Origin of the sequence: Microbacterium sp. 2MCAF23 (genome assembly GCF_052115565.1) — a bacterium.
GTDB lineage: Bacteria > Actinomycetota > Actinomycetes > Actinomycetales > Microbacteriaceae > Microbacterium.
The window spans coordinates 112,605-170,275 of sequence record NZ_JBFRGY010000013.1; the positions used below are offsets into that span (position 1 = coordinate 112,605).

Here is a 57,671-nt window from a genome sequence, read left to right on the forward strand (position 1 = left end):
GAGAACCATGGTGTGGGTGTACGGTCCTGACCCTGAGCTGGAGATCACCGCCGAGTAGTTGGACGGGTTGGCTGTCAGCGTGCTGATCGGGGCCGTCGTCGGCGACAGCGGATACGCCGATTGCCAGGTCACGGTGACGCCGGTCAGGATGTTGAGCGCCTTCGTCGGCGTGCAGGTCAGGTTCGTCGGATCCGAGAGGGTCGCGGCCGTCACGGTGCCGCTCGCGACGTACTCCCCATCCGTGTACGAGGCGTCGGTCAAGGTCGGCCGAGGCCAGAGCAGCGCCGCCGCGCATGCTCCGACGACGAGCGCGGCGAGGACGCGACGTCGCCACGACGAGCGCTCCGCGGCGGTCATGAGCCCTCTCCCTTGCGACGTCGCCCGAAGAGCAGGAGCAGTGCCGAGACGCAGAGCAGGACTCCGCCGCCGACGATCGCGGGAAGCGGCACGGTTCCGCCAGTCGCCGGCAGCTGCGCCCCGGGCCCCGTCTGGATCCGATCGCCGAACCCGTCCGCATGGACGCGGATCTGCGTGGCTCCCGCCCCGCGGTCACCGGCGAGCCGCACGTCCAGGCGGACGTGTGCGACGTCGTCGGAGGAGATCGTGTCGAGCTCCACCGTCTGTCCGTCGCGGGGAACTCCCCAGCCGCTGCGGAGGACGTGAGAGCCGCCGGCGCAATCCTCCCCCTGCCACGCGACGGGGCAGAGTCGGACGTCGACCGCGACCGGCGCGTCCCCGAGAGCGCTGATGCCGACACGGACGGTGCCAGGACTCGGCGCAGCTGCGCTCACCTCCAGATCCCAGCGAACGCTGACACCCGGCCCCATCGTCGAAGCCGCCGCCCAATCGGCACTCGACACGATGCGCACGTATCGGCCCTGCACGACCTCGGTCGCCGGATCCGCCCCGGCTCCGGGCATCGGCCCGATCAGAAGCAGTGCAGACGCCAGCGCGACGAGAGCAGGCAGGGCACGACGGTCACGGCGACTCATGGCTCTCCCGTCGAGGCCCGGGTGCTTCCTCCGGACCTCTCCCGGAACCACGACCGCGCGGCCAGAACGCCCAGACCACGAGGACCGCGACGCCGATCGTGATCCCTCCGAGCACGAACGGATTGCCGAACGCCACGATCACCGGCGCGAGTCCGGGGATCGCAAAGCGCACAATCCGCACGGTCGAGACCGGATACGGCGCCACGTCATCCTGCGCGTTCGCATCGCCACGCAGAGTGAGGAGACGCTCGCCATGCTTGGAGCCGTCGGCGACAGCGCGCACCCGGTGCGTGACAGGAAGCTCGCCCGGCCGGTCGACGGTCACGACGTCGCCGACGTGCACCTCGGACGCGGGGATCTGCTGCACGATCGCGACGGATCCGGTCGGGATCGTCGGCGCCATGGATCCGGTGCGGAACATGATGAGCGTGATGTGCGCCGTGAACGCGAGGATCACCAGGACGATGCAGATGAGCCCCGCCAGCGCCACGACCCAGAGCAGGATCTCGCTGAGCACTCCGCGAACCGAGGCACGGGGCTTCCGACCGTTGTCCGCGGTGGCACCCGCCCCCTGCGCCTGCTCCTCCGCCGATGCCGTGCTGCGCGCTTCGACCCGCTCGCCTCGCCCCTCGTCCGCCAGCGCGTTCTCCCGCGCGGCGCGGCGGGTGGTCGGCTGTCCCATCTCGGTCATGCTGTCCTTCTCCCTGTGTGACGTGCGGCGGATGTGCGTTCATGGATCCGGTGGGCGGCGTTCCCGCCGAGGGCTCAGCCCGATGTCGCGACGAGCTGCCAGGTCTGCGCGATCGCCTGGCCCTGCATGCCGTTCGACGCCCCCACCGGAAGTGAGATGGCGAAGCAGTAGTACACCGGTGTGCGGTCTGCCGCGAGCGTCTGCGAGACAGCGGCAGAGGTGCCCAGCGTGGAACCGTCCGGGATCACCGCTCCGCCGCCGGCGTAGCTCGCCGCGTTGCACTGCCCCATGGCGCTCACGGTCCGTACGCCGTAGCGCAGGTCCGAGAGAGCGCCCGTCGGAGTGCCGGCGGAGATCTGGACGTGTCCCGCGATCGAGCCACTCGTCGCGCGGACGGCGAACGCCGCGTACGACGTGTTACCCGGGAACAGCCCGGTCACGGCGGGGCTGAAGCTCAGAGCCGCCGCGTTCGAACTGGTGTGCTTCGAATAGTTCGTGCCGTCGAGCGACCCTTCGACGCCGAACCTCGCCGCCGTGAACGTCCCGTTCGCGTACTCCGCGTCGTTCCAGCTCGCCAGCGTCGAGGTCGCCCCTGTGCCGAGCACGAGCCCGCCGGCGAGCAGGGCGCGGATCCGCAGCAGTCGGATCCGCCGCCCGCCGGCGCGCGGTGCCGCTCGCCTCCCCCTGCGGGTCAGCATCGCGGCGCGCTCAGTTCGAGGTCGCGGTGAACTTCCAGACCGCTGTTCCGGCGCCACCCTGCTGCAGCACCGCCTGGGTTCCGGCTGTCGCGACGAAGCACAGCTTCTGCGCGGCGCCGGCCGTCGTCGGCGGAGTGCCCTTGGCGAGCGGGAACGTGGTCGCGCCGGTGGCGGTGCTGAGGTTCGCTCCGGACAGGATGAGCGTGCCCGTGGTGGCCACGTTCACGTCGCACGCGGTCGCATTGGGGACCGAGTAGACCTTGTACGAGATGGCCGATGCGTTGGTTCCCGTGCCGGACGTGGCATCGAGAGCCGGTGTGACCGTCGCGGGGCTCGTCGTGTTCTTGTCGAGCTGCAGCCAATACGACGCGTACACGCTGTCGCCGGGCGTCATGTTGCCGAAGTTCGCGGAGAAGGTGAGGCCTGCTCCCGGTGCCGTGGCGTGGTCGGCATAGGTGGTGCCGTCGGTCGACCCCTGCAGATTGAAGGAGCCGGCGGTGAAGGTGCCGGTCGCGAACTCGGAGTCGTTCCAGGCCGCGAGCGTGATCGCCGCGCCGACGCCGAGGACGAGGCCACCGGCGAGCACAGCGAGGACCTTCCGGCGGTTGCGGGCGGTGGGTGTCACGGTGTCCATGAGAATCCTTTGCGTCGTATGGGACCTGATGTCTCCCATACTGGATTCCGGAATACCGGTTGACAAGACCACTGAACAGGTCTTCAGGCTTCCTTTGCACAACCTTGAGGAGAGACCTTGAGGAGGCCCGCAACGAGGCCAGGACGCGCTCTGCGTCGGCCGCTACTCCGCCGGCGCGAGGGCGATCACGGGTCCCAGCGCGTCCCTGCTCACCGCGATCGCGGGACCCGCCGCGTCGACCAGCACACCGCTCATCTCGGGCTGCTGCACGAGCACGGCGCCGATCTGCTCGGCCGTGAACGGCAGCGGCTGATCGCCACGGCCGAGCGCGATGACCTCGAGCGGGTGGCTGAACAGCTGCAGGTAACGTGCGCCGTCAGCGGTGTGCGCCTCCGCCACCCCGTACTGCCCGTCGCCGTCCACATCGCTGACCGCCACCCAGAGCCGGGCGGTGGTGAGCGCCTCGGCCACGCGAGCCTCGGAGTCCGCCTCGCGGGGCGCCGCGAGCAGGGCCTTGACCGCGAAAGTCGGATCCGCCTCCTCCAGCGCCTTCTGCAGGATCTCCGAGGGGAACACCACACGGTGCGGCTCGGAGGCGTTGTCGATGATGAGGCCGGCGAACGGTCCGTCGACGACGTTCTGATAGACCGCCTGCACGGGCTGCACGACAGCCGAGGTCTCCGTCGGATCCTCGTCGCCCTGCTGCACGGAGTCGCGTACGGCCGCGGCCGAGCTGAACGCGAGCATGAAGGAGTTCTCGCCGTCGTTGACGACCGCGATGGCCAGCGGCTTGCCCTCCTTGATCTGCTCGCCGGCGTCTCCGCTCACGCGCAGGAACAGGTTGCCCTGCAGCGACTGGCGCAGCACGCCGAGCAGTTCGGCCTGACTCGCATCCTCCCCGAGCATCGCGAGGGCCTCGCGCAGCAGCACGTTGTCGGGCATGCCTGGGATCGACTCTGTCGGCTCGGGAGGGTCAGCCGGGGCGAGCGGAAGCGGTGGACGCCCCGACGGCGCCTGCGCCTGCGCCTGCGCCTGCGCCTGCGCCTGCACGATCGGCGTCTCGTCGCCCACGGGGTCGATCAGGTCGTGGCCGGCCTCGGGGGTCTCGGCGGGAGGGGCGACCGCCGGGCCGGAGGGCGAGCCCAGTCCGCGGAAGGCCTGCACGGAGACGTTCACGACCGGGGCGGTGGCGTCGGTCGACGGCTCGGCCCCGACCTCTTCCGCGCTCGGCGAGTCGTGCTGAGCGACATCCTCTGCAGCGGCGGGAGCGGACTCCGGCGTGACGTCGTCGTCCTGCTTCTTACGGCGCGAGAAAAGGCCCATTGCCCCAGCCTAAACCGGGACCGGCTCGCCTCTCGCCCCGCGACGAGGCCCGCAGACGATCAGATCTTCTCGATCGGGGCGATCTTGACGAGCAGCTTCTTCTGGCCCGCGGCGTCGAAGCGCACGTGCGCGATCCGCTTCGCCCCCTCACCGGTGATCGCCTCGACCTTGCCCTCGCCGAAGTCGTCGTGGCGGATGCGATCTCCAGCGGCGAGCTCGAGGTCGCCGTTGTCGCGCACCTTCGCCGTGACCCGGTTCGGGAACTTGTCCATCGCGGTCGACAGCGGCTTGAGCCCGTCCCGCTTCGGCAGCGCCCGCGGAGCGAACCGGTCGCCGGAGCCGGATCCACCGCCGAATCCGCCCGACCCGGATCCGCCCGGACGTCGGGCGTTCAGCGCGCGGGACTGCATCCCGCCGCGCGAGTTCACATCTCCAGGGGACTGCCGCCAGTCGATGAGCTCCGAGGGGATCTCCTGCAGGAACCGGCTCGGCATCGCCACCGACACCTCGCCGAACTGGGCGCGGGTCATCGCGAGCGACAGGTGCAGGCGCTTGCGGGCGCGGGTGATGCCGACGTAGAAGAGGCGGCGTTCCTCCTGCGGACCGCCCGGCTCGTTCGCGGAGATCCGGTGCGGGATGAGGTCCTCCTCAACGCCCGTCACGAACACCGCATCGAACTCGAGCCCCTTCGCGGTGTGCATCGTCATGAGCGAGACCACGCCCGACTCGTCCTCGAGATCGTCGGCGTCGGAGACGAGGGCGACCTCGGTGAGGAAGTCGGCGATCGTGCCCTCGGGGTTGTTGCGGGCGAAGTCGCGGGTCACCGCGATGAGCTCGTCGAGGTTCTCCAGACGCGCCTCATCCTGCGGGTCGCGGCTCGCGCGCAGCGCATCCATGTAGCCGCTCTGCTGCAGCAGCAGCGTGAGTCCCTCTGCGACGGCGGTGGGCGGCGCCACCTCACCGGAGGCGGGCAGCATGATCTCCGTGGCTTCGCGCAGCACGGCGTCGAGCTGAGCGATGCCCGCCTGGATCTTCGGGCCCACGCCGAGCTGGGTCGGGTGGGCGAGCGCGTCACGGAAGCTCAGACCGTGCTCCTCGGCGAAGCGGGCGATCGAGGTCTCGGTGACGTCACCGATGCCGCGGCGCGGCTTGTTCAGGATCCGCCGCACGGCCATCTCGTCGGCCGGGTTCGCGACAGCGACGAGGTAGGCGAGCGCGTCCTTGATCTCGGCGCGCTCGTAGAACTTCGTGCCGCCCATGATCTTGTACGGCACAGCGGAGCGGATGAAGATCTCCTCCAGCGCGCGGGACTGCGAGTTGGTGCGGTAGAAGACCGCCATCTCGCCGTACGGCATGCCGGCACGGCGCAGGGCCTCGACCTCATCCGCGACGAACTGCGCTTCGTCGTGCTGCGAGTAGCCGGTGAAACCGACGATCGCGTCGCCGGATCCCTTGTCGCTCCAGAGCTTCTTGTCCTTGCGGTCGAAGTTGTTGCTGATCACGGCGTTGGCCGCCGACAGGATGTTCTGCGTGGAGCGGTAGTTCTGCTCCAGCAGCACGACCTTCGCGCCGGGGAAGTCGCGCTCGAACTCGCTGATGTTGCGGATGTCGGCGCCACGGAAGGCGTAGATCGACTGATCGGAGTCTCCGACGACGGTGAGCGACGCACCGGGCTCCCCACCGCCCGCCTGGTGCGGATCCGGCTCGAAGATCATCATGCCGTTGGAGGCATACGGCTCCGGCGCGTTGCGCTGCACGGGCCGGGTGAGTTCGTGGATCAGCGCATACTGGGCGGCGTTGGTGTCCTGGTACTCGTCGACGAGGATGTGCCGGAAGCGGCGCCGGTAGGTGTCGGCGATCTGCGGGAAGGCGCGGAACAGATACACGGTCTGTCCGATCAGGTCGTCGAAGTCGAAGGCGTTGGCCTTCTGCAGCTGGCGCTGATAATCGGCGAACACCTCGACGAAGACGCGCTCCGCCGGATCCGACATGTTCGCCTGCCGGGCGTAGGACTCCGCGTCCTGCAGCTCGTTCTTGAGCTTGGAGATCCGGGACTGCATCGCCGCGGGGGTGAAGCCGAACGCGTCGGCCTCGTGCTCCTTGACGAGCCGCTTGATCAGCGCACGCGAGTCTCCGGAGTCGTAGATCGTGAAGGACTTCGTGAAGCCGAACTGCTCCGCTTCACGGCGCAGGATGCGCACGCACGCCGAGTGGAACGTCGAGATCCACATTCCGCGCGCGGAATCCCCGACGAGCTGCTCCACGCGCTCGCGCATCTCGCCCGCGGCCTTGTTCGTGAAGGTGATCGCGAGGATCTGGCTGGGCCAGGCCTCGCGCTGGCGCAGCAGCAGGGCGATGCGACGGGTGAGCACGCTGGTCTTTCCCGACCCCGCGCCGGCGACGATGAGCAGCGCCTGACCCCGGTAGGTGACGGCGTCGAGCTGCTGCGGGTTGAGCCCCGCGAGCAGGTCGTCGGCCGCGCTGGAGGCCGCTCCGCGTACCCCTCCGAACGAGGATCCGGGCGGAATGATGACGGGGGAAGGGGCTTCGCTCATGACCTCACAAGTCTAGGTCCGACCGGCGACATCGATCCCGGCCGAGCGCGGCGCCCCTTCCCTCGAAGAGGCGCTGCTCAGGCGATCCGGGTTCCGGGCGGCAGCCGCCGCGCCGGGGTGCGCGTGCGCGCCCACGCTCCCGCGAAGAGGCCCGCGGCGATCACGATCTGGATCCCGAGCCCGACGAACCAGCTCGGCGTGGTGGATTCGATGATCTCCTCGGCCGTCGGGCGCCCACCGTCGGGGCTCGCCAGGCACGGGTCGTAGGTGTTCAGCGTCTGCGGAGGAAGCTGCGCAGAGCGCACCGAGAGCTTGATCCCGCCGAACATGTCATTCGGTGAGCCATATGCCGAATAGGTCGTCGGCGTGGCGTCGGCGAGCACGACGAACGGATTCGCCGCGAGGAATCCCCACACATAGTCGAAGCGCGGCTGCTGTACGGTCTGCGTCTCCCAGCGGTCGCAGTCCGGCCCGTCCTGCGAATCCCAGACACGGGTGCGCACCTCGACATCCGTGCGGATCACGGATCCTGCCAGACCGAAGGCGAGCAGGGTGCCGACGCACAGCGCGGCCACCACGAGATACGTGTTCGCGACGGAGAACAGCGGCCGTGCGACCAGCCCGCTCCAGCCGACGCCGATCGCCGCCACGATCACGATCTCCGCGGCGAGCACGAGCAGCGACACCAGCAGCACGTCGGGGCGCACGGCCCCCACGAGCATCGAGACCACGAGGAACGGCACGGCCACGACGAGGAACGCCGCGCCCGTGATGATCGCCGCCAGGAGCTTGCCCAGCATGATGTCGCCGGTGCTGGCGAGAGTGATCTGCAGGCTCGCCAGCGTCGCCGCTTCGCGATCCCCGTTGATCGACGATCCGCTCAGCGTCGGCGAGATCAGCATCACGAGCAGCAGCACCAGCATGACGATCACGGAGTAGGCGCCGGATCCGACGGTCGGAGTGAAGGAGAACGCCATGAGCGCGAGCACCGTGACGATGAGCAGGACGAGCGCGAACACGCCGAGCAGGATGTACCAGCCGGGGCTGCGCAGCCGCTGCGTGAGCTCGAGGCGGGCGATGGTCCAGACGCGCGATGCGTTCATCGGGCGCTCCCCCCATCGTGCGGCGGCTCTCCGAGGGAGAGGAACGCCTGCTCCAGTTCGCTCTGCGCGGGCGCGAACGCGCTCACCGCGAGCCCCTGTCCCACCAGACGGGCGAGCCCCGCCGCTGCGTCCCGGTCGTCCGCGAAGACGGCGAGCACGTCGCCTCGATCGATGCCGAGGGACTCGGGAACCATGCCGAGAGCGGCCGCGACGCTCGCGCGACGATCCGGGCAGGCCGTCGTCGCGCTCCCCCCTTCGGTCGCCGCGCTCCCCCCTTCGGGAGAGTCGGGGATCCGGTCGGAGAGGATGCGGATCCGCCACGCCCGCGCCTGCACCACAGGCGCATCCACGACCGTTCCTGCGACGAGGAACACCGTGTCGTCGACGACCTCCTCGAGCTCAGAAAGCACGTGGCTGGAGATGAGGACGGTGCGACCTTCCGCGGCGAGCCGGCGCAACAGCACCCGCAACTGCACGCGCGCTTCCGGGTCGAGGCCCGAGGCCGGCTCGTCGAGCAGCAGCACCTGCGGATCGTGCACGAGAGCGCGCGCGAGACCGAGCTTCTGCTTCTGCCCGCGGGAGAGCACCTTGGCCGGGGTCGCCGCGAGCGGATCCAGTCCCACGAGGCCCAGCAGCTCCGCCGCCCGGCGCTGCGCGTCCGCACGGGGAAGGCCGTGCAGGCGCGCGGTGGTCACGATGCTCTCGTGCACGGTCAACGAGGGCCAGGCGCCCAGCGCGTCGGGCATCCAGCCCAGCACCTGACGCGCCGCGGTCGGATCCACGATCGGATCGACCCCGCCGACGCGGATGCGGCCGCGATCCGGCGCGAGCAGCGACGCGAGCATCAGCAGCAACGTCGTCTTCCCGGCTCCGTTGGGACCCACGAGCCCCGTGACTCTGCCCGGCTCTGCCCGGAACGTCGCCTCGCGCACCGCGTGCACGCCCCCGAACGACCGGCCGATCCCCTCCGCGACGATTCCGTCCATCCGGTCAGCATAGGAGACTCCCAGGAAAGTGACCGGTTACGCGAATCGCTCTGTTCCTACGCGCCCCGCTCACGGGATCTGCGCCCGGGAATGCCCTTCGCTCACTCCCGAAACGCGGCCAGGCCGATGTCCGGGTGGTCCACGAAAACGCCGTCGACGCCGGTCGCGGCGATCGCCGCCCACTCCGCGCGGTAGTCCCCGAATGCGGCCTTGCCGCCGCCTGCACGGTAGCGCCGGTCGAGGAAGGCGTTCTCGGGGCGGCAAGTCCAGGTGAACGCCACGAGTCCGCGCACATGCGCCTCCGCGACGAGCTCGCACCCCGTGCTGCGCAGCAGGATCAGCTTGTCCACGCTGATGCCGTCGACGACCTCGGCCAGGCCGTCCAACCCGGTCGGGGTGAGGCATTCCGCGTAGGCCGACGCGACCGCGCCGTCCCGCGCGACGAGGTCGGCGGGGGCTCCCTCGGCCTCCAGAAGATAGACGTACGTCCCCTGCACGCCGCGCCCGCGCAGGTCACCGAGCACGGTCTGCTCGAACGACTCGATCCACAGCGGATGCTCGCCCGACCCCCAGCCCGCGGCTCGCAGGTCGCGCTCGACCAGCGCTGCCAGGTCGTGCCCGATCCCGGCGAAGAACGTGGCGTGCTTGATCTCCAGCACGATGCCGAGCTCACGGCCGTGCTCGGCCGTGGCCTCGGCGACGAGCGCCAGCAGATCGGACAGCCGCAGGATCGGCTCGGTGTCGTCGAAGCCCGCGGACGTGGGTCGCAGCGCGGGAATCCGCTCCCGGCAGCGCAGCGTGGCCAGCTCGTCCCAGGTGAAGTCCTCGGTGAACCAGCCCGTGAGCAGCACGCCGTCGATGCGCTTCGTGGTGCGCCGATCCGCGAACTCGGGATGATCCGCGACGTCGGTGGTGCCGGAGATCTCGTTCTCGTGCCGGATCACCAGCACGCCGTCGCCCGTGGCGACGACATCGGGCTCGACCGCATCCGCGCCCATCGCGAACGCCAGGCGGTAGGAGGAGGCGGTGTGCTCGGGCCGATAGCCGGGGGCACCGCGATGGCCGATGAGCAGGGGGACGTCGAGCGGGATCCGTCGGGTCACGCTCTCAGCGTACGGCAGTGCCTCTCGTAGGATCCGCCGCTATCGTAGAGGGAAGATGACCACCACTTCTGAGGAGTGAGGCCGACCATGAGCAACTTCGTGTTCAACAACCCGGCGTTCAAGGAGAAGGATCCGCGCTCTGTCGCGACCTATCCGGGAGGCCCCCAGGCAGGTGCCCAGAACGGGCAGTACGCCCCGCCGCCGCCCGCCGGCCAGTTCGCCGCGGCCCAGCAGGCCGCCGTCAACGCGAACCTGGAGGGGATGTACACGGCTCCGTCCGCGGGCGCGATCGAGACCGATCGGATGACCGTCGAGGACACCGTGTGGAAGACCGCGGGCCTGTTCGGCATCCTGCTCGTCTTCGCAGTGATCGGCTGGTTCTTCACCCTCGGCGGCGCCGCGGTGCCCGACACCACCGACCCGTACGTGCGCGCCGCCGCGATGAGCAAGATCGCCCTGTGGCCGTGGCTCGTCGGCGCGCTCGGCGGCTTCGTGCTCGCGATGGTCGTCAGCTTCACCTCGCGCAAGAAGGTGCGCCCCGCACTGATCTTCGCGTACGCGGCGTTCGAGGGCCTGTTCGTCGGCGGCATCTCCGCGTTCTTCGAGGTGATGTGGCCCGGCATCGTGCTGCAGGCCAGCCTCGCCACCATCGCCGTCGTCGCCGTCACCCTGGCCCTGTTCGCCAGCGGCAAGGTGCGCGCCTCGGCGAAGATGACCAAGATCGTGATGATCGCGATGCTCGGCTACCTGGTCTTCTCGCTGCTCAACGTCGGGCTCATGCTCTTCAACGTGCTGCCGCAGGACATGATGTTCGGCCTCTACAGCGCCAAGATCGCCGGCATTCCGCTCGGCCTCATCATCGGCGTGCTCGTCGTGTTCCTCGCCGCGTACTCGCTGGTGATGGACTTCGACCAGATCCAGCAGGGTGTGCGCAACGGCGCCCCGCGCGTCTACGGCTGGCTCGGCGGCTTCGGCATCATGGTCACCGTCGTCTGGCTGTACGTCGAGATCCTGCGCATGATCGCGATCGCCCGCGGCAACAACTGACGCGGACCGGATCCGCACGAAGGCCGCTCTCCTCGGAGGGCGGCCTTCGTCGTTTCAGCCGCGCGCCTTCTGCTCGAGCAGCGCGCGCTCCCGGTCGTTGCCCGCGAGCGCGGCGGCCACCGCGAACTCCGACCGTGCCTCGTCCGCGCGCCCGAGCCGCAGCAGCAGTTCGCCGCGGGTGGCGGGCAGCAGATGGTAGCCGCGCAGTGCGCCGCCTTCGGCGAGGGCGTCGATGATGCGCAGCGCCGAGGCGGGGCCCGTGGCCATCGCGACGGCGGCGGCCCGGTTGAGCTCCACGACCGGCGACGGCGCGATCCGTCCGAGCGCCTCGTACAGCAGCACGATAGTGGGCCAGTCGGTCGCCTCGACCGATGGAGCCACCGCATGGCATTCCGCGATGGCGGCCTGCAGCGCGTAGGCGCCCCGGCCCCGGCCGAACGCGTCCGCGCGGGCCAGCGCCGCGCGTCCACGCGCGATCCTGCCGCGATCCCACAGGCGACGATCCTGATCCGCGAGAAGGACCGGATCCCCCTGCGCGTCGACCCGGGCCGGGAACCGGGCCGCGGTGAGCTCCATGAGCGCGAGCAGCGCGTGCACGTCGGGCTCGGCCGGCAGCAGGGCGGTGAGCACCCGCGCGAGCCGGATCGCCTCGCGCCCCAGGTCGGGACGCAGCAGGTCCTCCCCCGCCGTCGCCGCGTGCGCCTCGTTGAACACGAGATACAGGACGCCCAGCACGGCGCTGAGCCGCTCCGGCAACTCCTGCCGCGGAGGCACCTCGAACGGAGCCTTCGCGGCGGCGAGGGTCTTCTTGGCGCGCACGATCCGCTGCTGCACTGTGGCGGTCGGCACGAGGAACGCCCGTGCGATCTGCTCGGTGGTGAGGCCGCCGACAACCCGCAGCGTGAGCGCCACGCGTGCTTCGCGCGACAGCACAGGATGGCAGGCGATGAAGACCAGGCGCAGCACGTCGTCGTCGATCGCGTCCGGATCCCACGGTGGTGCGTCGAGCGCGGCATCCTGCTCGCGTTCCAGATCGTGCGCGATGACGGCGAGGCGGTCATCGTAGCGCTCGCGGCGCCGCCAGCCGTCGATCGCGCGGCGCTTGGCGACCGCGGTCAGCCAGGCGGCGGGGTTCGCGGGCACACCGTCACGGGGCCACTGCGCGAGCGCCTCCAGAAGCGCGTCCTGGGCGAGGTCCTCGGCGAGGCCGAAGTCGCCGGTGAACCGGGTCAAGGTCGCGACGATCCGCGCCGACTCGATGCGCCATACCGCGGCGACGGCGCGCTCCGTCGTGGAGCCCGCCGTCGCCGCGGAATCGGATGCTGACATCGGCCTCACTCGGCCGCGCGGGCGGCCGCCTCCTCGCGCCAGCCGGCCTCCTTCTGGATCCACTCGTTGTCGGCCGGGAAGTCCTCCATCTCGGTGACGCGGCGCACCTCGAGGGAGGCGCCCGGGGTGAGCGGAGCGCGCTTGGCCCATTCCGCAGCCTCCTCGCGGGTGGACACCTCGATGATCCAGAAGCCGTTGAACAGCTCCTTCGTCTCGCCGTAGGGGCCGTCCGTCACCAGCGGCGTCTCGCCCGAGAAGTCCACTACGAAGCCCTCGGCGGCGTCGGTGAGGCCCTCGCCGGCGAGCAGCACGCCCGCCTTGATCATCGACTCGTTGTACCGGCCCATCGCCGCGATGACCTCTTCGAACGGCATGTCCTGGTACGCCCGCACACCCTGGTCGTCTGCGCGCATGATCAGCATGAACTTCATGATCTCTGTCTCCTCATCGGGGGTCGTGTCTCGACCCTCTCATTCAGGACGTCGAACGAGAAGACGCCGGATCGACAGTCCGTCGAAGATTCTCCGAAAGATTTCTACACTGCAGATGTGACATCCCCTTCGCCGCTCGCCGACGCCATCCGGGAGGTTCTCCGCGACGCAGCGGATCCTGCCCTCGCCCCCGGTCAGCAGGCCTACATGAAGTCGGCGATGCCATTCCTCGGGGTGCGGGTGCCCGATGTCCGCCGCCTCAGCCGGGAGGCCGCGCGCGGGGTCACGGATGCGGACGAGCTGCGCGAAGCGGCGCTCGACCTGTGGCGCGGAGCCGAGCACCGCGAGGAGCGCTACGCGGCGCAGGCGCTGATCGCGCTGCGGCCGTTGCGCGGGCGGCTGGATCTGCTGGACGTGCACGAGGAGATGATCCGCACCGGCGCCTGGTGGGACCACGTCGACGAGGTCGCGCACCGCCTCGCCGACCTGTTGGACACGCATCCGGCCGAACTGGCCGTGGAACTGCGCGTGTGGGCGGATGACGAGGACTTCTGGATCCGCCGCGCCGCGATCATCGCGCAGCTGCAGCGCAAGGACCGCGTCGATCACGCCCTGCTCTCGGACGTGATCGAGGCCAACCTCGGCGCGGACGAGTTCTTCATCCGCAAGGCGATCGGTTGGGCGCTGCGCGATCACGCTCGGGCGGATTCGGACTGGGTCCGCACGTTCGTTGACGCGCACCCCGACCTCTCCCCGCTGAGCCGGCGCGAGGCGCTGAAGCACCTGGGCTGACCTGCCGAGGCTGCAACTACTTCGCTCGCTGGTCGCAAACGGCGACACTGGCGCGCTCAAACCCGCAATATGCGACCAGTGAACGGAACAAGGGCAGCGATCAGGAGCAGAAAGACCGGCGAGCGGAGGTGCGAAGACGCCGAGACGCGGAGAGGGCACGGACCGAAGACCGCACCCTCTCGACGTTTCAACGGGAGTTCACTCCCACTCGATGGTCGCCGGCGGCTTCGAGGTCACGTCGAGCACGACGCGGTTGATCTCGCGCACCTCGTTCGTGATGCGGTTCGAGATCTTCGCGAGCACGTCGTACGGCAGGCGGGTCCAGTCGGCGGTCATCGCGTCCTCGCTGGAGACCGGGCGCAGCACCACCGGGTGGCCGTAGGTGCGGCCGTCGCCCTGCACGCCCACCGAGCGCACGTCGGCGAGCAGCACGACCGGGCACTGCCAGATGGTCTGGTCCAGGCCGGCGAGCGTGAGCTCCTCGCGGGCGATCGCGTCGGCTTCGCGCAGGATGTCCAGGCGCTCGCGGGTGACCTCGCCGATGATCCGGATCCCGAGGCCGGGGCCGGGGAACGGCTGGCGGCCGACGATCGCCTCGGGGATCCCGAGCTCGCGGCCGATCGCGCGCACCTCGTCCTTGAACAGGGTGCGCAGCGGCTCGATCAGGTCGAAGTCGAGGTCGTCGGGGAGGCCTCCGACGTTGTGGTGCGACTTGATGTTCGCAGTGCCCGCGCCGCCGCCGGACTCGACGACGTCGGGGTACAGCGTGCCCTGCACCAGGAACTTGACCTTCTCGCCCGACGCCTTCGCCTCTTCGACGAGGTCGCGCTGCACCTGCTCGAACGCGCGGATGAACTCGCGGCCGATGATCTTGCGCTTGGTCTCGGGATCCGTCACGCCGGCGAGGTGGCCGAGGAACGTGTCGGCCGCGTCGACGGTGATCAGGCGCACGCCGGTCGAGGCGACGTAGTCGCGCTCCACCTGCTCGCGCTCGCCCTGACGCAGCAGGCCGTGGTCGACGAAGACGGCGGTGAGCTGGTCGCCGATCGCCTTGTGCACGAGCGCGGTCGAGACGGCGGAGTCGACGCCGCCGGACATCGCGGAGATCACCCGGGCGTCGCCGACCTGGGCGCGGATGCGCTCGACCTGCTCAGCGATGACGTTGTCGCTGTTCCAGTCGGCGGGGAGCCCCGCGCCCTTGTGAAGGAAGTTCTCGATGATCTCCTGGCCGTGGTCGGAGTGCTTCACCTCGGGGTGCCACTGCACGCCGTAGAGCTTGCGCTCCTCGTCGGCGAACGCGGCGACCTTGGTGGATCCGGTCGAGGCGAGCACCTCGAAGCCCTCCGGCGCCTTGGCGACCTGGTCGCCGTGGCTCATCCACACGTTCTGCTCCGCGGGCTGGCCGCCCAGCAGGGTGGAGTCGTTGACCGGGATCATCGCGTCAGTCGCACCGTACTCGCGCAGGCCCGTGTTCGCGACCTCGCCGCCGAGCGTGCGCGCCATGTACTGGAAGCCGTAGCAGATGCCGAGGGTCGGGACGCCGAGTTCGAACACGGCGGGGTCGAGCTGGGGCGCGCCCTCCTCGTACACCGAAGACGGACCGCCGGAGAGGATCAGGGCGACCGGATTCTTGGCCGCGATCTCAGCGGCGGTCGCGGTGTGCGGCACGATCTCGCTGTAGACCCCGGCCTCGCGCACGCGGCGGGCGATCAGCTGCGCGTACTGCGCACCGAAGTCGACGACGAGGGCGGGACGCTGCTCGGTGTCGGGAGTGATGTCGGTCAACGGGCACCTTCCGTGGCGGGAGTGGTCGAGGAAGACTGGTCGGCGACGGCGGCTTCGCGGCGGACGAGGTACGCCTTCACCTCACGGGCGACGCGGGTCTCCATGATGAAGGAGAGGAACGGCACGACGCCGCCGAGAGCGAGCATGATGAAGCGCAGGAACGGCCAGCGCATCAGGCTCCACACGCGGAAGCATGCGAACAGGTACACGACGTAGAACCAGCCGTGCGCGACCAGGATCCCCATCGAGAGGTTCAGTCCGTTGCCGGTGGACTCCAGCCCTCCGTGCACGCCCTCGACGACCGGGGCGAACCAGAGGAAGCCGCCGGATCCGCCCGCGAAGAGCTCGAGATGGATGGGGGTGTACTTGAGGATCATCTCCGTGACCAGGAGCAGGAGCATGACGCCGGTGATCACGGAAGCGATCTGGTAGAACTTCAGCGCCCCGCGGATGGCCGGGAAGCTCGCGGCTTTCGGTTCGGGCATGCCTCCAGTCTAATCGCCGGATGTTCCTCCCGATTCCGGTCCAGGAGCGGTCGGGCCGGGATCGAGCGCCCGGAGGTGATGCCCGATCCCGGCGAACGACCGAGCGGTCAGGCCCGCGGAATGACGTTGCGCTGAGCGAGCCCGCCCAGCCAGGCCAGGCTCGGCTTCGGGGTGCGGGCGAACGTGTCGCGATCCACGGCGATCAGCCCGAAGGTCGGATGGAACGAGCCCCACTCGTAGTTGTCGAGAAGCGACCAGTGCAGGTAGCCCCGGACGTCGCACCCGTCGGCCATCGCCTCGGCCATCGCCGACAACGCGCCCGTCGTGTACTGGATGCGTCGGCGATCGTCGGCGGTGGCGATACCGTTCTCCGTGACCATCATCGGGACGCCGCCGGTCACGTCGCGGGTGTGCCTCAGCGCATGACCCAGCGCCTCGGGGTAGTACTCCCACCCGGTCAGCGTCCGCTCCGTGCCTTCGGGCCAGGGCTGCGGGCCGAACCCGTCCGCGTCATCGGTGGGCCCGATGATCGTGCGCAAGTAGGACTGCACGCCGATGAAGTCGTCTCCTCGGGCCTGCTCGAGGAAGAAGTCCTCCCGCCAGTACTGCCACTCGTCGCGCTGCGCCTCCCAGCCCGGTACCGCTTGGAACACCTGGTTCGCCACGGACCACCCCGATCGCACCCCGCCGAACTCACGCAGCACCTCGGTCGACGCGTGGTGCGCGGCCGCGATCGCGCGGGCGACGTACGGAGAGGGGCCAGGGAAGTTGACGCCGTTCTCGGTGTCGATACGAGCCTCGGTCTGATTGACCATCATGTTCGGCTCGTTGATCGTGATCACCCGGTCCACATCGTCGAGGACGCTCGTGCAGATCTCGGTGAACCTGCGGAACCTGTCGGTGCTGCGGTCCGAGTACCAGCCGCCGTCATGCTCCCACCAGCGCGGGAACGTGAAGTGATGCAGCGTCACGACGGGGTCGATGCCGCGATCTCGGCACGTGTCGATCATGCGTCGGTAGTGATCCAGCTGGGCACGCGACACGACCCCCTCCTCGGGTTCGATGCGTGCCCACTCCACCGAGAACCGGTAAGCATTGAGTCCGGCTTCCGCCAGCAGCCCGATGTCTTCGGGGAAGCGGTGGTAGGAATCGCAGGCGTCGCCCGACGGCTCCGGGACAGTGGTCCCCGGTGCATACTCGAGCTCCCAGTGCCCCGTGTTGACGTTGCCTCCCTCGACCTGATGCGCCGCCGTCGCGGCGCCCCACAGGAATCGGTCGGGCGCGGGGGTGAATGCAGTCATCGCGGGGGTGAATGCAGTCATACGGTGTGGATCCCTTCGGATGGATTTTGAGAAGGTGCGGTCATTTGATGCCGGTCATCGCGATGCCCTGGACGAAGTGCTTCTGCATCGCGATGAAGAGCACGAGCACCGGGATCACGATGAGGAACGATCCGGCCATCTGCAGTCCGAACTCCGTCCCATGTCCACCGGCATCCGACGAGAACAGCGCCAGTGATACCGGGAGGGTGTACATCGAATCGTCCTGGGAGATGATCAGCGGCCAGAGGAAGCTGTTCCACGACCCCATGAACGTGAAGATCGCGAGCGTCGCCAGCGGCGCCTTGCACAGCGGCAGGACGATCTGGAAGAACGTCCGGAACTCCCCTGCTCCGTCGATCCGGGCGGCATCCAGCAGGGAGTCGGGGATCTCGAGCATGAACTGCCGCATCAGGAAGACGCCGAACGCTCCGACCATGCCGGGGAGGATCAGCCCCCAGTAGGTGTTCACCATGCCCAGGTTCGCGATCAGAACGAACTGCGGGATCAGGGTGACGATCCCGGGGACGAACATGGTGGACAGGACTACGACGATGATCACGTTCTTCCCGGGGAAGCTCATCTTCGCCAGCGCCCAGCCGACCATCGATGAGAACAGCAGGGTCGTCGCGACGGTGGCGCCGGCCAGGATCACCGAGTTGACGAACGGTCGGACGATGTCGAACTCGAAGAGCCATGCCGTGAAGTTGTCCAGCGTCGGATGCTCGGGCCACCACGTGACCGGTCGTGCCATGATCTCGGCGTTCGTCTTGAACGCTCCGAGCACCATCCACACGAACGGCAGGATCGTGGCGGCGAGGCCGATCGAGAGGACGATCATCACCAGGAGATTGCCCCAGCGGAGCGGGGGCCGATGCGTGCGCGTAACGGTCATGGTCAGGTCCTCTGCCGAAAGAAGCGGAACTGGACGATCGCCAGGATGCCGACGAGCACGAACAGGACGTACGCGCCTGCTGCCCCGACCGAATAGTTCCCGTATTTGAACTGGTTGTAGACCTGCAATGCGATCGAGGTCGTCGAGTCCAGCGGGCCGCCGTTCGTCATCACGAACGGCTCGTCGAAGAACTGCATGTACCCGGTGGTGATGAGGATCGTGTTGAGGAGGATCGTCGGCATCATCATCGGGATGGTCACCCGGAAGAACTTCTGCCTGGCGTCGGCCCCATCGATCGACGCCGCCTCGTTGATCTCCGACGGGATGCTCTGCAGCCCCGCAAGGAAGATGACCATCGATCCGCCGATGTTCCGCCAGATCGCCATCACCGTGATGGCGAGGAGCGCCGTGTGCGGATCGCTCAGCCAGTTCGGTCCGTTGATCCCGATCCAGCCGAGGATCGTGTTGATGACCCCGGTGTCCTGGTACATCAGGCGCCACACGATCGCGACGGCGACGATCGTGGTGATCACCGGCATGTAGTAGCCGACGCGGAAGAACGTCGCCACCCGGCGGCTCAGCGAGTTCAGCAGGACCGCGAGGACCAACGCGATGAACATCGTGGCGGGCACCCCGATCACGACGAACAACAGCGTGTTGCGCAGCGCGTGCAGGAACGACTCGTCGGTGAGGACCGTGACGAAGTTCGCGAACCCGACGAAATCGACGTTGAACGGGTTGCGGATGTCGCGCGCCCTGAGGTCGGTGAACGACATCGCCAACGAGCTCACGAGCGGGATCATGCCGAACACACCGAACGTCAGCACGAACGGCGCGACGAAGATCCACGCGATGAGCGCCGAGCGGCGGCGCTGCGCGGCCAGGGAAGAAGTCTTCCCCGGCCGCTTCGGCGTGCTGTTCACCACCCGAGCCCGATCCCGTCCGCCTTGGCCTGGATCTCCTTCGCGGCCTGCGCACTCGTGATCTGCCCGCTGGCGACCTGCTCCGAGTATTTGCCGAGGAGATCCGCGATCTGCGACCACGCCGGATAGTTCGGCATCGCGACGGTGTCCTTCATCTGCTGCATGAGCACCTTCGTCACGGGATTGTCCTGGATCGACGGGATCTCACCGGCGGCGATGTTCGCAGGGAGCTCCTTCTGCAGGCCGAACCATTCCTCCTGCTGCGTCTTCTTCCCCATCCACGACAGCAGCGACCATGCCGACGCCTTGTTCTTCGCCGAGGCGAAGACGCCGAGGTTGCCCCCGCCGATGTACTGGTTGTTGTTGCCGCCGGGACCGGTCGGGAACACGGTGTAGCCGACCGCGTCCATGGTGAAGTCGGCGGGCGCTGTGCTGGTCTTGATCGCCTGCGAGAAGACATCGAGCATCCACGGTCCCGAGATGAACATCGGCGTGCCGCCGTTCTCGAACGTGGCGTCGGTCGTCTCCAGAGGCGCCTCGTGACGCGCGAAGAAGCCGGCGTAGAAGTCCAGCGCCGAGATCAGCTCAGGCGTGTCGATGGTCCACTTCTTCCCGTCCGTCAGTTTTCCTCCGGCCTGCGAGTCGAACGGCACGATGACCTGCGCGGGCTGCTCGACCGGTCGCGGCAGGCTGATGCCGTAGGTCCCTCCGGGGCGGGCCTTGAAAGCAGCCGCCATCGTCTCGATGTCCGCCCAGGTCTTCGGCGCCGACAGGCCGAGCTGGGCCGCGATGTCCTTCCGATAGAACAGGAAGCGGGTCTCGACGTACCAGGGCATCGCGTAGGAACCGTCCTGGCCGGTCACCGAGTCCACCGCGGCCGGGTAGAAGTCCTTCGTGTCGTAGACGCCGTCCGGCACCCGCTCGAAGGCACCCATGCCGATCGCGGTGGCCGTTTGATCGCTGCCGGTCATGATGATGTCCGGGCCCTTCCCCGCAGCCGTCGCGGTCTGGACCTTCGTGATCACCTGATCCCAGGGCACATCCGTGACCTTCAGGGTGGCGTGCGGATTCGCCTTCAGCCACGGCTTCGCGAGAAGCTTGAGATTGTCGGCGTGGCCGCCGGCCGTCCAGACTTCGACGACGCCATCGGCCTTGCCCTCGGCGGCCGGTCCGGCGGACCCCTGCCCACCGGCCTCGCCGGCAGCCCCGCGCCCGCATCCCGAGAGGATCAGGACGGCGCCGAGCGCCATCGCCGTGATCGTGGTGGCTCGCAACCTTCGCATGCGCACTCCTTCGTGTTTCGACATGTCTTTACGAAATTTCGACTGCTGTTGTCGAAATATTAGGGCGCAAAGCTCGATCCGTCTACTGCCAGAATCGCTTTTCTTCTGCCGGAGCGTGCGATAGTGTTTTCGGAAAGTCCGATGAAGGGAACCATGGCAGTCCACCTCGACCTGATCGCTTCGGAGGCCGGAGTCTCCGTTCCCACCGTCTCGAAGGTCCTGAATTCGCGCCCCGACGTCGCCCTCGCCACGCGGGAGCGCGTCACCGCGGTGCTCGAAAGGCACGGCTATGCGATCCGCCCCCGAGCAACCACGGGTTTCCTGGATGTCCGCGTCGTCAGCCTCGATGGAGCATGGTCCGAGGCCGTCGTGCGCGGCGCGGTCGAGGCCGCACGAACGCACGGCAAGGACGTCGTGCTCGCCGTGGAACCGTCACCCGACGACTGCGATGACTGGGTGCGGCACGCGCTGGCCCGGGGCACCGACGGGTTGTTGAGCGTCGTCGCCGTGCCGAGCGATGACGCACGTCGCGCTCTTGCCGAGGCCGGCGTCCCCCTCGTCGTGGTGGATCCGCTGCACCGTGCCCCCGAGGGCACACTGTCGATCGCCGCCACGAATTTCCAAGGCGCTTTCGACGCCGCACAGCATCTGCTGGCCCTCGGCCACCGGCGCATCGCGACGATCACGGGATCGCTCGACCAGGACAACGCGATCGCGCGCCTTGCGGGCTTCCAGGCGGCGATGCTGCAGGCCGGGCTCCGCGTCGACGACGACCTCGTCGTTCGCGCGCATTACGGCATGGATCAAGGACTCGCCGCGACGAACACCCTGCTGGCGCTCGCCCAGCCGCCCACAGCGATCTTCGCCGCGAGCGACGACACCGCGATCGGGGCGATCCACGCCCTTCACGAGCAGGGGTTGCGCATCCCCGACGACATCTCGGTGATCGGCTTCGATGATCTGCCGCCTGCGGGCTGGACGGATCCGCCGCTGACCACCATCCGCCAGCCTCTAGCGCAGATGGGCGCTGCCGCCGTGGACGCACTCGTCCAGCTTCGACTCGGCCGAACCCCTGCAGCCCGCACGGAGCTGTCGACGACCCTGGTCGTACGATCCTCGACGGCCTCGCCTCGAACAGATCAGGCCTGACCGAGGGGCCGGCTCGCCCTACCGACCCGACAGGGCCGGCCCACGGCACGGACGACGGAGGCCGCCGGGCGAACCCGACGGCCTCCGTTGATCGCACCGTGGCGGATCAGCCGAAGAAGGACTTCAGCAGATCCCACACCCAGCCGAAGACCGTGCCGATCACCTCGAGCACGCCGCCGTGGCCGTTGCCGCGGCTGACCTGCACGGCTGCGGTGGCCTGGTTGCCGTCGGCCTGCACGACCGCGAGGGTGTATTTTCCGGGCTGCGTGCTCTTCGGCACGACGGGTGCCGCCGAGAACGCACCGTCCACACCGACCACCGCCGTACCCAGTGCGACGACCTCGCCCTTCTTGCCGCGCAGCTCCAGCGTCACGGTCTGACCCGGGGTGAACTTCGCCCCATGGATCGCCACCGGACCGCCGGCCTGCACCTTGCCGTTGCCGGCGACCTCGACGGTCCCCTGGAACGGCCCGGTCTGACCTGCCACCGTGATCGGCAGGTCGACAGCGGTGCCCGTGCCGGCGACCGCGACGTGCAGCGTCTGCGCGCCGTTGAGGCCCGCGGGGATCGCGAACGTCAGCGTGGCCTTGCCCGCCTCGTCGTACGCGTCGAGCGTCATGGCCCCATCGACCGCGGACGTCGCGAGCGGCGAACCGCCGAGCGAGACCGTGACACCGCCCGGAGCCTGCTCCCCCGCGGTGAACGCGAGCGAGGTGAGGTTCAGGGTGACGCTCTCTCCCGGCTTGTAGCCGGCCGCATCCGTCGGAGCGGACAGCACCGCACCGACCGCGCGCTGAGCGAGATCCGGGGTCGCGGTCTTGTTCGCGGCGAACCAGTCGACCATCGACTGCAGGTCCACCTTGCCGGTGTCCTTCTTGTCGGCGCCCTGCTGGAACGCCGTGAACGCGTCGCCGCCTGCCGCGAGGAAGGCGTTGGCCCCCACCGTGTAGGTCGCGGCCGCATCGATCGGTGCGCCGTTCACGAAGATGCCCGTGATGTGCGACCCCGCCGCAGCGGCCGGGTCGTACGTGTAGGTCAGCTCCTTGGAGACGCCGAGCTTGAGGAACGGACGCGCGGAACCCGCGGGCTGCCACTGCTGCTCGAGCACCTGCTTCACCTGGGCGCCGGTGAGCTTCACCGTCATCAGGGTGTTGGCGAACGGCTGCACCGTCGCCGCCTCCCGGTAACTGACGCTGCCGTCCGCATCCCCCGCGCCGTTGGACGCGTAGGTGAGGTTGGCGCGCAGACCACCCGGGTTCATCACCGCGAAGTCGGCTCCGGTGGACCACTTCTGCACGTCGGCGACGAAGTTGCCCAGGGTGGACTCGCCACCGCGGTTCTCCGTCTTGCCGTCGCTCTGCCGTGCGCGGTTGAAGTCGGCGGTGATGTCGCCGAGCTTCACAGCACCCAGCTCGTCGGCCTTCTTCTTCGCCGCGTCGACGATCGCCTGCACCGCGGGGTCGGCCGGGTACTGCGGCACCTTGTTGACGGTGAGCGGCTTGATCTCGTTGGTGATCGAGAGCAGCTTCTTCGTGGCGGGGTCGACCTTGAGGTCCATCAGGCCCATGTTCTCGCCGTACTGGCCGGCGGAGACCACCGGGCGTCCGTCGATCACGTGGTTGTACGCGAGGTGCGTGTGCGCCGAGACGATCGCGTTCACGCTCTTGTCGACGCCGTTCACGATCTCGCCCAGACGCGACTCGGGCGTGATGCTGGCCACATCGGTGGTGGTCGCGCCCTCGTGCACGAGCAGGATGATCACATCGGCCTCGCCGTTGGACTCATCGCCGTCCTTCAGCGTGGCAGCCACCTGGTTCACGGAGGTGGCGATGTCGCGCACCTCGAGGCCCTTCATGCCGTCCGGCGAGACGAGGGTCGGCAGATCCTCGGTCACCGCGCCGATGAAGCCCACCTTGATGCCCTGCACGTCCTTCACCCACGCCGGGGTGAGGGCCGGCTTGCCGTCGGCGGTGAGGAACACGTTCGAGCTGAGGTACGTCCAGTCCGCACGCGGGATGACCCGGTCGCGGAGGTCGGCGTAGCCCTGGTCGAACTCGTGGTTGCCGGCCGCGCTCACGTCGAGACCGGCGGCGTTCAGCGCGTCGATCGTGGGGTTGTCCTGCTGGATGAACGACGTGAACGTGGAGGCGCCGATGAGGTCACCGGCAGCCGCGAAGATCGTGTTCGGGTTCTGCTTGCGGAACTGCTCGACCGCGCCCGCCACGACCGCGGCGCCGGCGGCGGCGCCGTCGGCCTCGATGCGTCCGTGGAAGTCGTTGATCGTCGCGATGTTGATGTCGACCGGATCCGCTGCGCCCTTGAGCCCGACGACGATCGGGTCGTGGTCGCTGGAGCGGTACGGCGTGCCCGCCTCGGTGGCGGCGAACGCGTAGCCGCGGTCGCTCCACTCCGGCGAGTTGATGTTCCACACGCCGGCGCCGGTGATGGCCTTCGCTGCGGACGGCGACGCGATCACGTGGTCGAGGGATCCGAGCTCACCGTCGAAGGAGTAGGTGTACTGCCCCGCCGCGTGCGTCGGCTCGACGTCGGTCCACCCGGCCTGGGTGAACACGTCGATCGGATCCTCCTTGCCGTAGGCGTTGAAGTCTCCGACCAGGAACACGTCGCCGCTGCCCGAGTCGTTCTGCACCTTCTGCGCGAAGGCCAGTTCGGCCTTGGCCTGCGCGACGCGGTCGGCGTTGAAGAAGCCCTGGCCGTCGGCCGGCTCCGGTCCCGCATTCTGCGGCGGGGACTTCGACTTCAGGTGCGTCGTGACGACCGAGAGCACGCGACCCTGGGCGGTCTGGAACGTCTGCGCGATCGGCTCGCGCGCGTTGCCGAACACGGTCTCATCGACGATGGTCGAGGCATCGCCCTTGAGCGTGACGGACGCCTTCTTGTAGATGATCGCGGTGGTGATCGCGTCGGTGATGGACGCGTCGTTCAGCGCCTGCGGCGTGCGGACGTAGTCCCACACATTGGATCCGGCCGCGTCGTTGAGCCCCTGCACGAGGTTCTGCAGCGGCGCGTCCAGCGGCAGACCGAACTTCGGCCCGTTCTCGACCTCCATGAGACCGACGACATCGGCGCCCAGGCCGTTGATCGCCGAGACGATCTTCGAACGCTGGATCTGGAACTGCGCCGCCGTCTTCGCACCACGCGCGTCGGCGTTCTCGCTGGAGAGCGTCGTGAAGAAGTTGTAGACGTTGAACGACGCCACCTTCACGTCGCCGCCGGTCGCCGGCGGGGCGTCCGTGCGCGGGTTCTCGTTGCCGAACGTCGGCTTGTGCGAGGCGTCGCTCGTACCCGAGATCGGCACCACCGGCTGCAGCCGCCAGTCGTCGAAGCCGTACTGCAGGACCTCGCCCTCGGCGGGGAAGCTCACGGTGTCGCCGTTGCGGACGACCGTGTCCTTGGTGAAGTACGGCTGACCGCCGGTGTGTCCGCCCTTGCCGATCTGCGACGACCAGCCGTCGTCGAGCAGGATCCGGTTCGCGCGGTTGGCGGCGGTGATCGCGTCGGCCTCGGCGCCGGGGCGGGCGAGCTCGGTCGCCTTGACGTTGAGCTTGTCACCGGCGTTGAGCCACAGCGTGCCGTAGTTGTACAGCTGGTGGCTGGACGCGAGCTTGTACGTACCGGTGGGCGCGACGAGCATGTTCTCGTACGCCTCACGGTCGGCGCCGCGCACGCTGTCGGGCAGCGCGACCGGCTGCGGCAGGCCCGCGCCGGCCGTCACCACGGAGATGTCGCCCACCGTGGCCGGGGTGATCTGCGTCTGGCCGAAGTACTCCGACACCTTGCCCGTCACCGAGACGAGGTCGCCGCGCGCCACGGACGGGGCGAGCGCGTTCAGGTAGACGAAGATGCCGTCCGAGGCGCCTGCCGTCTTGACGTCGCCACCGGTGCCGGCGGTCTGGATCGTGACGCCCTTGTAGCCGCCGGTGCGGTAGTCGCCGGTGACGACGCCCTGCACGGTGACGGTCTGGTCGACGAACGGCGAGGTGTCGCCGGTGCCCTGCACCTCGGCGATGGCCTTCGCCGCACCGGGAGCGGGGGTGTCCGTCGGGGTCGGGGTCGGCGTCGGCTCGGGGTCGGGACCCGGGTCGGTGCCGTTGTTCTTCGTGTTCGTCGGCGTGATGCTCGCCGAGAGGGTGAAGTCGGTGCCGTTGGCATCGCTGTCGGCGCCGTTCGTGCGGTTCAGCGACTTCACGTCGGTGTTGCCGGCCGGAGCCGAGGCCGGGGCGCTCTCGAACGTGTTGGACGTGCCGTAGCCGAGCAGATCGATCACGTCGGGGCTGACGGTGCCGCCGGCGACGGATCCGGTCGGCAGGGTGATCGCGGACGCGCCCTTGACCAGCGCGAGCGTGCCGGAGCTGCCGCTGGGGTTCAGGCCGCCGGTCGCGTCAGCCGCGGGCAGCGCGGCGCCATTGGTGCCGTTACTGCCGCCCTGCACCAGGTAGTACCCGTGCGCCGGGATGGATCCGACGAGTGGCACGACGCCGCTCGAGGCGCCGGTTCCGGTCGCCGAGCGGTACTGGATCGAGGTGCCGTCGAGCGCGATCGCCGCGTCGGTGGGGTTGTAGAGCTCCACGAACTTGTTCGTGAACGCCGCGCCGGCGCTGCCGCCGGAGAGATACGCCTCGTTGATCACCACCCCGGTTCCGGAGGTGTCGGCGAAGGCCGGGAGCGCCACGAGGGCGCCGGCGCCGACGGCGCTGATGGTGGTGGCGGCGAGCGCGCACAGGCGCACCCGCCTTCTGCGATTCACGGCGGGAACCACGCGGTTCTCGTCGGCAGGGACGTTCGTCAAGGTGCTGTCTCCTCGCGGGGTGGGGCGCCGGCCGCCTCGTGGGACCGCCGACGGCGCCGCCTGGGGACGGCGCATACGACCCGACCCTAAGCGAGGCTATGCGTGGGCTTCAAGGACCTTAGGGGCGCGCTGAGAGGAGTTCACTGTCAGGACAACGGATCTTCATCGGATGGCGCGCGAAGGTGCAGGGCAGACGCGCTCCTTGCTCGTACGAGCGGGAGGTTCGCGGTCGTCTCTTTCGGAGATGTACGCCATCCTCGGACCGGATCCGGGAATCCCTCCGAGCGAAGCGCACATCTCCGACGCGAGGGTCAGGCCGCGGCCCACGGTGGCGCGCCGGGACTCAACTCGCAGCAGAGTGCGGGACTCAGCCGCCGGCGGTGCCGTGCCGCTCGTCGAAGTCCTCGACCTCGCGCTCCCAGGCATCCTTCGCCAGGCGGTACCAGAGGTAGAACGCGAAACCGGCGAAGATCGCCCACTCGACGGCGTAGAAGATGTTCAGCCAGTTGACCGAGGAGTGCTCCTCCGGCGCCGGCGAGGAGATCGTGTCGAGTCCGCCGAGCGGGGTGGCGGAAGCGAGGTACGGCCGGTAGACGTTCAGCTCGGCGGTGTCGTGCCAGAAGCCGAGCAGCGCCGCCGGTGACATCCGGTCCATGCGGGTCGGCTGGTCCTTCGGCGGGGCGACGGGTCCCTCATCGGAGATGAGGCGACCGGTCACGGTGACGACGGATCCGTCGGCCGTCTGCTCCAGGCGCTGGACGGCAGCCTTGGCAGCCTTCTCATCGGGAGCCCAGCCGATCGCGACCGCGAGCGAGGTGGGCTCCGTTGCGCCGGTTATGCGCAGCTGCCCGGTCACCCAGTAGCCCTCGGCGCCGTCGTTGAAACGCGAGGCCACGACGAGGAAGTCATCGGGGACCCAGGATCCGCTGGTCTCGACGCGCTGACCCACCAGAGGTGCGTCCAGGTAGGCGCCGGGCTTCACGACCTGGTCGATCGGCAGCACCTTCTCGGTGGCCCCCGGCGGCGGCGGGTTCGTGTCGATGGCGCGGCCGAGCTGCCACTGGCCGAGCCAGGCGAACACGCCGGCCACCACGAGGCACAGCAGCAGCATGCCGATCCAGCGGCCGCGCAGCATGACCTCGCGCAGGGTCGGCGGGAACTCCGGGGTCGGAACGGCGGAGTGCTGCGGAGACGACACGGGACGGTTCAAGAACGGCGGACGTTCAGGACTCGTACGGGGAGAGCACGACCTCGACGCGCTGGAACTCCTTGAGATCGGAGTAGCCCGTGGTCGCCATCGACTTGCGCAGCGCGCCGATGAGATTGGCGGTGCCGTCGGCCACAGGGGCCGGGCCGTACAGGATCTCCTCGAGCGTCGCGACGCCGCCGACCGCCACACGGCGACCGCGCGGCAGCTTCGGGTGGTGCGCCTCGGGACCCCAGTGGAAGCCCTGGCCGGGAGCGTCGGTGGCTCGCGCGAGCGCGACGCCGAGCATGACCGCGTCGGCGCCCGTCGCGAGGGCCTTGACGATGTCACCCGAGGTTCCCACGCCGCCGTCGGCGATCACGTGCACGTAGCGGCCGCCCGACTCGTCGAGGTAGTCGCGGCGCGCGGCGGCGACGTCGGAGACGGCGGTGGCCATCGGCGCGTGGATGCCGAGCGTGGCGCGGGTGGTGGACGCCGCTCCCCCGCCGAAGCCGACCAGCACGCCCGCCGCGCCGGTGCGCATGAGGTGCAGGGCCGCGGTGTAGGTGGCGGCACCGCCCACGATCACGGGCACGTCGAGGTCGTAGATGAACTTCTTCAGGTTCAGCGGCTCGGCGACGCTCGAGACATGCTCGGCCGAGACGGTCGTGCCGCGGATGACGAACAGGTCGACGCCCGCCTCGACCACGGTCTGGTACAGCTCCTGGGTGCGCTGCGGCGTGAGGGATCCGGCGACCGTGACGCCGGCCTCGCGGATCTCGGCCAGACGCGCCTTGATCAACTCGGGCTTGATCGGCTCGGCGTACAGCTCCTGCATGCGCGACGTGGCGGTGGTCTCGTCGAGACCGGCGATCTCGGTGAGCAGCGGCTGCGGATCCTCGTACCGGGTCCACAGCCCCTCCAGGTCGAGCACGCCCAGACCGCCGAGCTGGCCCAGCATGATCGCCGTGCGGGGGCTGATCACCGAGTCCATCGGGGCGCCGAGCACCGGGATCTCGAACGGGAACGCATCGATCGTCCACGCCGTGGAGACGTCCTCCGGGTTACGGGTGCGCCGCGAGGGCACCACCGCGATGTCGTCGAACGTGTATGCGCGACGCGCGCGCTTGCCTCGGCCGAGCTCGATCTCCTGAGTCACGACCCCAGCCTACCCGGGTTGCCTCTGCCGCCCTCAGCGGGTGCGCGCGACCCGGCGCTCGTCCCATACCGGAGCGTCCGACTCGTAGACGCCGCCGTCCTCGCCGAACACGAGGAAGCGGTCGAACGAGCGCGCGAACCAGCGGTCATGGGTGACCGCGACGACCGTGCCCTCGAACCTCGCGATCGCCTTTTCGAGCGCCTCGGCCGACTCGAGATCGAGGTTGTCCGTGGGCTCATCGAGCAGGAGCAGGGTCGCGCCGGACAGCTCGAGCAGCAGCACCTGGAACCGGGCCTGCTGCCCGCCGGAGAGCTGCGAGAACTCCTGCTGCGCCTGGCGCACCAGTCCGTAGCGGTCCAGCGCCGAGCTGGCCGCATCCCGGGGCATCCCCGCCCTGCGGTCGTCTCCGCGGTGCAGGATCTCCAGAAGCGTGCGTCCGGCGAACTCGGGGTGCGCGTGGGTCTGCGCGAACAGGCCTGGCACGACGCGGGCGCCGAGCACTGCGGTGCCGGAGTGGGCGACCTCGTCGAGCCGCTCCCCCGCGCCGGTGAGATGTCCGAGCGTCGCATCGGGATCGCTGCCGCCGCGGGCCAGCAGCCGCAGGAAGTGAGATTTCCCGGATCCGTTCGAGCCCAGCACAGCCACACGGTCGCCGAACCAGAGCTCGGCATCGAAGGGCCGCATGAGACCGGTCAGTTCGAGGTCGGTGCACACGATCGCGCGCTTGCCCGTGCGCGCACCGCGCAGTCGCATGTCGAAGTCCTGCGCAGGCGGGCGCTCCTCGGGCGGACCCGCCTCCTCGAACTTGCGCAGTCTGGTCTGCGCGGCCTGATAGCGCGAGGCGAAGCCGTCGTTCGCGGACGCCTTGACTTTGAGGTTCGCGACGAGAGTCTTCAGCTTCTCGTGCTGCTCGTCCCAGCGCCGGCGCAGCTCATCGAGCCGGTCCAGCCGATCGATCCGCGCCTGATGGTAGGTGCCGAACCCTCCACCGTGCACCCACGCCGTGGCGCCCGCGCCGCCCGGCTCGAGCGTGACGATGCGATCGGCCGCCCTGGCGAGCAGCTCGCGGTCGTGCGATACGAGCAGCACCGTCTTCGGCGTCTCGCGCAGCCGCTCCTCGAGCCAGCGCTTGCCTGGCACGTCGAGGTAGTTGTCCGGCTCGTCGAGCAGCAGCACGTCATCCGGGCCGCGCAGCAGCGCCTCGAGCGCGAGCCGCTTCTGCTCGCCGCCGGAAAGCGTCGCGAGATCACGGAACCGCGCCCGCTCGAAAGGGACGCCGAGAGCGGCGACCGTGCACTGGTCCCAGACCGTCTCGTGCTCGTATCCGCCGGCGTCCGCGTATTCGGCGATCGCGGTCGCATACCGCATCTGTGTGGGCTCGGTGTCGTCCTCGATCAGGGCGTTCTCGGCGGACTCGAGCGCCTCGGCCGCCTCCCTGATCCGCGAGGGGGCGACCGCGATGAGCAGCTCGTGCACGGTCTGCCCCTCCTGGCCGTGGCCCACGAACTGGTCCATCACGCCGAGGGATCCGTCGATCGTCACGACCCCGGCGTCCGGAGCCTGGTCGCCGCGGATGATCCGCAGGATCGTGGACTTGCCGGCGCCGTTCGGCCCGATCAGGGCGCTCGTGGATCCGGCGCCGACGCGGAACGAGGCCTCATCGAGCAGGGGGCGGCCATCGGGCAGGGTGAGCGAGACGCCGGCGACATCGATGTATCCCACGGTGGTGGTCCTTTCGCCCGCGAGCTCTTGCGCGACAGCGAGCCGACCAGGCTATCAGGAACAGCGGCCGGCTACAGCCGGTGCTCGTTGCGCGGCAGCACCTCGAGCACATGCGGCAGCTTGTTGGGGAAGCACGCCCGGAACAGTTCGGTGATCTGCGGATCGGATCCGTAGTCGTCCACGATCCGCAGTCCGATCATGGTGCTGATGAGCATGCCCTCGGCGAGGAAGCTGCGCGCCTCGTCGGCCTCGAGGCCCACCTCGTCGCGGAAGAAGCGCCAGACCCTCGCGAACCCCTGGCGGGCCGCAGCTCCGATGGCCGGATTGCTGCCGAGGAGGTAGGCGTGCGCGAGCGTCTGGTGCAGACCCCGCACCTCGATGAGGTCGACGTAGGCCTCCCCGATGCGCTTGCCGACGGGCTGCTCACCGCCCTCGTCCGACGCGGCGAGCGCCTCGCGGAAGACCGACAGCAGGCGGTCGAGCGAGAACTCGATCGTCGCGAGGAAGAGGTTCTCCTTGGATCCGAACAGGCGCACGACATAGGGCTGACTGACGCCCGCGGCGCGCGCGACCTGGTCGGTCGTGGCCCCCTCGTAGCCGCGCGAGCCGAAGACCGTGAGCGCGGCGAGGATGATCTGCGCGCGCCGCTCCGGGGAGGAGAGACGGCGGCCGGAGTCGTCGCCGTGGGCGGTGTCCGTGGGCGCTGCCGATGTCATGCCGAAAGGTTATCAGCGAATGACTTGACTTTGTAATCATTCGATTACTACATTGACTCCAGCGCTAGTAATCATTCAATTACAACTGGAGCTTCCCATGACTGTTCCCTCGCCCGCCGCAGCCGCTCGCCGGAGCCGCAACAGCCTCGTGCCCCGGCCATCGCGCCCGGTCGCGCTCGTCATCGCCGCCGCCTCCCTGCCGATGCTCATGGCGACCCTCGACAACCTCGTCATGACCAATGCCCTCCCCGTGCTGCACCGCGAGATGGGCGCCACGATCGAGCAGCTGCAGTGGTTCGTGAACGCGTACACGCTGGCCTTCGCCGGCGCGATCCTCGTCGCCTCCGCGCTCGGCGATCGGTTCGGCCGCCGCACGGTGTTCGCGCTCGGCATCGCCCTGTTCGGGGCCGGCTCATTGTTCGCGGCGCTCAGCACAGACCCGGGCCAGCTCATCGCCGCCCGCGCCGTGCAGGGGCTGGGTGCGGCCGCCGTCATGCCGCTGTCGCTCGCCCTCCTCACCGGCGCGGTGCCCGCCGCGCGGCGCCCGCTCGCGATCGGCATCTGGGGCGGTGTCTCCGGGCTCGGCGTAGCCGTCGGACCGCTCATCGGCGGCGCCATCATGGAGGGCTGGAACTGGCAGGCGATCTTCTGGATCAACGTGCCCATCGCCGTGATCGCGATCCCGCTGGCCCTGATGGTGCTCGCCAACGACTTCGGCGCCCGCGTGCGTATCGACGTGCCGGGCGCGGTGCTCGCCGCCGGCGGCGTGCTGGCCCTCGTCCACGCGATCGTGCGCGGCAACGACGACGGCTGGGACACGATCGGCGTGATCGCCGAGCTCGCCCTGGGCGGCGCGCTCCTGATCGCGTTCCTCGTCTGGCAGCTGCGTTCGGCCGCGCCGCTCATGCCGCTGCGGCTGTTCCGCGACCGGTCGTTCTCGATCACGAACGTCGTCGGCTTCGCGTTCAGCTTCGGCACCTTCGGATCCGTGTTCATCCTGATCCAGTTCCTGCAGGTCGTGCAGGGCGCGACCCCGCTCGAGGCCGCCGTGCAGACGACGCCGTGGACGCTCGCGCCGATGATCGTGGCGCCGCTCGCGGGCCTGATCGCGCCGCGCGTGGGCACGAGGGTGCTGCTCGTCACCGGCCTGCTGCTGCAAGGCGTCGCCCTGGGCTGGCTGGCCGCCCAGCTCGCCACAGACGTGCCCTACGCCGCTCTCGTCGCACCCTTCGTCCTCGCCGGCATCGGCATGGGCCTCGTCTTCGCCCCCTCGGCGACGGCACTGCTCGCCACGCTCGGCCTGATCGACCACGCGAAGGCGTCGGGAGTGAACTCCACGCTCCGCGAGCTGGGCGTCGCCCTTGGCACCGCCGTGATGACGGCGATCTTCGTGGGCGCCGGCGGCCAGCTGCTGCCCGACCACTACGTCGACGCCTCTCGCCCCGCCGTGTTCACCGGCGCCGCGGTACTGCTGGTCGCCGCCGTCATCGCGCTCTGGCTGCCGGCTGGGCGCGGCGGGCACGCGGAGGATGGGATCGACGTCGAGGCGGAGGCCGCCATTCCGGAGGCTCTCGCCGCGGGTCGCTGAGCCCCCCTGCTCGCTGGTCGCAGATTGCGGTTCCACGGCAGGAATGACCGCAATACGCGACCAGTGAGCAGGGCCAGGTGGACGACGAAGGCCCGGATCCGATTTCAGGATCCGGGCCTTCGGAGATCTCAGCGCTTGTAGTTCGGCGCCTCGACGACGATCTGCACGTCGTGCGGGTGCGACTCCTTGAGCCCGGCCGCCGTGATGCGCACGAACTTGCCGCGCGTCTTGAGCTCCTCGATCGTGCGCGCGCCGACGTAGAACATCGACTGGCGCAGGCCGCCGACCAGCTGGTACGCGACGGCGGACAGCGGGCCGCGGTAGGGAACCTGTCCCTCGATGCCCTCGGGGATGAGCTTGTCGTCGCTGGGCACGTCGGCCTGGAAGTAGCGGTCCTTCGAGTAGGACGTCTGCTTGCCGCGGGTCTGCATCGCGCCGAGCGAGCCCATTCCGCGGTACAGCTTGAACTGCTTGCCGCCCTGGAACACGATCTCGCCCGGGGACTCCTCGGTACCGGCGAGCAGGGATCCGAGCATCACGGCGTCGGCACCGGCGACGAGCGCCTTGGCGATGTCGCCGGAGTACTGCAAGCCGCCGTCCGCGATGACCGGGATGCCGGCCGGGCGCGCCGCGAGCGACGCCTCGTACACCGCGGTGACCTGCGGCACTCCGACGCCGGCGACGATGCGGGTGGTGCAGATCGAGCCGGGCCCGACGCCGACCTTGACGGCGTCCACTCCGGCGTCGACGAGCGCCTGCGCACCCTCGCGGGTGGCGACGTTGCCGCCGATGATGTCGATGTGCGCGAAGGACGGATCCGCCTTGAGTCGCTTGACCAGGTCGATCACGCCCTGCGACTGGCCGTTGGCGGTGTCGACGACGAGCACGTCCACACCCTTGTCGCGCAGCGCCTCGGCGCGCTCCCAGGCATCGCCGAAGAAGCCGATCGCCGCGCCGACCCGCAGGCGGCCCTGGTCGTCCTTGGTGGCGAGCGGGTACTTCTCGCTCTTGTCGAAGTCCTTGATGGTGATCAGGCCGGCGAGCTTGCCGTCCTCGTCGATGAGCGGCAGCTTCTCGACGCGGTGCTTCGCGAAGAGCGCGATGACCTGTGCGGCCTCGACGCCGACGGGCGCGGTCACGAGGTTCTCGCTCGTCATCACGTCGCGCGCGAGTGTGGTCTGCTTGGCGGATCCGGAGACGAAGCGCATGTCGCGGTTCGTGACGATGCCGACCAGGCGGCCGTCAGGGTCGACCACGGGCAGACCCGAGATGCGGTACTTCGCGCACATCGCGTCGACCTCCGCGATCGTCGCGTCGGGGGTCGTGGTGATCGGATCCGTGATCATGCCGGACTCGCTGCGCTTGACGCGGTCGACCTGCGCGGCCTGATCGGCGATGGAGAGGTTGCGGTGCAGGATACCCAGGCCGCCCTCGCGCGCCATGGCGATCGCCATGCGCGCCTCGGTCACGGTGTCCATCGCACTGGAGAGCAGAGGTGTGGCGACCGAGATCCGGCGCGTCACACGCGAGGAGGTGTCCGCCTCGCTCGGGATCACGTCCGTGTGCCCAGGCAGGAGCAGGACGTCATCGTAGGTCAATCCGACAAAACCGAACGGGTCGTGCTGCTCCATGGGTTGCGGGGCTCCTCTTCTGCGCGCGTGTATCGATTCTAAGTGCCGCGTGGGGTGCGGTATTCCCAGGAACGGACTCGTGGAGTGGACGCCCAGGGAGCCGGTCGATCAGGGCACGGGGATCGTGTCGGTGCCGGGGTTCGACGCCTCGACCGTTCCTCGTCCGGATCGGATCCGGCGGGCGGCGAGAGCGAGGTCGATCAGGAACACGGCGATCGCGACCCAGACGATCGCGAAGCCGATCCACCGCTCGGTCGGCATCGGTTCGTGCATGACGAGCACGCCGACCAGGAACTGCATGATCGGGGTGATGAACTGGATCATGCCGATCACGGTCAGCCCGATCCTGCGGGTGCCCGCGGCGAACAGCAGCAGCGGCACGGCGGTGGCGATGCCCGCGAAGGCGAGCAGGCTCGCATGGAGCGGGCCGTTCGCGCCCATCGTGATGCCGGTGGTGAGTCCCACGGCGATCAACTGCACGACGGCGACCGGCAGCAGCCAGAACGACTCCAGGGTGAGACCGCTCACGGCGTCGACCGAGGGACCGATCTTCTTCTTGACGAGTCCGTAGATGCCGAACGAGGCGGTCAGCGAGAGCGCGATCCATGGGAAGGTGCCGTGGGCGAAGACGATCACCAGCACCGCTACGGTCGCGATCCCGATCGCGACCCACTGCAGCCGGCGCAGCTTCTCCTTGAGCACGAACACGCCCAGCAGCATGGTGCCGATCGGGTTGATGAAATAGCCGAGGCTGGTCTCGACAATCTCGCCGTTCAGGGTGGCGAGGACGAACACCTGCCAGTTGATGTAGATCAGCACCCCGGCGAGCGCCGTCAGCGCCAGCAGTCGCGGCTGCCGGACGATCGTCATCAGCGGCTTCCAGCCTCGGGTGATCGCCAGCAGGATGAGGCAGAACACGAACGAGAGCGCGACCCGCCAGGCCACCAGTTCCCACGGGCCCGTCGGCGCGAGCAGCAGGAAGTACAGCGGCAGCACGCCCCACAGCAGATAGGCGCCGATCGCGGAGGCGACGCCCACGGTCTGGGCGCTGCGGGGGGTGGTGGTCACCGATCCACCCTATTGCCGTGAAGCGACATCAGGTCCGCCGCCTCCGATCGACCGCGGGTCCGGATCCGGGAGACGTCGAAGGCCCGGACGCACAGGGCATCCGGGCCTTCGAGACGTCAGTGGACGCTCAGCGCACCACGACGGCGAGCACGTCGCGCGCGGACAGCACGAGGAACTCGTCGCCGCCGAACTTCACCTCGGTGCCGCCGTACTTGCTGTAGAGCACGCGGTCGCCGACGTTGACGTCGAGCGGGACGCGGTTGCCGTTGTCATCGATGCGGCCGGGGCCCACGGCCACGACCTCGCCCTCCTGGGGCTTCTCCTTGGCGGTGTCAGGGATGACCAGGCCACTCGCGGTGGTCTGCTCGGCCTCGACCTGCTTGATGACGATGCGGTCCTCGAGCGGCTTGATGGAAACCGACACGGTCTACCTCTTTCTTGACGGTTCAAGACTGATTAGCACCCTCAGCCTGAGAGTGCTAACGACAGTCTAGGCACATCGCTGGCACTCATGCAATCAGAGTGCCAACCTGCCCCTGCCGTCCGCCCCCGCGCCGAGAGCACACGCGCTCGCCGACTGCACGGCGTGTTGGCGCGAAGAACGTGTGCCCTCGCCGACAGCGCGTGCACCCGACGGGCCGGTCCGCGCATGGCGGACGGATAGCCTGGACCGCGTGGATATGAGCGAACTGCGAACCCTGCTGACGCCCGAGGCGCTGCGGGCGATCGACGAGCTCGGCGAGATCGGATCCACGGATGCGGCCGCCCGCGCGGTCATGCGCCTGCGGGCGGAGGGGCACTCGCCCGAGTTCGTGTCCGCCGTGGTCGGCCAGGCGCGACTGCGCACGAAGGGGGCGGCGAAGTTCGGCGAGTTCGCGGACCGGATGCTGTTCACCCGCGCCGGCCTCGAGCAGGCGACCCGGCTCGGCGTCGCCGCGCGTCATGCGGGGCGGATGCGCGCCGCCGGGATCGCGCACGTCTCCGACCTCGGCTGCGGGATCGGCGGCGACGCGCTGGCCTTCGCCGGCGCGGGGCTGCGGGTCACGGCCGTGGACGCCGACGAGGTCACGGCCGCGCTGGCGGCGTACAACCTCGCACCGTTCGGATCCGACGCCGAGGTGCGGCACGGGTTCGCGGAGGATCACGCGCCCTCGACCGCTGGAGACGGCGTTTCGTCTCGGTCGCCTTCGGCGTCCTCGCTCAACGACCCCGGAGGGGCGACCGAGGCGGTGTGGCTGGATCCGGCACGGCGCAGCGCGGGGCATTCCGAGACCCGTCGCGTCTCCGCAGACGACTACTCCCCCTCGCTGGACTGGGCATTCGCGCTCGCCGCGCGCATCCCCACCGGAATCAAGCTCGGGCCCGCCCATGACCGGGACACGATCCCCACCGACGTCGAGGCGCAGTGGGTGAGCGCGGATGGTGACGTCGTCGAGCTGGTGCTGTGGTCGGGCGAACTGGCGCGCGAAGGTGTTCGGCGGGCTGCGCTCGTGATGCGCGGCGACCGCGCGCACGAGCTGACCGCCCCTGCCGACACGGAGGACGCCGAGGTGCGGGAGCTCGGCGCCTATGTGCACGAGCCCGACGGCGCCGTGATCCGCGCCCGCCTGATCGGCGACCTGGCGCGCAGCCTCGACGCGGGCATGCTGGATCCGCACATCGCGTATCTGACCTCCGATGCTCCTGCCGACAGCCCGTTCGCCGCATCGTTCCGGGTGCGCGAAGTGCTGCCGATGAACCCGAAGGCGATCGGATCCGCCCTCAAGAAGTCGGGCATCGGACGCCTGGAGATCAAGAAGCGCGGCGTGGACGTGGATCCGGCCGCGTTCCGCAAGAAGCTGAACCTGCGCGGCTCCGCGGAGGCGACCCTGATCCTCGTGCGCATCGGCGACAGGCGGCATGCGATCCTCGCGGACCGGGTCTGAGAGCCGTCATGGCGCCGTGAGGAGTCCCTCGACCCCGACATCGGCGTTCTCCGTGATGATGAGATACGGCACGGCGTACACGGCGAAGCGCATCTCGATGATCGCGGAGGGCCGGTCCCGCGTCGCGGCCAGCTCTAGCCTGACCACCGTCCCGCGGGGATCCACAGGCTCGGTGAAACTGAGAACCTTCGACGAGCCGTCATACGTGCTGCCATCCGATCCGCACGCCCGCTGCGTTTCGGGGGCCTCGACGATCAGGCATTGGGATGTTCCGCTGTCCGCGTAGCCGCGCCAGATCGTCAGCCCCCGCCAGCGCCCGACGATGGACAGCCCCTCGAGCTGCTGCTCGGCCGAGATCCTCGCCGTCGCCGCGATCTCCGCGTCGCTCATCCCCTGGTTCATCGTCCGCGACTCGGCCTCCCAGCGCTGGATGGCCCCGCCGGGGAACCCTCGTCCCGCGAGGAACACGACCCCTCCGTAGCCGACCTGCACGTTGCGGCCCGAAGCCGGAGCAACGGTCGTGTTCACCTGAAGGGAGTACGGATTCTTCTTGAGGTCCTCGATCCGCTGGCACTGCCGCTCCATCGGCAACCCCGGCACGTCCAGCGCGGCGCAGCGCAGTTGTCCACCCACCTCCGTCCAGGTCCACAACAGGGCATCCGCCTGCCGATCGAGCAGCAGTACGCTCCCGGGGTCGTACTTCGCGTCGTGGAGGAGCGTGTCCCGCCGCTCAGCCTCGCCGGACCGGAGGGCGAGCCCCACGTCGGGCGGGCGCGGGATGGCCCAGCCGATCAGCAGACCGACGAGGATCAACGCCGCCGCTGTGCCGATGAGGTAGCGAGGGCGCTTCCCGCGGCTGGTGGCGAACCAGGCGACTACCCGTTCACGAGCTGTCCCGAACGGCCGACTCCGTCCCGTTCCACCGACGATCACGCCGGATCCGTCAGCGAGACGGTACATCGTCGGCGGATCGGGCGCGAGCGGTGGGGAGCCTTCGTCTCGGTGCGCTCGCCCCGGAACAGGTTGGGCGCCTGACGTGGGGAGCGTCCCTTCGGCAGGCTCCGGGCCCGGCGCGGCGGCATCCGCGCGCCGCAGCTCCGTCAGCTGCGCGGCCTCGGCCGGACTCAGGCCGGATCCGTCCCGGCCGAAGGCACGGCGCTCCAGCTCGCGACGTTCCTCGCCCGGTTCCGGATCCGCCATGGCGCTATCCGAACCAGCCGAACCGGTAGGCGGCCCAGAGCAGCCATCCCGCGCTGTACAGCGTTGCCACGCTCCCGAGCACGAGCGCCCAGACCGCCAGGGCACGACTCTCCTCCGGCCGGCGCAGCGACATGATCGCGGCGATCACCGAGACGATCGCGACCGGGATCCCCCAGCCGACGAACAGCGAGGCGAACAGAGCCACGATCGCGGACAGCAGCGCCCATGGCGCCAGCCGCGGCTCGGCGGGCGCCGGCGTCGGGGCCTCGGTCCCGTCCGTGGGGTGCCACTCCTCGTGTGCCACCGTCGCGCCGTCCCGGTCGAGCTCGAGATCCTCGATCTCGACCCCGCCGTCCAGCTGCGGCCCGCTCTCCACCCCCACGGGCACGGGAGCCGTCGGCAGCCGGGTGTAGCGCTGCGGATCCTTCCCGTCCGTGGTCGCCATCATCAGACCTCGGCGCCCACGCGGACGCGAGCGTCCGCCGCTGCGGAGGAGTCCTCTGCGACCTGGATCTCGGTCACCGGCAGCGTCGAATCGGCGCCGAACGCGAGCGTGGAGGGGCGCCGGCCGGAGGCGATCAGCTCCGCCGCGAGCCCGGCGATCATGGCGCCGTTGTCGGTGCAGAGCGACAGCGGCGGAATCCGCACCGTCACTCCCGCCTCCGCTGCACGGGCGAGCGCGACGTCGCGCAGCCGGCGGTTCGCGATGACGCCGCCGCCGAGCAGCAGCCGAGGCACGCCGCGGTCGGCGCAGGCCGCCAGCGCCTTTGTCACGAGCACGTCGACCACGGCCTCGCGGAAGCTCGCGGCGACGTCTGCCACGGGGATCGGGTTGCCCGCGGCCTCCTCCCGCTCGATCCAGCGGGCGACCGCGGTCTTCAGCCCGGAGAAGGAGAAGTCGTAGCGGTGCTTGTCCAGATCCGACGCACGCGATAGCCCTCGCGGGAACCGGATCGCGGCGGGATCCCCGTCCACCGCCGCACGGTCGATCTCCGGCCCTCCGGGATACGGCAGGCCGAGGATGCGGGCGACCTTGTCGAACGCCTCGCCGGCGGCGTCGTCGACGGTCTCGCCGAGCAGTTCGACGTCGGTGGTGAGGTCGCGCACGTGCAGGAGCGAGGTGTGCCCGCCCGAGACGAGCAGCGCGATCGTGGGGTACTCCAGGGGCACGGAGTCGGGTGTGAGGATGTCAGCGGCGATGTGCCCGACGAGGTGGTTCACGGCGTACAGCGGCTTGCCGAGCGACACCGCCAGACCCTTCGCCGCACCGATGCCGACCATGAGCGCACCCGCGAGTCCTGGCCCGCTGGTCACTGCGATTGCGTCGAGGTCTTCCAGTCGCACCTGCGCCTCGGCGAGGGCCCGCTCGATCGCCGGCTGCATCTCCTCGAGGTGCGCCCTGGCCGCGACCTCGGGCACGACACCGCCGTAGCGGGCGTGCTCGTCCATGCTCGACGAGATCGTGTTGGACAGCAGGGTCCGGCCGCGGACGATCCCGATCCCGGTCTCGTCGCAGCTCGTCTCGATCCCGAGCACGAGGGGCTGGTCAGTCATCGGATCCCTTCCCGCGCAGGTCGAGCTTCATGATCACGGCATCCACGTCGTCGGGCTGGTAGTAGCCGGCCCGCCGGCCGATCTCGGCGAACCCCTCCGAGAGGTACAGCCCCTGGGCGACCGGGTTGTCGGCGCGCACCTCGAGGAACACCTCGCGTGCGCCGCGCTCCGCCGCTTCTGCGAGCAGCGCCCGCAGCAGCGCTCTGCCGCGGCCGGATCCGCGGTGCTCGGCATCGAGGGCGATGGTCTGGATGTCGCTGTCGGCGGATCCGCGCAGTGCGCGCACGCCCCCGTAACCGACCACGTGCTCGCCCTCGGCCTGCTCTGCACCGTTCTCCACGTCGACGAAGTAGCGGCCGTGCGGGCTCGCGAGTTCAGCCGCCATCAGCTCGACGCTCCACGCGTCGGTCGGGAACGAGCGCCGTTCGATGAGCATGATCGCATCGAGGTCGGCCGCCGTCGCGGCGCGGATCACGACCCCACCCGCTTCGGCGCCGAGGGCACGCGGGCGTCCGGAGCGCGCAGGTAGAGCGGCTCGGATCCGGTCAGGGTGCGTCCGGCGGCGACTGCGCGGCGGGCGACACGCGCGACGGCAGCTCCCGAGATCGCGGCGACCTCGAAGCGACGCAGCGCCCCCAGCTTGCGATCGACGTCGCCCTGCGGCACGAGCACCGTGTCGACCACGGCGTGCGGGATGCCGTCCACGTCGATCCCCTCGTACACGGTCACCGCGGTCTCGCGGCGGCGGGCGTCGGTGAGGATCGCGAAGGGGTGCTGCGGCGGATGCTCGCCCTCGATCACGGCGAGCGCGGCGGCGTGGTGGCTGGGCACGGCGATCACCGGAATGCCTCGCCCGAGCGCGAATGCGCGTGCGGCGGCGATGCCTATCCGCAGGCCCGTGAACGGACCGGGCCCCATGCCCGCGGCGACATGCGTGAGCGGATCCGGCACCTCCTCGGAACCCTCTGCCGGCGCGGCCGCGAGCACCTGCTCCAGCAGGGAACCGATCGCCTCGGCGTGACCGAGATGTCCGGCCTGCGCCACATCGGCGAGGGTGCGCCCATCGCGACCGATCAGGCCGACGGCCGAGCCGAGTGAGGTGTCCACGCCGAGAATCACCCTTCCAGGGTAGCCGCCGTGGCCGCCGACCGGTCCTTGCGCGCGGTCCGTCCCCGATCCCTCGGTCAGTGCGTGGAGACCCCGGCTCGCTCCCAGCGGTCGCCACCGCGGTCCTGCGCGAGGACGGCGGCATCGCCCGCAACGGCCGCCAGCGCATCGAAGTCGTACTCCGCGGCGGCCGCGCCGGCCCAGCCCACGCTTGCCGACACGCGCACGGACGCGCGAGGCCCGGAGTCCTCGATCGTCGAGACCCGCTGCAGCAGCGCCCGCAGTTCGCGCCGCACCGCGTCCTCACCACCGGGCAGCAGGGCCAGCGCGCGCACGTCCGAGACCCGCTCGACGTCGGCCGCGGCCGGCAGCGCGTCGAGCACGTGCGCGTGGAATGCCTCCACGATGCTGGCGAACACGGCCGGGCCCGAGGCCTCCGCCAGGTCTGCGGGATCGTCCAAGCGGATGTCCAGCAGCGACCACGCCGGCTCCTGCGCCTGCTGAGCACGGGCGAGGCGCGCCCGCAGCGCTGCGCTGGTGGCGGCGCTGCTGTCCACGCCACTGCGGCCCCCGCCGCGCAGCAGTGCCTCGCCGCGGGCGAGGAGCACGATCGTGATCGCGGCGCACTGGCTGGTCAGCAGGATTCCGACGCCGTTGATGTCGCGCAGCATGCGCAGCTCGTCGCCGGGAGAGGATCCGACGCCCGCGAGTCCGGCGATGACGCCGAACACCGCCACCACGACGAACGCCGATGACACCAGTGCCAGCGGCAGCACCACGTCACGGGCACTGATCCGCAGCCGGAACAGCTCCCACGCCGCGAGACCGGCGAACACCGCCGCCGCCGTGAACACGACACGGAACATCGTCGGGTACACGGCGGTGGTGCTGGTCGCCGTCAGCAGCGCCGGCGCGACCACGACGAACGCCACTGCCGCCGGCCAGAGCGGTCGCTTTCCCGCATAGGCGCGTATGCCGAGCCACAGCAGCGGTTCGAAGCACACGATCAGGCCCGAAGACAGCGCGCGCAGCGGCGCGCTGTCGAACTGGTTCGCGGCCACCCACACGTAGGTCGCGAGCATGGCGACGCCGAATCCGACCGACCACGTGATGGTGGCCCTGCTCGGGCGCGGCATGAGAGCCAGCCCGAACACCAGCGCGGCGGACAGCGTCACCAGCGCCACCAGCGTGACGGAGGTGTTCACGGTGATGCCGATGGGTGCGGTGAGGGTGATCATGCGTCGTTCCTCTCGGGACGCCGAGGCAGGAGCACGCGCATGCGCGTGCCCTCGCCGAGCCTGCTGCTGACGTCGATGGTGCCGTGATGGGCGGTCACGATGTCGCGGACCGCCACGAGGCCCAGGCCTGTGCCCGGCACCCCGCTGAGCTCTGCCCGCTCGCCGCGGAAGTACGGCTGGAAGAGCTGCTCCACATCGGCGGGGACCATGCCGGATCCGGTGTCCGCGACGACGAGTTCCGCGCGTGCGTCGTCGGCGACGCCCAGCGAGAGCAGGATCGAGCCGCCGGGCGCGGTGTACTTGACCGCGTTGCTGAGCAGGTTGTCGACCACCTGCCGCAGCCGGAACGCGTCGCCGTAGATGAGCAGGGTCGGCTCCCCCGTCACCTCGACTCGCAGCCGGTTCGCCGTGGCGGTCGGCAGGAACGACGACACCGAGGCCTGCACCAGGGGGTGCAGATCGACCGGTTCCGACAGCACCCGGTGGCGAGGACGGGAGGCGTCCAACGCCGTCGTGACCAGATCCTGCATGCGCTCGGCAGCCCCCGCGACCACGCCCAGCTGGTCCGCCGCGCGCGCCGGCAGATCCTCACGCTCGAGCAGCAGATCGACGTGGCCCACGATCGCCGTGAGCGGGTTGCGCAGCTCGTGCGTGAGGATCGCCGACAGCAGCCGGCGCTCCTCGGCCGCCGCGAGCCGGGCGGTGACGTCGTCGATCTTGACCAGCACGACAGCGCCCTGATCGGCGTCGCTGGCGATCGGCTGCGTATCGACCTCGAGCGCCCGCCACTCGCCGTCGGTGCCGTACAGCCACACCCGCTCGCCGGCGAGGTGCTCGCCACGTGCAGCCCGGGCCATCACCGTCCGATCCACGGGGACGGGCTCCCCCTCCCGATCGTCGTACTCCACCGCGAGCGCAGGCAGTGCGAGGCCGTCGGCGTCCAGGCCGTAAAGGCGCCGGTAGGCGTCGTTCACCTTCAGGATCGTGCCGTCCTCGCCGACCGCGGCGAGCGCCGTGTCCAGCGCGTCGATGATCTGGGTCACCCGGCGCTCGTGCGTCTCGGCCCGCCGCGCCACCCGGTCGATCTGCTCGGACCGGCGCCGCAGCAGGCGCCGGGAGGCGCGCGAGCGCTGCACCCCGATCCGGATCGTGGTGCCGAGGAACCCGAGCGCGAACGCCGTGATGAGCACCCGCAGCACCACATCCGAGATCAGACCGGTCTGGTTCGCGACGGTGAACAGGAAGGCAGTGATCAGGGCGATGCCGCCGAACACGGCGATCATCGAGTAGTACGTGGCGATCCACGTGATGGGAATCACCCAGAGGAACCCGAGCCGGATGTCCGGGGCCTGTGTCGTGAGGCCGATCGCGCAGATGTCGATCATCGGGACGAGGAGGATCCCCGCGGGCGGGATGCGGTCCCACGGCACCACCAGCACCGCCGCCGTGGTCAGCACGGACAGCGCGAGGCCTGCGGTGAACAGCGGGGTCGCGAACACCGTCGGCTTGAGTGCTGCCACGAGCACCGCGACCGCGACCGTGGTGCTGACGAAGATGAGCTGCCAACGCCAGATCGACGCCCTGCGGGACATGCCGATCCTCTCTCCGACGCGGCACGGAACCGCTGCGGGACGCGTCGCGCGGCCCGGGCGGAGACCCTGACACTCAACGCTTCCGCAAGGTTATCCAAAGAAGGACCCAAGGCTCTTCAACGGATATATCGCCACGCCTAGCATCGCAGCATCGAAGGTCCTCCACCCGACCGGATCCGCTGCCGTCGCATCGGATCCGCCTACCGCCGTCGACGGGCAGAAAGCGAGCGTGCTGCGATGACCGGCCCCTCTGCACCTCCGTCCGGCGGACGCCTGTCCGTCTGGCGCGTGCTGGTGGGCGTGCTCGTCGCCCTCACCGTGGTGGCAGGCATCGTCGTGGTGCCGTGGTTCCTGCTGCGCGACGAAGCGGCGCCCGGAGCGGCGACGGGCCCGCGCTGGTTCGGCGGCTACTACGACGTCACCGCGACGGATCCCCCGGCGGACGTGCTGCCCGGATCCGGATCCGATGCGGTCGTCCTGGCGTTCGTCACCGCGGCGCCCGGCGACGCCTGCCGTCCGACCTGGGGCGGGGTGTACTCGCTCGCCGAGGCGGGCGATGCGCTCGATCTGGACCACCGGATCGCGCAGAAGCAGCAGTCCGGGGCCTCGGTGACCGTGTCGTTCGGTGGCGCCAGGGGCACCGAGCTCGCCGGAGCCTGCGCGTCGATCGGCGACCTGATGAACGCCTACGCGGCGGTGCTGGAGCGCTACACGGTCACCACGATCGACCTCGACCTGGAGCGCCCCGCCCTCAGCGACGTGCTCGCCGGCGACCGCCGTGCGGAGGCCGTGGCCCGACTGCAGGAACGGCAGCGGGCGAAGGGCTCGGAGCTGTCGGTGTGGCTCACGCTGCCGGCCGGGCAGGACGGGCTCGGCACCGACGGACTGCGCTCGATCCGCCAGCTGCTGCAGGCGGGCGTGCAGCTCTCCGGGGTCAACGCGATGACGATGGACGACGGCGCACCGCTCGCAGGCCGGTCGATGGCGGCCGCCGCGATCACATCGCTCACGGCCGTGCACGACCAGCTCGGCCGGCTCTACGACGACCTGCACCTGGCGCTCCCCGCAGGTGGAGCATGGGCGATCATGGGCGCGACGCCGATGATCGGCCACAACGACGTGCACGATGAGGTGTTCGCGCTCGATGACGCCGCGACCCTGAACGCCTTCGCCCAGAAGCAGCGCCTCGCCCGCGTCTCGATGTGGTCGCTCAACCGCGACCGCGCCTGCGATGCGGACCGCCAGGATCCGGCTGCCGCATCCGACTCCTGCAGCGGAGTCGCGCAGGGAGACGCGGCATTCGCGGCGGTGCTGGGCCGCGGCTTCACGGTCACCCCCACGCTCCTGGCGACCCCGGGGCCGACCGCATCCCGGTCGGGCAGCGCCGCAGCGCCCTTCACCGGCTCGCCGGCACCACCGCCGGCATCGACTCCCACTCCGACCAGGGACCCGTAATCCGGGACGGAGTGGGCGGCGCCCCGGGGACAGGGCGCCATCCCGCTCCCGGGACCCTGCCCGGGAGCGGGAACCCGACACCGATGGGGACTCGGTGGCGGGTCGCGGAGCTCGGGTGCCGGTGGGGATCGACGCCCGGGGCTCCACGGAAGGCGCGGGGTCGGACCCGCGCTGCACGGAGGCGATCATCGGGATCGCCGACGGGGCGCCGACATCGGGATCGGCGCCTCCGTCATGCCGCCCGCCGATCTTCGCTCGCCGGAGCCGCGCGTACCCCCGTCGGGCACAGCCGATCAGACTCCGGCGGATGCCTCGTCCGCGTGCGCGGTGAGCCGGTAGCCCACCCCGCGGACGGTCTCGATGTAGCGCGGATCCGCGGTGCTGTCGCCGATCTTGCGACGGAGATTGGCCATATGCGCCTCGATCGCCCGCTTGTCCGGCTCGCCCACGTACGACGCGGATCCGAACGCCTCCCCGCGCAGCACGAGTGCCAGATCCGCCTTGCTGCGCACCCGGCGCTTCGACTCGAGCAGGGTCGCGAGCAGATCGAACTCGGTGGGGGTCAGATCGACCTCGCGCTGCGCGACGACCACCGTGTGCGTCACCGGATCGAGGCTGATGTCGCGGTGCACGCGCCACTGGCCCGCCGTGCCGGGGAGTGCGATCGCGGGCGTGAGCGAGGGGTTGCGAGCCGGAGCCTGCTGGCCGTCGACAGGAATCCCGTGCGCGGGTGTCTGACCTGCTCCGCGCGCGGGCTGCGGGGCCGCGCCTGTCCCGGCGTGGACCGTCCCAGCACGACCTGTCCCCGCCGGGTGCGCGTTGCGCGGGCGGCGCAGGAGCGCCTCGATGCGGGCGCGGAGCTCACGGGGGCGGAACGGCTTGACGAGGTACTCGTCGGCGCCGGAGGTGAGCCCGAGCACGACATCGGACTCCTCGCCGAGGGCGGACAGCATGATGATGAACGTCGCACTGACGGCGCGGATCCGCCGGGCCGCCTCGAAGCCGTCGATGCCGGGGAGGTTGATGTCGAGCGTCGTGATGATCGGCTCGTGCTCGGCGACCGCGGCGACGCCCTCCAGGCCCGTGCCGGCGAGCACCGTGCGGAATCCGGCGGAACGGAACACCTCGTCGAGCAGGGAGCGGACGTCCGGATCATCCTCGATGATGACCGCGGTCTTCGTGTCGTCTTCAGTCATGCTCTTCCCTGCGCTCGGTCGTCTGCATCATATCGATATGCTCGCGACACGCGTCCGGCGGCCGATCCTTTCGGCGGCGTTCCCACCGGCCACAGAACCCCGTCTCAGCGGACGGTCGCGCGAGTGATCGTCACGACCCGAGGCGCATCGGCGTCGAGCTCTTCCGCGGAGAGGTCATCGGCGCCGGCGCCGACCGGGCGCTCCAGCTCGATATCCCACCAGGCATCGGCGAGCTCCTCGGCCATGCCGCGCCCCCACTCCACCACGACGACGGATCCGGGCACGTCGACGTCGAGATCGTCCAGCTCGGCGGCGGATCCGAGCCGGTACGCGTCCATGTGCACGAGCGGGGCACGGCCGACCAGGGACGGGTGCGTGCGGGCGATCACGAACGTCGGGCTCTGCACCGGGCCGCGCACGCCGAGCCCCTCCGCCAGCCCGCGCGTGAACGTGGTCTTGCCCGCGCCGAGCGGACCGGTGAGGATCAGCACGTCGCCCGCGACCAGGTCGGATCCGATCCGCCGGCCGAGCTCCTCCATGGCCTCGGCCGTACGGATCTCATGACAGCCCGCGAGGTCATCCAGCGCGGTCACGACACGCTCCGGCGCGGCACACGCGGGCCGATCCTCGTCACGATCTCGTAGTCGATCGTGTCGGCAGCGTTCCCCCAGTCCCGAGCGGAGGGCACCCCGAGCGTGGGGTCGCCGAACAGCACCACCTCGTCGCCCACGGCGACCGGATCGTCTCCGACATCGACCAGGAACTGGTCCATCGCGATGCGGCCGGCGACCGTGTACCGGCGGCCGCCGATCTGCACCGGACCGCGCCCGGACGCTTGCCGCGGCACGCCGTCCGCGTAGCCCAGCGGGACCAGCGCCAGCGTGGTCTCCGACTCGGTGCGGTGCGTGTAGCCGTACGACACGCCCGTGCCCGCGGGCACCCGGCGCACGGCCGCGACCGCGCCGCGCAGCGTCATCGCGGGGCGCAGTCCAAGATCGCTCGGGCTGCGGTCGTCGAACGGACTGACGCCGTACAGGCCGATCCCGATGCGCACCGCGTCGAGCCGGGTCTCAGGCAGGTCGATGGCCGCAGCCGTCGCGGCGAGGTGGCGCATCTCAGGGTGGATCCCGTTCGCCCCGGCCTCGGCGCACGCCTCCTCGAAGGCGGCGAGGGCGGCGCGGTCGTCCTCGGGCGAGGTGTTGGACACATGGCTGAACAGGCCGACGATGCGCACACGGCCGATCCGCTCGAGACGCGCGGCTTCGGCGAGCAGGCGAGAGCGGTCGGCGGGCGCGATGCCGTTGCGGCTCAGGCCCGTCTCGAACTTGAGGTGCACCCGGACCGGATCCGATCCACGGCTGGCTTCGGCGGCGGCGAGCAGCTGCTCGAGGCTCGAGATGCCCAGGTCGAGGCCGCTCGCGGCGGCGTCATCGAAGCGGCGGCCGGGGGCGTGCAGCCATGCCAGGATCCTGGCGTTGATGCCCTGGCGGCGCAGCTCGAGCCCCTCCTCGACCGTGGCGACGCCGAGGCTGCCGGCGCCGCCTGCGAGCGCGGCGACCGCGGCGTCAGCCGCACCGTGGCCGTAGGCGTTCGCCTTGACGACACCGATGACCTCGACGCCCGTCAGCCGGCGCAGGTGGCGGGTGTTGTCGCTGATCGCGTCGAGGTCGATCGTGGCCTCGCGGAACGGGGCGGTCATGCCTGGTCCTCCCCCGTCGCACGAGCCTCCGCCACCACGTACGCCGCGGCGAGGCCCGCATCGTGCGTAAGGGAGAGGTGCAGCGTAGTGATGCCGCGCTCCGCGACAGCGGCCTGGGTGCTGCCGCTCAGCACGAAGTACGGCCGGCCCGACGGCTCCGACGCGATCTCGATCTCGATCCAGTGCACGCCGTCGGATCCGCCCAGCGCCTTGATCAGCGCCTCCTTCGCCGCGTACCGCGCGGCGAGCGACGGCAGCCGCAAACCCTGCTCCGACGGCGCGAACAGCCGCTGCATCAGACGGGGCGTGCGGGTGACGGTCCGCTCGAACCGCGGGATGTCCACGAGGTCGATGCCGGTGCCGATGATCACCGATTCAGCCTACCTGGCGGGATCCGCGGGGCCGGATCCGTCAGCGGTCCACCGGCAGGCGAGTGGAACGAGGCCTTTATCCCCTGCCTGCGGCCGTTTGGCGGCAGATCGGCCAGATGGCGGGAGTGTCACGGGGATATCTCCAGCCATCCGGGATTTCTCCCGCCACATGTCCGCCGGCGTCCGGACGCACGTTCGTCCTCCACAGCGAGGCGGCATCGGGTGTTCCGCACGGATCCAGTGATCGACCGACCGGAGCAAGGCGGGATCCGCAACGATCGGGTGCATGACGGATCCGGTCCAGCTGCTGAGGGAGCGCCATGTCGCTCGCGGGTCTGAGCTCTCGCCGTTCGGGTGCACCCGGAAACTCCTGGCGGCCGCGGCCGATCGCGGCGAGATCCGAAGGATCCGACCGGGCGTGTATGCCTCGTGGACGGCATCGTCGGATGTGGTCGCCGCTGCCGCGCACGGTGGCGCGCTCACCTGCGCCCGCGCGCTCAGCGCACACGACGTCTGGACCCCGGGCGACGACGAGCGCCCACACGTCTGGCTGGGCGCCGGAGGGCGGACGCACGAGCACCCGTCGTGCGCCTGTCTCGTTCATTACAGCGCAGGACCCATGCGGCTCGGAGTGGCCGACCTGGAGCATGCGCTGGTGCACGCGTTCCATTGCCACGGCGACGAACTCTTCTTCGCCGCGTTCGAGTCCGCCTGGAACAAGCGCCGGCTCGGATCCGAGGCGCGCCGCCGCATCCGCGCGGGTCTTCCCGCGTCAGCCCGCTGGCTGGTGGATCTCGCTCGTCCCGACGCGGAAAGCGGGCTCGAGTCCATCGTCCGGCTGCGGCTGCATCTGCTCGGGATCCGCGTGGAGTGCCAGGTGCGGATCCCCGGGGTCGGAAGGGTCGATTTCGTGGTCGAGGGCAGGGTCATCCTCGAGGCCGATGGTAAGGACAACCACGATGGATCCGGGCATCGTCACCGGGATCTGCAGCGTGACGCGGCCGCGTCACGACTGGGCTTCGAGACCCTGCGCTTCGACTACGCGATGATCATCCATCACTGGGAGACCGTCGCGGCCGCGATCCTGGCAGCTCTCACCCGCGCGCACGCCTGATTGTCGGAACGGGGCGACAAGCCCGCCGAGCCAGCTCGACGAGGGCGGCGGATCCGCTCGCGTCGGGCCAGATGGCTGGAGATCTTCCGGATGGCGGGAGAAGAAGCACCGGATCCCCCGCCATCCGGGCAAACTCCCGCCATGTGTCCCGGCCAGCCCCTGTGGAGCATGCGGGCCATGGAGCGTGCCGGCCGCGGCACATGCCCGACCGAGCCTCACTCCACGGTGACGGACTTGGCGAGGTTTCGGGGCTGGTCCACGTCCAGGCCCTTCGCGGTCGCGAGGGCCATCGCGAAGATCTGCAGCGGCACGACCGCGAGGATCGGCTCGAACAGCGCGCCTGCGAGCGGGATCCGGATGACCTCGTCGGCGAACGGCAGCACGGCCGCGTCGCCCTCCTCGGCGATCACGATCACGCGTGCGCCGCGGGCGCGGATCTCCTGGATGTTGGAGACGACCTTGGCGTGCAGCAGGGCCGAGTGCCGCGGCGACGGCACCAGCACGAACACCGGCTGGCCGGGCTCGATGAGCGCGATCGGGCCGTGCTTGAGCTCACCGGCGGCGAAGCCCTCGGCGTGGATGTAGGAGATCTCCTTGAGCTTGAGCGCACCCTCCAGCGCGATCGGGTAGCCCACGTGACGGCCGAGGAACAGCACGGAGCGGGTGTCGGCCATCCAGCCGGCGAGCTGCGTGACGTGCGCCTGCTCCTCGGTCAGCACCTCGGAGATCTTGGCCGGCAGCGCCTCGAGCTCGGCCACGGCTGCCGCGCCGTCGGCCGCGGAGAGCGTCTCGCGCACCCGGCCCGCGTGCAGGCCGAGCAGCAGCAGCGCCGTGATCTGCGCGACGAAGGCCTTGGTCGATGCGACCGCGACCTCGGGACCGGCGTGCGTGTAGACGACCGCGTCGGACTCGCGCGGGATGGTCGCGCCCTGCGTGTTGCAGATCGAGAGGGTGCGCGCACCGCGCTCGCGGGCGTACTTGACCGCCATGAGCGTGTCCATGGTCTCGCCGGACTGACTGATCGACACGACCAGCGTGTTCGCGCCGATCACCGGGTCCCGGTAGCGGAACTCGTGAGCGAGCTCGACATCGACGGGCACCCGGGCCCACTGCTCCAGCGCATACTTGCCGACCATGGCCGCGTACGACGCGGTGCCGCAGGCCGTGATGATGATGCGGTCGATGCCGCGGAACAGGTCATCGGATCCGTCCAGCTCCGGAATCACGACGGCGCCGTCCCGCACCCGGCCGCGGATCGTGTTGGCGACGGCGTCGGGCTCCTCCGCGACCTCCTTGGCCATGAAGCTCGGCCAGCCGCCCTTCTCGGCGGAGGTGGCGTCCCAGGAGACCTCGAACGGCTCCGGGGTCACCGTGTTGCCCGCGAAGTCCGTGACCGTGACCTCGGACGGCGTGATCGCGACGATCTCGTCCTGGCCGATCGCGAGCGCACGACGGGTGTGCTCGACGAAGGCGGCGACATCGGATCCGAGGAAGTTCTCTCCGTCGCCGAGGCCGATCACGAGCGGCGAGTTGCGGCGCGCGGCGACGACGAGGCCCGGCTCGTCCTGGTGCACGGCGAGGAGTGTGAAGGCACCCTCGAGGCGGTTCACGACGGCACGGAACGCCTCCTGGAGATCACCCGTGCGGCGGTACTCGCGGCCGACGAGAGCGGCGGCGACCTCGGTGTCGGTCTCGCTGCGGAACGTCACGCCCTCGGTCTCGAGCTCGGCGCGCAGGGCAGCGAAGTTCTCGATGATGCCGTTGTGGATCAGTGCCAGCTTGTCGTCGTCGGCGAGGTGCGGGTGCGCGTTCGCATCGGTCGGTCCGCCGTGCGTGGCCCACCGGGTGTGCCCGATGCCGGTGCTGCCATCGGCGAGCGCGGCGTCCACGAGGGAGTCGCGCAGCATCTGGAGCTTGCCGGCCTTCTTGCGCATGCCGAGTGATCCGGCCTCATCGATGACGGCGATGCCGGCCGAGTCGTACCCGCGGTATTCGAGGCGGGCGAGGCCCGCGAGCAGGATGTCCTGGCTGGGGCGCGGCCCCACATATCCGACGATTCCACACATGCGTTCCAGGGTAGGGCCGCTGTTTTGCGCAGGCCCCATACGAAACCCGGCTGGATCCGGTTCCCCCGGAGTATTCAGACCGTTGCGGCTCGGCGTACCTTGCGCGGCGACGGAAGCCCGGCCAAGGAGAACGCGCGGCGAAGGCCCGCTGCGTCCGAGAACCCCGCGTGCTCGGCGATCTCCGCGAGGCCCAGACCAGTGTGGTCCTCGTCGCGCAACAGCTCTCTGGCGAGCTCCACTCTGATCCGTCGAAGTTCGTCGGCCGGGGCGCTGCCCTCGGCCGCGAACAGGCGCTGCAGCTGTCGCACCGAAAGGTGCATGTCCCGGGCGAGGGCGGACACGCCGAATCCGCGCTCGGATCTCCGCACGAGCATCACTGAGCGCGCCCGGTCGATCCGCGAGATCCTTCCTGTGCCGGCGGGGCGAGGAGCAGCCTCGACGAGCACGCCGAACGCCATCTCGACGACCAGTCGCTCCACCAGGTGATCCGTGGTCACGGCAGGCTCGGAGTGCCCGGTCAGCAGCGACTCCAGAAACGCCTGGAGCCCGCGCACCAGGGCGCTCGGCGGGATCACCTCCCCCGGCGCACGCAGCTCCGACTCGATCTCCGCGAGCGCGTGCCAAGGCACCCACACGCACGTCACGGCGCCGGATCCGGACGCAACGATCTGGGTGACGCGATGCGGATGCAGGAAGCACAGCGCCCCCGGCTGCACCTCTTGCGCCGGCCCTTCCCCCCGCGCGACCGTCAGCGGCATCTCAGCGGTCATCAGCACGGCCGTCTCACCGCCGCCGGAGGGCTGCGCAGGCCACGACCACTCCGCAGATTCCCGCGCATGCTGACGCGTCACCAGCACATCGCGGAAGCTCCGCGCGGCGAGCGCAGGCTCGTATCCCGCCCCCGGCGCGTGCGCAGCGGCACGGGCATCTCGAACGTTCCCCATCGTCGACCTCCCACAGGTCCCGCGGGTGCAACTCCCCAGCCGCACAGGCCCGCGTCAAGGACACTCTACGCGACGAATCGCGTCACGGCGATCATCTTTTTGCGACGGATCCGGGCTGTGTCAGAGCTTGCGCAGCAGCACCGACTCCACGGCGTGCGAGGCACCCTTGTTGAGCACGAGGGTGGCGCGGTGCTTCGTGGGCATCACGTTCTCGATGAGGTTCGGCAGGTTGATCTCGTTCCAGTACCCCATCGCGGTGGTGACCGCTTCCTCGTCGGTGAGGTGTGCGAAGACGTTGAAGTACGACGACGGGTTCGTGAAGGCGCCCTGGCGCAGGGCGAGGAAGCGGTCGACGTACCACTGCGCGATGTGGTCGAGCTCGGCGTCGACGTAGATCGAGAAGTCGAACAGGTCGCTCACGGCGACGTCGTTCGGGGCGGGCGGCGGCTGCAGCACGTTCAGGCCCTCGACGATCACGACGTCGGGCCGGCGCACCACGACGTGCGCGTCGGGCACGATGTCGTAGCGGATGTGCGAATAGAAGGGTGCGCGCACCTCGGCGGCGCCGCTCTTCACCTTCGTGAGGAACTCGATCAGCGCGCGCCGGTCGTACGACTCCGGGAAGCCTTTGCGGTCCATGATGCCGCGGCGCTCGAGTTCCGCGTTGGGGTACAGGAAGCCGTCGGTGGTGACCAGCTCGACCCGTGGCGTGCCCGGCCAGCGGCTCATGAGCTCACGCAGCAGTCGGGCGATCGTCGATTTGCCGACCGCCACGGATCCGGCCACGCCGACGACGAAGGGCGTGGTGTCGTCATCCTCACGGAGGAACTGGTTGGTCGCCTCGCCGAGGCGCTTGGTCGAGGTGGCGTACAGGCTCAGCAGGCGGCTGAGCGGCAGGTAGACCTCCTTCACCTCGGTCGGGTCGAGCCGGTCGCCGATGCCTCGGATCTCGACGACCTCGGTCTCGCTGAGCGGCTGGTCGAGGTCGGCGGCGAGGCGCGCCCAGTCCGCGCGGTCGATGCGACGGTACGGCGACAGCGACGGCAGCGTCTGCGGCGCGAGGGGATCGGAGCTCACGGGCTCCATCGTATCGGCGCCTGACGCGGGCTCCGGAGTCGGTGATCCACCGATAGCGCACGATCAGAAAGAGACCGCGTTCGATCAGACCGCGACCCAGCGACCAACGGACTCACAGCAAAACGCCAGCCTGGCGGGGTAGGCCGCGCCGTCGGGAGTTTCCCGAACTGTCGTCGGTGCTTTCACCGGGTCGGCTCCTTCCCCACAGGTGCCGCATCCGTCCCCAACACCGGAGGTATGTCTTGGAAGAATCCACTAAGTCCACCAGCGGCATCAGCCGTCGCACCCTCGTGAAGGGCGCCGCGTGGTCGGTGCCCGTCGTCGCCGCTGCGATCGCTGTTCCCGCCCAGGCCGCCTCGCTGCCGCAGGGCGTGGATGTGTCCGTCACCGGCGCCTGCGCAGGCAACTACGACTTGTCGGTGCTCACCGCCCTCGTCGGTGCCGGAACCGTCGGACTTGTTCAGACCCTGGTCCTGCAGCCCCTTGGCCTCACGCCGAACCCGCGTCGGACGTTCACGATCACCGCCCAGCAGGGCACCATCCCGGCGGGTACGCGCTTCCAGCTCGACTACCCTGCGCTGATCAACCTGAACCTCGGCACGCTCAACAACATCCTGACCGCGGCCGCGCTCAACGTCGTCAGCACGGGCAACACTTCCGCGGTCTTCACCACGAATGCGGCGATCCCCCAGGGCAGCTCGATCTCGTTCAACGTCGCCGGCGCGATCCCGACCGCCGACCTCGGCGTCGCGTCGACCGTCACGCTGACGCTGCTCGACACGGATCACCCGAACCCGGCGCCCGGTGGCCCGAACTCCGCGTCCATCTCCAGCCTCGCCGCCGCGGCCGTGAGCCTGGCTCCGGTCTTCGCCGGCACGCTCGCCGTCCAGCTCTGCTGACGTTAGATTCGGATTCATGACGCTGAGCCCTGTCGAGATCGCTGTGCTGTTCTCGACAGGGCTCAGCGCGTTCGTGTTCGCGCTCTCGGGCGCGACCAAACTGGGGCGCACGGATACGACCCTCGCCGCCATGACCGCGCTGCACGTACCTGCGCTGCTGCGGCGGCGCATCGTGGCCGGAGCACTCCCGTGGGCAGAGCTCCTGCTGGCGCTGCTGCTGATCGTGACCGCCGGACCGCTGCGCAGCCTGTTCGCCGCGCTGGCCGCGGTCGCGCTCGTCTTGTTCAGCGGACTCTTGATCGGAGTGCTCCGCCGCGGCGAGCAGGCCTCCTGCGGATGCTTCGGCACGCTCTCCGCCGAAGACACCATCACCTGGTGGGCGGTCGTCCGCAACGCATTCCTCGTCGTCTGCGCTGTCGCGATCGCGGTTCTCGGCGCGGCCAGCGCTCCGTTCTTCGCCGCACTCGCGGGGCTGCCCATATCCGCCGTGCTGACTCTCGTCGTGCTCTGGCTCGTCACCGCCGTCATCGTGCTCATCCGTACGATCGTGGTGCTCCATCACCGCCCGACGGGCACCGACGTCGGCCCTGCACCGGTGGAGGCCCAGGACGCGGTGGCGGGCATGGGCGACCCCATCCCCGCCACCGAGGTCGTGTCGATCGACGGCCGCACGCGCCAGCTCCGCACGATCTCCCTGGTCGCGCCCACCGTGCTGCTCTTCCTCAGCGCCGAGTGCTCTTCCTGCCGCGAAGCCGCCGCCCGGATCCCGGACTGGCAGGCTGCCCTCGGCCCCGTGCAGATCCGTGTGATCACCTCATCCGATCCCTCTGCGTTGCGCGAGCGTCTTCCGGAGACCACCGGCATCGCCTATTTCGGCAGCGCGGCGACGAAGCAGGCGCTGGCCGTCCCCGGTTCTCCGTCGGCGGTGCTGATCGGAGCCCGCACGAGCCCGGTGGTCGGCTCCCCCGTGGTCCGCGGCGTCGCGGAGATCGATGCCCTCGTGCGAAGCATCGCTGCCGCCCGCACCTGACCGGCGCCGGCGCCGCGGATCGCCTCGTGGTTCACACGTACCGAGTAGTCTTCGTCCGTGCGTCTCGGAGTGCTCGACATCGGATCCAACACCGTCCATCTGCTCGCGGCCGATGTGCATCCCGGTGGCAGGCCGCTGGCGACCACGAGCGCTCGCTCCGTGCTGCGTCTCATGCGCTTTCTCACCCCATCAGGCGCGATCAGCGACGAGGGCGTGCAGGCCCTTGAGTCCGCAGTACGGCAAGCGCGCGCGATCGCCGAGAAGGAGAACGTCGACGCCCTTCTCGCCACCGCGACGAGCGCCGTCCGCGAGGCGGCGAACGGCGCCGAGGTGATCGCCCGGGTCGAGGCCGCACTCGGGCAGCCGCTGCAGGTGCTCGACGGCGAGACCGAGGCCCGGCTGACGTTCCTCGCGGTGCGTCGCTGGTTCGGTTGGGCCGCCGGGCAGATCCTGTTGTTCGACATCGGCGGCGGATCCTTCGAGATCGCGGCGGGATCCGAGGAGCTCCCCGATATCGCCGCTTCCGTGCCGCTCGGCGCGGGACGCTCGACGCTGATGTTCCTGCCTGACGATCCGCCGGGCGAGGAGGCCGTGGAACGTCTTCGGGAGCACGCTGCCGACGTGTTCGCGCCCGTCGCCGCGCGGTTCTTCGCGCTGCCCCGCCCCGCCCACGTGGTCGGCTCGTCCAAGGCGATCCGATCTCTCGCCCGGCTCGTGGGCTATCAGGCGCCGGGCCCGTCGACAGGCTCAGGGACTGAGGGGTACGAGCGGATGCTCCTGCCGCGTCAGTCGCTCGGATCCTGGATCCCGCGTCTCGCGCGTCTGCCCGCCTCTGCGCGGCAGGAGCTGCCCGGGATCACGCCGGACCGCACGTTTCAGATCGTGGCGGCCGCCGTCGTGCTGCACACCGCGATGACGGCGATGAAGGTGGACGAGCTCGAGGTGTCACCCTGGGCGCTGCGCGAGGGAGTTCTGCTGCGCTACATCGAGGATCGTGCGCACGACGACGGCAGGTGACCTGTCGCCCTCACCCCACTGCCGGCCGAGCCCCTAGCCTGGTGTCATGAATGACGCGACTCACGGACCTGTGGATCCGGCTCCCGCTCCGCAGGAGTCCGCGGAGCCCCTCACCCGCCGCGAGTTGCGTCAGCGCCGGGAAGCCGCTGCCATCGTGGCGGCGTCCCGCCCGCGCCCCGGTTCCGAAAACGATGCGACCTCCGCGGATCCGATGCCCGCGCCCACCGATCCGGCGGCCTCGGCGCCGACCGCGGGACCACCAGGGGGAGCTTCGTTCGGTTCGCTCGCCGGCATGTTCGCGGACACCGCGGTACCGGTGTCGGCGCTGCCGACCGTGCTGACCGTATGCACCGGCAACATCTGCCGCTCGCCGCTCGCCGAGTCACTGCTGCGCACCCGCCTTACCGACCTCGACCTGCGCGTGCACAGTGCCGGCACCCATGCCCTGATCGGGCACGCGATGACGGATCCCGCGCAGCAGCTCGCGCGCGACCGCGGAGTGGACCCCGCAATCGCGCAGGCGCATCGCGCCCGGCTGCTCACGGAACCGCTGCTGGACGACGCCGACCTGATCCTCACGATGACGGCGGATCAGCGAGAGGACGCCGTGCAGCTGCTCCCGCGGCGCCTGCACCGGGTCTTCGCGGCAAGGGAGTTCGCGCGGCTCGCCGCGGGGCTCGACGACGCACGGCTGCGCGCGATCGCCGAGGGCGCAGGCCTGCATCCCCGGGACCGCCTCGTCGCAGTCGTCGAAGCGGTCGCAGACCTGCGGGGAGGATCCATG

51 protein-coding genes (2 of these 51 cut by a window edge) are annotated in these 57,671 nt (G+C 69.9%); 11 read left to right on the plus strand and 40 right to left on the minus strand.

From position 1 onward, the window contains the following. The 10 genes from AB4078_RS14515 to AB4078_RS14560 all read right to left on the minus strand — a co-directional run. Positions 1-357, minus strand: the 5' portion of a protein-coding gene (locus tag AB4078_RS14515; protein ID WP_441977711.1) for a hypothetical protein. 153 nt of this gene lie to the left of the window's left edge; 357 of the gene's 510 nt are visible here — the first part of the coding sequence; it begins with the start codon at positions 355-357; its stop codon lies off the left edge, out of view. After that, a complete protein-coding gene (locus tag AB4078_RS14520; protein WP_441977712.1) occupies positions 354-992 on the minus strand; it encodes an LPXTG cell wall anchor domain-containing protein in 639 nt (212 codons plus the stop codon). The genes AB4078_RS14515 and AB4078_RS14520 overlap by 4 nt, the downstream gene beginning before the upstream one ends. Beyond that, entirely contained in the window at positions 979-1,683 is a 705-nt protein-coding gene (locus tag AB4078_RS14525) for a signal peptidase I (protein WP_441977713.1), read from the minus strand. Before AB4078_RS14525 ends, AB4078_RS14520 begins: the two co-directional genes overlap by 14 nt. A gap of 74 nt (positions 1,684-1,757) precedes the next feature. Then, the gene (locus AB4078_RS14530) at positions 1,758-2,381 is read right to left on the minus strand and encodes a SipW-dependent-type signal peptide-containing protein (RefSeq protein WP_441977714.1); all 624 of its coding nucleotides are present in this window, start codon (positions 2,379-2,381) and stop codon (positions 1,758-1,760) included. Positions 2,382-2,391: 10 nt separating this feature from the next. Then, entirely contained in the window at positions 2,392-3,015 is a 624-nt protein-coding gene (locus AB4078_RS14535) for a SipW-dependent-type signal peptide-containing protein (RefSeq protein WP_441977715.1), read from the minus strand. Between the two features lie 162 nt (positions 3,016-3,177). Continuing rightward, the gene (locus tag AB4078_RS14540) at positions 3,178-4,338 is read right to left on the minus strand and encodes an SseB family protein (protein WP_441977716.1); all 1,161 of its coding nucleotides are present in this window, start codon (positions 4,336-4,338) and stop codon (positions 3,178-3,180) included. A gap of 59 nt (positions 4,339-4,397) precedes the next feature. Beyond that, positions 4,398-6,893, minus strand: coding sequence for an ATP-dependent helicase (locus tag AB4078_RS14545; protein ID WP_441977717.1), 2,496 nt, complete (start codon positions 6,891-6,893; stop codon positions 4,398-4,400). 77 nt (positions 6,894-6,970) lie between these two features. Next, on the minus strand, positions 6,971-7,996 hold the full coding sequence (locus AB4078_RS14550) for an ABC transporter permease (protein ID WP_441977718.1): 1,026 nt from the start codon (positions 7,994-7,996) through the stop codon (positions 6,971-6,973). Beyond that, positions 7,993-8,982, minus strand: coding sequence for an ABC transporter ATP-binding protein (locus AB4078_RS14555; protein ID WP_441977719.1), 990 nt, complete (start codon positions 8,980-8,982; stop codon positions 7,993-7,995). The genes AB4078_RS14550 and AB4078_RS14555 overlap by 4 nt, the downstream gene beginning before the upstream one ends. A 101-nt stretch (positions 8,983-9,083) precedes the next feature. Continuing rightward, a complete protein-coding gene (locus tag AB4078_RS14560) occupies positions 9,084-10,085 on the minus strand; it encodes a glycerophosphodiester phosphodiesterase family protein (protein ID WP_441977720.1) in 1,002 nt (333 codons plus the stop codon). Between the two features lie 87 nt (positions 10,086-10,172). On the opposite strand from AB4078_RS14560, the gene AB4078_RS14565 reads away from it, so the two are divergent. Next, on the plus strand, positions 10,173-11,132 hold the full coding sequence (locus AB4078_RS14565; RefSeq protein ID WP_440733913.1) for a Bax inhibitor-1/YccA family protein: 960 nt from the start codon (positions 10,173-10,175) through the stop codon (positions 11,130-11,132). A gap of 54 nt (positions 11,133-11,186) precedes the next feature. Here AB4078_RS14565 and AB4078_RS14570 read toward each other — a convergent pair whose 3' ends face one another. Together AB4078_RS14570 and AB4078_RS14575 are read right to left on the minus strand one after the other, a co-directional pair. Further along, positions 11,187-12,461, minus strand: coding sequence for an RNA polymerase sigma factor (locus tag AB4078_RS14570; protein WP_441977721.1), 1,275 nt, complete (start codon positions 12,459-12,461; stop codon positions 11,187-11,189). Between the two features lie 5 nt (positions 12,462-12,466). After that, a complete protein-coding gene (locus AB4078_RS14575) occupies positions 12,467-12,892 on the minus strand; it encodes a YciI family protein (protein ID WP_441977722.1) in 426 nt (141 codons plus the stop codon). A 117-nt stretch (positions 12,893-13,009) separates the two neighbouring features. On the opposite strand from AB4078_RS14575, the gene AB4078_RS14580 reads away from it, so the two are divergent. Continuing rightward, positions 13,010-13,684, plus strand: a complete 675-nt coding sequence (locus tag AB4078_RS14580) for a DNA alkylation repair protein (protein ID WP_441977723.1) — start codon at positions 13,010-13,012, stop codon at positions 13,682-13,684. A 198-nt stretch (positions 13,685-13,882) separates the two neighbouring features. Here AB4078_RS14580 and guaA read toward each other — a convergent pair whose 3' ends face one another. The 6 genes from guaA to AB4078_RS14610 all read right to left on the minus strand — a co-directional run bounded on the left by guaA (position 13,883) and on the right by AB4078_RS14610 (position 20,374). After that, positions 13,883-15,460 (minus strand): glutamine-hydrolyzing GMP synthase, encoded by a 1,578-nt coding sequence (gene guaA, locus AB4078_RS14585; protein ID WP_441977768.1) that lies wholly within the window; start codon positions 15,458-15,460, stop codon positions 13,883-13,885. 5 nt (positions 15,461-15,465) lie between these two features. After that, positions 15,466-15,954: a DUF3817 domain-containing protein gene (locus AB4078_RS14590; RefSeq protein ID WP_441977724.1), complete on the minus strand. Its 489-nt coding sequence runs from the start codon at positions 15,952-15,954 to the stop codon at positions 15,466-15,468. Between the two features lie 107 nt (positions 15,955-16,061). After that, on the minus strand, positions 16,062-17,276 hold the full coding sequence (locus AB4078_RS14595; RefSeq protein ID WP_441977725.1) for a glycoside hydrolase family 1 protein: 1,215 nt from the start codon (positions 17,274-17,276) through the stop codon (positions 16,062-16,064). Positions 17,277-17,316: 40 nt separating this feature from the next. Then, the gene (locus tag AB4078_RS14600) at positions 17,317-18,168 is read right to left on the minus strand and encodes a carbohydrate ABC transporter permease (protein ID WP_441977726.1); all 852 of its coding nucleotides are present in this window, start codon (positions 18,166-18,168) and stop codon (positions 17,317-17,319) included. 2 nt (positions 18,169-18,170) lie between these two features. Continuing rightward, positions 18,171-19,091, minus strand: a complete 921-nt coding sequence (locus AB4078_RS14605) for a carbohydrate ABC transporter permease (RefSeq protein ID WP_440733920.1) — start codon at positions 19,089-19,091, stop codon at positions 18,171-18,173. Further along, positions 19,088-20,374: an extracellular solute-binding protein gene (locus AB4078_RS14610; protein WP_441977727.1), complete on the minus strand. Its 1,287-nt coding sequence runs from the start codon at positions 20,372-20,374 to the stop codon at positions 19,088-19,090. The genes AB4078_RS14605 and AB4078_RS14610 overlap by 4 nt, the downstream gene beginning before the upstream one ends. 153 nt (positions 20,375-20,527) lie before the next feature. Between AB4078_RS14610 and AB4078_RS14615 the strand changes: the two genes are divergently transcribed. After that, complete coding sequence (locus AB4078_RS14615) at positions 20,528-21,523, plus strand: LacI family DNA-binding transcriptional regulator (RefSeq protein WP_440733922.1); 996 nt, start codon at positions 20,528-20,530, stop codon at positions 21,521-21,523. Between the two features lie 106 nt (positions 21,524-21,629). Here AB4078_RS14615 and AB4078_RS14620 read toward each other — a convergent pair whose 3' ends face one another. The 5 genes from AB4078_RS14620 to AB4078_RS14640 all read right to left on the minus strand — a co-directional run bounded on the left by AB4078_RS14620 (position 21,630) and on the right by AB4078_RS14640 (position 31,116). After that, on the minus strand, positions 21,630-26,333 hold the full coding sequence (locus AB4078_RS14620; protein ID WP_441977728.1) for an ExeM/NucH family extracellular endonuclease: 4,704 nt from the start codon (positions 26,331-26,333) through the stop codon (positions 21,630-21,632). 367 nt (positions 26,334-26,700) lie between these two features. Next, positions 26,701-27,468, minus strand: coding sequence for an SURF1 family protein (locus AB4078_RS14625; protein WP_441977769.1), 768 nt, complete (start codon positions 27,466-27,468; stop codon positions 26,701-26,703). Positions 27,469-27,556: 88 nt separating this feature from the next. Next, a complete protein-coding gene (locus tag AB4078_RS14630; protein ID WP_440733924.1) occupies positions 27,557-28,678 on the minus strand; it encodes a GuaB3 family IMP dehydrogenase-related protein in 1,122 nt (373 codons plus the stop codon). 33 nt (positions 28,679-28,711) lie between these two features. Beyond that, positions 28,712-30,400 (minus strand): ABC-F family ATP-binding cassette domain-containing protein, encoded by a 1,689-nt coding sequence (locus AB4078_RS14635; protein WP_441977729.1) that lies wholly within the window; start codon positions 30,398-30,400, stop codon positions 28,712-28,714. 71 nt (positions 30,401-30,471) lie between these two features. After that, the gene (locus AB4078_RS14640; RefSeq protein WP_441977730.1) at positions 30,472-31,116 is read right to left on the minus strand and encodes a TetR/AcrR family transcriptional regulator; all 645 of its coding nucleotides are present in this window, start codon (positions 31,114-31,116) and stop codon (positions 30,472-30,474) included. Positions 31,117-31,213: 97 nt separating this feature from the next. On the opposite strand from AB4078_RS14640, the gene AB4078_RS14645 reads away from it, so the two are divergent. Further along, a complete protein-coding gene (locus tag AB4078_RS14645) occupies positions 31,214-32,704 on the plus strand; it encodes a DHA2 family efflux MFS transporter permease subunit (protein ID WP_441977731.1) in 1,491 nt (496 codons plus the stop codon). 128 nt (positions 32,705-32,832) lie between these two features. Here the strand turns inward: AB4078_RS14645 and guaB are convergent, their stop codons facing one another. The 3 genes from guaB to groES all read right to left on the minus strand — a co-directional run bounded on the left by guaB (position 32,833) and on the right by groES (position 35,827). After that, positions 32,833-34,335 (minus strand): IMP dehydrogenase, encoded by a 1,503-nt coding sequence (gene guaB, locus AB4078_RS14650; protein WP_441977732.1) that lies wholly within the window; start codon positions 34,333-34,335, stop codon positions 32,833-32,835. Positions 34,336-34,443: 108 nt separating this feature from the next. Then, entirely contained in the window at positions 34,444-35,403 is a 960-nt protein-coding gene (gene rarD / locus AB4078_RS14655) for an EamA family transporter RarD (RefSeq protein ID WP_441977733.1), read from the minus strand. Between the two features lie 127 nt (positions 35,404-35,530). Beyond that, positions 35,531-35,827 (minus strand): co-chaperone GroES, encoded by a 297-nt coding sequence (gene groES, locus AB4078_RS14660; protein WP_440733932.1) that lies wholly within the window; start codon positions 35,825-35,827, stop codon positions 35,531-35,533. A 250-nt stretch (positions 35,828-36,077) separates the two neighbouring features. On the opposite strand from groES, the gene AB4078_RS14665 reads away from it, so the two are divergent. Further along, on the plus strand, positions 36,078-37,328 hold the full coding sequence (locus AB4078_RS14665; RefSeq protein WP_441977734.1) for a THUMP-like domain-containing protein: 1,251 nt from the start codon (positions 36,078-36,080) through the stop codon (positions 37,326-37,328). 6 nt (positions 37,329-37,334) lie between these two features. Here AB4078_RS14665 and AB4078_RS14670 read toward each other — a convergent pair whose 3' ends face one another. The 7 genes from AB4078_RS14670 to AB4078_RS14700 all read right to left on the minus strand — a co-directional run bounded on the left by AB4078_RS14670 (position 37,335) and on the right by AB4078_RS14700 (position 44,019). Further along, positions 37,335-38,528 carry a hypothetical protein gene (locus AB4078_RS14670; RefSeq protein ID WP_441977735.1) on the minus strand — a complete coding sequence of 398 codons (1,194 nt, stop codon included), beginning with the start codon at positions 38,526-38,528 and terminating at the stop codon, positions 37,335-37,337. A gap of 4 nt (positions 38,529-38,532) precedes the next feature. Beyond that, entirely contained in the window at positions 38,533-38,976 is a 444-nt protein-coding gene (locus tag AB4078_RS14675; protein WP_440733935.1) for a hypothetical protein, read from the minus strand. After that, entirely contained in the window at positions 38,976-40,082 is a 1,107-nt protein-coding gene (gene tsaD / locus AB4078_RS14680; RefSeq protein ID WP_441977736.1) for a tRNA (adenosine(37)-N6)-threonylcarbamoyltransferase complex transferase subunit TsaD, read from the minus strand. The genes AB4078_RS14675 and tsaD overlap by 1 nt, the downstream gene beginning before the upstream one ends. Beyond that, the gene (gene rimI / locus AB4078_RS14685) at positions 40,075-40,518 is read right to left on the minus strand and encodes a ribosomal protein S18-alanine N-acetyltransferase (protein WP_441977770.1); all 444 of its coding nucleotides are present in this window, start codon (positions 40,516-40,518) and stop codon (positions 40,075-40,077) included. Before rimI ends, tsaD begins: the two co-directional genes overlap by 8 nt. Positions 40,519-40,553: 35 nt before the next feature. Then, positions 40,554-41,201 carry a tRNA (adenosine(37)-N6)-threonylcarbamoyltransferase complex dimerization subunit type 1 TsaB gene (tsaB, locus tag AB4078_RS14690; RefSeq protein ID WP_441977737.1) on the minus strand — a complete coding sequence of 216 codons (648 nt, stop codon included), beginning with the start codon at positions 41,199-41,201 and terminating at the stop codon, positions 40,554-40,556. A gap of 65 nt (positions 41,202-41,266) precedes the next feature. Continuing rightward, on the minus strand, positions 41,267-42,427 hold the full coding sequence (locus AB4078_RS14695) for a hypothetical protein (RefSeq protein WP_441977738.1): 1,161 nt from the start codon (positions 42,425-42,427) through the stop codon (positions 41,267-41,269). Further along, a complete protein-coding gene (locus AB4078_RS14700; RefSeq protein ID WP_441977739.1) occupies positions 42,424-44,019 on the minus strand; it encodes a PAS domain-containing sensor histidine kinase in 1,596 nt (531 codons plus the stop codon). The genes AB4078_RS14695 and AB4078_RS14700 overlap by 4 nt, the downstream gene beginning before the upstream one ends. Positions 44,020-44,256: 237 nt before the next feature. Between AB4078_RS14700 and AB4078_RS14705 the strand changes: the two genes are divergently transcribed. Then, positions 44,257-45,474: a chitinase gene (locus tag AB4078_RS14705; protein ID WP_441977740.1), complete on the plus strand. Its 1,218-nt coding sequence runs from the start codon at positions 44,257-44,259 to the stop codon at positions 45,472-45,474. A gap of 293 nt (positions 45,475-45,767) precedes the next feature. On the opposite strand, the gene AB4078_RS14710 is transcribed toward AB4078_RS14705, so the two are convergent. The 4 genes from AB4078_RS14710 to AB4078_RS14725 form a co-directional block, all read right to left on the minus strand. Beyond that, positions 45,768-46,670, minus strand: coding sequence for a response regulator transcription factor (locus tag AB4078_RS14710; protein WP_441977741.1), 903 nt, complete (start codon positions 46,668-46,670; stop codon positions 45,768-45,770). Between the two features lie 104 nt (positions 46,671-46,774). Next, complete coding sequence (gene tsaE / locus AB4078_RS14715) at positions 46,775-47,263, minus strand: tRNA (adenosine(37)-N6)-threonylcarbamoyltransferase complex ATPase subunit type 1 TsaE (protein WP_441977742.1); 489 nt, start codon at positions 47,261-47,263, stop codon at positions 46,775-46,777. Further along, entirely contained in the window at positions 47,260-48,369 is a 1,110-nt protein-coding gene (gene alr / locus AB4078_RS14720; RefSeq protein WP_441977743.1) for an alanine racemase, read from the minus strand. The genes tsaE and alr overlap by 4 nt, the downstream gene beginning before the upstream one ends. After that, positions 48,366-48,740 (minus strand): holo-ACP synthase, encoded by a 375-nt coding sequence (locus AB4078_RS14725; protein ID WP_441977744.1) that lies wholly within the window; start codon positions 48,738-48,740, stop codon positions 48,366-48,368. Before AB4078_RS14725 ends, alr begins: the two co-directional genes overlap by 4 nt. Positions 48,741-49,026: 286 nt before the next feature. On the opposite strand from AB4078_RS14725, the gene AB4078_RS14730 reads away from it, so the two are divergent. Beyond that, positions 49,027-49,854: a DUF559 domain-containing protein gene (locus AB4078_RS14730; protein ID WP_441977745.1), complete on the plus strand. Its 828-nt coding sequence runs from the start codon at positions 49,027-49,029 to the stop codon at positions 49,852-49,854. Positions 49,855-50,069: 215 nt separating this feature from the next. Here the strand turns inward: AB4078_RS14730 and glmS are convergent, their stop codons facing one another. From glmS to coaA, 3 genes are all read right to left on the minus strand, one after another. Beyond that, a complete protein-coding gene (gene glmS, locus AB4078_RS14735; RefSeq protein WP_441977746.1) occupies positions 50,070-51,920 on the minus strand; it encodes a glutamine--fructose-6-phosphate transaminase (isomerizing) in 1,851 nt (616 codons plus the stop codon). A gap of 74 nt (positions 51,921-51,994) precedes the next feature. Beyond that, positions 51,995-52,864 carry a helix-turn-helix domain-containing protein gene (locus tag AB4078_RS14740; protein ID WP_441977747.1) on the minus strand — a complete coding sequence of 290 codons (870 nt, stop codon included), beginning with the start codon at positions 52,862-52,864 and terminating at the stop codon, positions 51,995-51,997. A gap of 120 nt (positions 52,865-52,984) precedes the next feature. Beyond that, a complete protein-coding gene (gene coaA / locus AB4078_RS14745; protein WP_441977748.1) occupies positions 52,985-53,950 on the minus strand; it encodes a type I pantothenate kinase in 966 nt (321 codons plus the stop codon). Positions 53,951-54,183: 233 nt separating this feature from the next. On the opposite strand from coaA, the gene AB4078_RS14750 reads away from it, so the two are divergent. The 4 genes in view from AB4078_RS14750 to AB4078_RS14765 are tightly spaced (at most 57 nt apart) and all read left to right on the plus strand, a layout consistent with a single transcriptional unit that may run on beyond the window. Next, the gene (locus tag AB4078_RS14750) at positions 54,184-54,840 is read left to right on the plus strand and encodes a hypothetical protein (protein WP_441977749.1); all 657 of its coding nucleotides are present in this window, start codon (positions 54,184-54,186) and stop codon (positions 54,838-54,840) included. 16 nt (positions 54,841-54,856) lie between these two features. Continuing rightward, positions 54,857-55,870 carry a MauE/DoxX family redox-associated membrane protein gene (locus AB4078_RS14755; protein WP_441977750.1) on the plus strand — a complete coding sequence of 338 codons (1,014 nt, stop codon included), beginning with the start codon at positions 54,857-54,859 and terminating at the stop codon, positions 55,868-55,870. A 57-nt stretch (positions 55,871-55,927) separates the two neighbouring features. Then, positions 55,928-56,887 (plus strand): Ppx/GppA phosphatase family protein, encoded by a 960-nt coding sequence (locus AB4078_RS14760; RefSeq protein WP_441977751.1) that lies wholly within the window; start codon positions 55,928-55,930, stop codon positions 56,885-56,887. Between the two features lie 46 nt (positions 56,888-56,933). Continuing rightward, on the plus strand, positions 56,934-57,671 hold the 5' portion of the coding sequence (locus AB4078_RS14765) for an arsenate reductase/protein-tyrosine-phosphatase family protein (RefSeq protein ID WP_441977752.1). 123 nt of this gene lie beyond the right edge of the window; 738 of the gene's 861 nt are visible here — the first part of the coding sequence; the start codon lies at positions 56,934-56,936; its stop codon lies beyond the right edge, outside the window.

Bases quoted from the DNA above. Each gene is read 5' to 3' on its own strand.
- AB4078_RS14520 (WP_441977712.1), bottom strand. From the start codon at position 992: ATGAGTCGCCGTGACCGTCGTGCCCTGCCTGCTCTCGTCGCGCTGGCG.
- AB4078_RS14525 (WP_441977713.1), bottom strand. From the start codon at position 1,683: ATGACCGAGATGGGACAGCCGACCACCCGCCGCGCCGCGCGGGAGAAC.
- AB4078_RS14530 (WP_441977714.1), bottom strand. From the start codon at position 2,381: ATGCTGACCCGCAGGGGGAGGCGAGCGGCACCGCGCGCCGGCGGGCGG.
- AB4078_RS14535 (WP_441977715.1), bottom strand. From the start codon at position 3,015: ATGGACACCGTGACACCCACCGCCCGCAACCGCCGGAAGGTCCTCGCT.
- AB4078_RS14540 (WP_441977716.1), bottom strand. From the start codon at position 4,338: ATGGGCCTTTTCTCGCGCCGTAAGAAGCAGGACGACGACGTCACGCCG.
- AB4078_RS14545 (WP_441977717.1), bottom strand. From the start codon at position 6,893: ATGAGCGAAGCCCCTTCCCCCGTCATCATTCCGCCCGGATCCTCGTTC.
- AB4078_RS14550 (WP_441977718.1), bottom strand. From the start codon at position 7,996: ATGAACGCATCGCGCGTCTGGACCATCGCCCGCCTCGAGCTCACGCAG.
- AB4078_RS14555 (WP_441977719.1), bottom strand. From the start codon at position 8,982: ATGGACGGAATCGTCGCGGAGGGGATCGGCCGGTCGTTCGGGGGCGTG.
- AB4078_RS14565 (WP_440733913.1), top strand. From the start codon at position 10,173: ATGAGCAACTTCGTGTTCAACAACCCGGCGTTCAAGGAGAAGGATCCG.
- AB4078_RS14570 (WP_441977721.1), bottom strand. From the start codon at position 12,461: ATGTCAGCATCCGATTCCGCGGCGACGGCGGGCTCCACGACGGAGCGC.
- AB4078_RS14575 (WP_441977722.1), bottom strand. From the start codon at position 12,892: ATGAAGTTCATGCTGATCATGCGCGCAGACGACCAGGGTGTGCGGGCG.
- AB4078_RS14590 (WP_441977724.1), bottom strand. From the start codon at position 15,954: ATGCCCGAACCGAAAGCCGCGAGCTTCCCGGCCATCCGCGGGGCGCTG.
- AB4078_RS14595 (WP_441977725.1), bottom strand. From the start codon at position 17,276: ATGACTGCATTCACCCCCGCGATGACTGCATTCACCCCCGCGCCCGAC.
- AB4078_RS14600 (WP_441977726.1), bottom strand. From the start codon at position 18,168: ATGACCGTTACGCGCACGCATCGGCCCCCGCTCCGCTGGGGCAATCTC.
- AB4078_RS14610 (WP_441977727.1), bottom strand. From the start codon at position 20,374: ATGCGAAGGTTGCGAGCCACCACGATCACGGCGATGGCGCTCGGCGCC.
- AB4078_RS14615 (WP_440733922.1), top strand. From the start codon at position 20,528: ATGGCAGTCCACCTCGACCTGATCGCTTCGGAGGCCGGAGTCTCCGTT.
- AB4078_RS14625 (WP_441977769.1), bottom strand. From the start codon at position 27,468: ATGCTGCGCGGCCGCTGGATCGGCATGCTGCTGCTGTGCCTCGTGGTG.
- AB4078_RS14640 (WP_441977730.1), bottom strand. From the start codon at position 31,116: ATGACATCGGCAGCGCCCACGGACACCGCCCACGGCGACGACTCCGGC.
- AB4078_RS14645 (WP_441977731.1), top strand. From the start codon at position 31,214: ATGACTGTTCCCTCGCCCGCCGCAGCCGCTCGCCGGAGCCGCAACAGC.
- guaB (WP_441977732.1), bottom strand. From the start codon at position 34,335: ATGGAGCAGCACGACCCGTTCGGTTTTGTCGGATTGACCTACGATGAC.
- AB4078_RS14670 (WP_441977735.1), bottom strand. From the start codon at position 38,528: ATGGCGGATCCGGAACCGGGCGAGGAACGTCGCGAGCTGGAGCGCCGT.
- AB4078_RS14675 (WP_440733935.1), bottom strand. From the start codon at position 38,976: ATGATGGCGACCACGGACGGGAAGGATCCGCAGCGCTACACCCGGCTG.
- tsaD (WP_441977736.1), bottom strand. From the start codon at position 40,082: ATGACTGACCAGCCCCTCGTGCTCGGGATCGAGACGAGCTGCGACGAG.
- rimI (WP_441977770.1), bottom strand. From the start codon at position 40,518: ATGCTCATCGAACGGCGCTCGTTCCCGACCGACGCGTGGAGCGTCGAG.
- AB4078_RS14695 (WP_441977738.1), bottom strand. From the start codon at position 42,427: ATGATCACCCTCACCGCACCCATCGGCATCACCGTGAACACCTCCGTC.
- AB4078_RS14700 (WP_441977739.1), bottom strand. From the start codon at position 44,019: ATGTCCCGCAGGGCGTCGATCTGGCGTTGGCAGCTCATCTTCGTCAGC.
- AB4078_RS14705 (WP_441977740.1), top strand. From the start codon at position 44,257: ATGACCGGCCCCTCTGCACCTCCGTCCGGCGGACGCCTGTCCGTCTGG.
- AB4078_RS14710 (WP_441977741.1), bottom strand. From the start codon at position 46,670: ATGACTGAAGACGACACGAAGACCGCGGTCATCATCGAGGATGATCCG.
- alr (WP_441977743.1), bottom strand. From the start codon at position 48,369: ATGACCGCCCCGTTCCGCGAGGCCACGATCGACCTCGACGCGATCAGC.
- AB4078_RS14730 (WP_441977745.1), top strand. From the start codon at position 49,027: ATGACGGATCCGGTCCAGCTGCTGAGGGAGCGCCATGTCGCTCGCGGG.
- glmS (WP_441977746.1), bottom strand. From the start codon at position 51,920: ATGTGTGGAATCGTCGGATATGTGGGGCCGCGCCCCAGCCAGGACATC.
- AB4078_RS14740 (WP_441977747.1), bottom strand. From the start codon at position 52,864: ATGGGGAACGTTCGAGATGCCCGTGCCGCTGCGCACGCGCCGGGGGCG.
- coaA (WP_441977748.1), bottom strand. From the start codon at position 53,950: ATGGAGCCCGTGAGCTCCGATCCCCTCGCGCCGCAGACGCTGCCGTCG.
- AB4078_RS14755 (WP_441977750.1), top strand. From the start codon at position 54,857: ATGACGCTGAGCCCTGTCGAGATCGCTGTGCTGTTCTCGACAGGGCTC.